The sequence below is a fragment of the Sporolactobacillus shoreicorticis genome (genome assembly GCF_024125445.1).
GTDB classification, from domain to species: domain Bacteria; phylum Bacillota; class Bacilli; order Bacillales; family Sporolactobacillaceae; genus Sporolactobacillus; species Sporolactobacillus shoreicorticis.
The window spans coordinates 1-57671 of sequence record NZ_JAMXWM010000003.1 but is presented as its reverse complement, the minus strand read 5'-3'; the positions used below and the strand labels follow the sequence as shown (position 1 = coordinate 57671).

The following is a 57671-nucleotide window of genomic DNA, read 5'->3' as shown; positions in this document are numbered from 1 at the left end:
CGGGCAATCGCTTTTATTATATTATTTATCGCCACAAAGATTGTTTTGACAATCCTAGGTTCAATGCTGAATTTCCTTGCTGAACTGCCGATTCTCCGTTCTGTCAATCATTTGAGTGGAGCGCTGATTGGTTTTGTTGAAGCCTATTTAATTATTTTCTTCTTGCTGTACGCCGGTTCACTGACACCGGTCGGCGGAATTCAATCGGCGATTGATCAATCGTCGTTGGCGCAATCAATGATTAGGAGTACCCCTTACTTTTCAAATATGCTTAAAGAGATGTGGGTCGCATTCGCAGGTTGGATGGGCTGAGTCAGCGGAGCTATCATTTGCACGATATAAAAGGTGAAGATTGTGAACAAAAAGCAAATTATAAATCAACTGGATACAATTGCACTGTATCTGGAAATAAAGGGTGAAAACCCGTTTAAAGTCGCTGCTTATCATCGCGCAGGTCTTGCATTGGAGAATGATCCGCGTTCGATGGCAGGAATGAGTGACTTAAGTAAAATCAAAGGAATCGGCAAATCGACGGCACAGGTCATTGAGGAATTACTGGCGCGAGGCGAATCGTCTGTCTTGTTGGCACTTGAAAAAGACATACCTCATAGTTTGCTTGATCTTCTTCGTTTGCCCGGACTCGGTGGGAAAAAGATTGGGAAGTTGTATCGTGAGCTCGGCGTTGTTGATCGCGATACCTTGAAAGATGCCTGCGAGCAGGGGAAAGTCAGCCAATTGGCAGGGTTCGGGAAAAAAACGGAAGAACATCTGTTGCAATCACTGAATGAACAGCGTCAACGCCCGAAGGAACTGCCGATTCCTTATATGATTGATCTTGCTGATCAAATCGAGCGAGTGCTGCGTTCAGTCGAGATGGTGAATCGTTTTTCATGCGCGGGCAGCCTCAGACGAGCAAAAGAAAAAATGAAGGATTTGGATTTTGTTATTGAGACCGCTGATCCCAAGGCGGTTGCGCGGCAGCTGCTTGAGAAATTACCGATGCATGAAATTGTCGGACAAGGCGATGCGAAGATGACGGTTCTGCTTGGTGATCCGAATCAAGTATCTGTTGATTTTCGCTTTGCTACGCAGGACATCTATGCGTCGATGCTGCTGCATTTTACCGGGTCAAAGGAGCACAATGTTCTTCTGCGCAGACTGGCCAAGGAACGCAATGAAAAAATCAGTGAATATGGTATTGAGCGCGAAGACGGCTCCATGCGTACTTTTCAAAACGAAGCGGATATCTATCACTATTTTGGGCTGAATTTTATTCCACCCCAGGCACGTGAAGGAGCATTTGAATTGGAGCGGGCGGAAAAAGGTCCTTTAAATTTAATCAAGCTATCAGATATTAAAGGCGATCTGCACATGCACTCGACGTGGAGCGACGGGGCAAACACGATCGCTGAAATGGCAGAGGCGATGCGTTCGAAAGGTTACGCCTACGCATGTCTGACTGATCATTCTCAATCGCTTCGTGTTGCGAATGGTCTGAGCCCAGAACGTCTATTAGAACAAAATGAAAAAGTGAAGAAAATGAATCAGCATTATGATGATTTTACGCTTTTTTCGGGTATTGAAATGGATATTTTGCCTGATGGATCGCTGGATTATTCGGACGATGTCCTGAGCAGATTGGATTTTGTCATTGCTTCCATCCATTTTTCTTTTTCACAGGATAAGAATCAGATTATGAAGCGTCTGGAGAATGCCTGCCGAAATCCTTATGTACGTCTGATCGCACACCCGACCGGACGTATGCTTGGAAAACGACACGGATACGCCGTTGATGTAAAACGGTTGATTGAATTAGCTAAGGAAACCGGAACGGCGCTTGAATTGAATGCCAGTCGGTTCCGATTAGATTTATCGTCAGAGTGGCTCGGCAGGGTGCAGGAGGCGGGCGTAAAAATCGCGATTAATACGGACAGTCATTCGTTAGACATGATGGATGATATGAAGTTGGGGGTTGAGACAGCCATTCGGGCCGGTATCAAGCCGCACAACGTTATAAACACCTGGCCAATCGATCAACTTATGATTTTTCTTAAGAATAAAAAAGTAATTTGAATGATGAGCATCCTCAATAGAGGGAGATGTTATTTGTGAATGAACATGCACTGAGAATACTTGATTATGAAAAAATTAAACAGCAGTTAATGCATTATACCGCTTCCTCATTGGGAAAAAAAAGAATTGCGGATCTGAGGCCCGCAGACAGCTTGAATGAAGTTAAACGAATGCAGGAGGAAACCGATGAAGGGGCAACGGTACTCCGATTAAGGGGATCTGTGCCTTTTGGCGGCATTACTGATGTCCGTCAAGCGCTAAAACGTTGCAAGATAGGCGGTATTCTTCAGGCAAAAGAACTGATCGATATTGCCGACACCATTCGCGGTGCCCGCTTGATGAAAAATTTTATTGCGGATTTGGTCGAGGAAAGAGAACTTGAACTTCCCATTTTGATGGAGCTCGTGAATTCGATTGATCCTCCGGGCAGTTTGGAACGTAAAATCCGCAGTGCAATCGATGATCAAGGCAGCGTCATGGACTCGGCAAGCCCGGCTTTGCGTCATATACGTGGCCAGATCCGAACCTTTGACAGCAGGGTGAAGCAGAAACTGGAGAGTATCGTCCGTTCAAGCGGAACTGCGAAAATGCTTTCCGAACAGATTATTACCATTCGTAATGATCGGCAGGTAATTCCGGTCAAGCAGGAATATCGCGGATCTTTCGGCGGTATTGTCCACGACCAGTCTGCATCAGGTGCAACTTTGTTTATTGAACCGCAAGCGATCGTTGATTTAAATAATCAGCTCAGTGAAGCACGAGCAAAAGAACGGCATGAAATTGAGCGGATTTTGCGTGCGCTCTCGGAAGAAACGGCCGAATTTGCCGAACCGATGCTGGAGAATGTTGAGGTTCTGGCGCAGCTCGACTTCATCTTTGCCAAAGCCGCATACGGACATCAGATGAAAGCGACACGTCCGAAACTGAATGACAGAGGTATGATCCGTCTGAAAAAAGCACGCCATCCGCTGATTAGTCAGAATCATGTTGTCCCGATTGATGTCGTATTTGATGAGCACACGCACGCACTCATTGTCACGGGACCGAATACCGGCGGAAAAACGGTGTCGCTGAAAACGATTGGTCTGCTCACGCTCATGGCTCAATCCGGACTTCAAATACCAGTTGAAGAAGAATCAGAAGCGAGTATATTCCGTGAAGTCTTTGCCGATATTGGCGATGAACAATCGATTGAGCAGAGTCTCAGCACGTTTTCTTCGCACATGACGAACATTGTTAAGATCTTGAAGCAGGTTGATTTTAACAGTCTCGTTCTCTTCGACGAATTAGGTGCAGGCACTGACCCTCAGGAAGGGGCAGCTTTGTCTATGTCGATTCTCGATGCCGTTTATGGTAAAGGGGCAACAATTGTCTGTACGACTCACTACAGCGAATTAAAAGCGTATGCATACGAACGACCGGGCGTCATGAATGCGAGCGTTGAATTCGATGTGGAAACGCTGAGCCCGACGTATCGCCTGCTTCTTGGTGTTCCGGGACGAAGCAATGCGTTTGAAATTTCACGGAAATTAGGCTTGCCGGCCGACATTATCGATGGTGCCAGACTTCAGATCAGCCGCGAGACCAACCAGGTTGATAAAATGATTGCTTCACTGGAAAAGAATCGCAAAGCGGCCGAAATGGAAGAAGAAAAAGCGCGCAGGCTGAAACTTGAGGTAGAGGCCAAAGAAGCGGATCTCTCTAGACGTCTGAATGAATTGGAACAGTCAAAAGAGGATATTCTGAAGAAGGCGCGTGAGAAAGCAGAGCATGCGCTTAAGGATGCACGGCGTGAAGCAGAAGAAATTATTAACGAGCTGCATCAATTTAAGAATAACGGTTCAGTCAAGGAGCATCAGCTCATTGACGCTAAAACCAAATTAGCGCATGCGCTGGATTCCCTTGAACAACAAGATATACCCAATACTTCGGAACCTGTTCACAAATCGGTTTCAGGATTTCAGCCGGGCGACACCGTTAAAATAATCAGCTTTGGCCAGAAGGGCTACATTGTCGATAAAATCAGTGATCAGGAATATTTGGTTCAAGCAGGTATTCTGAAAATGAATGTGAAAGCAAGCGACTTGAAAAAGGTTAAAGAAGAGAAGAAGATCAAACCGGTCGTTAATGTGCGTACTTCAGGACAAACGGTGCGTCCCGAGCTGGATCTGCGTGGCGAGCGTTATGAAGATGCGATGCTTAAGGTTGAGAAATATTTGGACGAGGCGATGCTTGCAGGCTATGCACGTGTCTCGATCATTCATGGCAAGGGCACCGGTGCACTGCGCAAAGGTGTCACTCAATTAATTGATCGGCATCCTCGTGTGAAGACAGCCCGTCTCGGTGCCCAGGGCGAGGGCGGCAGCGGTGTGACCGTCGTTGAATTCAAGTAATGTATGCGCCAAGCTGAATAATGGCATCTCGTGTTGGCACATGCTATACTGTGTGACATAGAGCATATTGAACTATTTGAGGAGGTCTTTCTGTAATGGCAATTAGTCAGGTAAATGATGCGAATTTCGCGGATGAAACTTCAAAAGGTCTTGTTTTAGCCGATTTCTGGGCTACTTGGTGTGGACCATGCAAAATGATGGCACCTGTTCTTGAAGAAGTGAATTCCGAATTAGCAGATAATCTTAAAATCGTAAAGCTGGACGTTGATGAAAATCAAGCAACGGCAAGCAAATACGGAGTCATGAGCATTCCAACCATGTTCTTGTTTAAAGACGGAGAAGTGGTTGACAAAGTTGTCGGCTTCCAACCGAAAGAAGCACTTGCTGAACGTATCAAACAGCATATCGGCTGATCGCTAGGCAAAATAATTAGGTCATTCACTGAAAACCGGGACGTATCGCATCCGCATGCGAAGCGCCCGGTTTTTTGCCGACCAGAGCACTGAATTTCTAAATTACGGATAAAATAGTGTCATAAATTATTGTTTGAATTTTTTGTGAAAAAAAGTATAAAAGATACGAATTAGCGGTAGATCATATAAGAAAATTAAGGCTACGCCTGCATCAGGGATTTGACTGGCTAAATTTTTTCTAAAATAGCTGTTGACTATGATTCTAGCTTAGTTGTATGCTCATTGATACAAGAGAAGAAAATAAAAGATGACAATAAGTATGGAGTCATGTCAGTCACGGAGGCACTCAGGTGGGCACTTTTTTTCAAGGCATTCAAGGAATTTTGGTAATTATTGTCATGATCAGCGTGGGTTATGTTTTGGCTCATCGCGGCTGGTTTGATAAAAAAACAAGTAAATTAATTGCTAAATTGGTGACGCAAATTGCGCTTCCTGCTTATATGATCAGTACCATTACTCATGATTTTACAAGTGAAAAATTAATTCAGTTGCTGCCGAATTTGTGCTTTCCAATTCTGTCGATGCTGATTCTGTTCGCAATTTCTTTTCTAGCAGTTAAGGCTTTTGCCGTTCCGCAAAATCACAGCGGTTTGTTTAAGTCGATGTTTTGCAACTCGAATACGGTTTTCATCGGGTTACCGGTCAATCTTGCTATTTTCGGCGAGCAAAGTCTGCCCTATGTGCTTGTGTTCTATATGGCCAATACGACTTTTTTCTGGACACTTGGTGTCTATCTGATCCAACGTGATGGAAACTATCTGAGTAAAACCAGTTTGAAGCAAACGCTTGGCAAAATTTTTTCACCGCCGTTGCTGGGCTTTATCATCGGTGTTGTTCTGGTTCTGCTGCATGTGAAACTGCCTGCCTTTTTGATGTCAGATTTCAGTTATATCGGCGGGCTCACCATTCCTTTATCCATGATTTTTATCGGAATTGCGATTCATCAGGCAGGATTGAATAAGCTATGTCTGAATAAAGACAATATCGGCGTTCTCATCGGGCGTTTTGTTGCGGCACCTGCAATCATGACTCTGCTCGTGCTGCCGGCACCGATGCCTGCACTTATGAAAGAAGTATTTATTTTGCAATCCGCGATGCCGGTCATGACGAATGCCCCGGTTGTATCAGAACTGTATCATGCAGATTCGGACTACGCGGCAGTAATGGTGACGGAAACGACACTCCTCAGTATGATTGAAATTCCTATTCTGATGACCATTTTTTAAGTGGATAAATACAAGATCGGACAGATGCGGGCATTTTCCACGCACTGTCCCTTTTTATTCAGGTTTAAAAGTTGAATGTTTTTCAGATCTCTTAGATAATAAAAGATAGTATGCGAGAATCAAGAAACAAAGGATGATCGATAACTAATGATCAGTCAGAAAATAAAAGAAAAGCTGAGCTTGCTTCCGAAACAACCAGGCTGTTATCAAATGAAAAATGCTCAGGGAGAAATCATTTACGTTGGGAAAGCGAAGAATCTGTTCAATCGCGTCCATTCCTACTTCAGCGGTTCGCATGATGCGAAAACGCAGCGTCTCGTTGCGGATATCGCTGATTTTGAATATATCGTTGTCTCATCTGAAATCGAATCATTGCTTTTAGAAATCAACTTGATTAAGAAATATGAGCCGAGATATAACATCATGCTGAAGGACGATAAGAGCTATCCGTTCATCAAGCTAACGAATGAAAAGTATCCGCGGCTGATAATCACGCGTAAGGTGAATCGGAAGAGCGGCAAATATTTTGGTCCCTATCCGAACGTAACTGCGGCGAATGAGACGAAACGGTTGCTTGACCATCTCTATCCGTTGCGCAAATGCCGGATTTTACCAAACCGTGTCTGTCTGTACTATCATATTGGGCAGTGTCTGGCGCCATGCGTTTACGCTATTCCAAAAGAAGCCTATGAGTCAATGGCTGATGAGATTACGCATTTTCTCAAGGGTGGTTATCAGGATGTAAAAAAGCGGCTGAAAAAAGAAATGCTTGAGGCCTCGGATCAGCTCAATTTTGAAAAAGCAAAGGAACTTCGTGATCAGATTAGCAATATTGAGACCGTTATGGAGAAGCAAAAGATTATTTTTAATGATCTGGATGACCGTGACGTCTTTGGCTATGCCTTCGATAAAGGCTGGATGTGTGTTCAGGTATTCTTTATGCGCCAGGGAAAATTGATTGAACGGAAAGTTTCTCTCTTCCCATTTTATCAAGAGCCAGAAGAAGATTTTCTGACGTTTATCGGCCAATTTTACAGTCACCAGAATCACATAAAACCGAAAGAAGTGCTACTTCCCAACTCAGTTGACCAGCAATTGATCGAACAGATGCTGGAAACCGACGTGCTGCAGCCCAAGCGCGGACGAAAAAAGGATCTTGTTGCGATGGCAGTCAAAAATGCCGGTATTGCTCTTAAGGAAAAATTTGCACTGATTGAGCGTGACGAAAAGCGTACGATCGGAGCTGTCGAACAGCTTGGAGAAGCGTTGGATATGCCAGCGCCGCGACGAATTGAGACGTTTGACAACTCGAATATTCAAGGTGCAGACCCGGTATCTGCAATGGTTGTGTTTGAAGACGGTCGTCCAAAGAAAAGCGACTACCGCAAATATCGAGTGAAAACGGTGAATGGCCCGGATGATTATGCAACAATGCGCGAGGTTGTGCGCAGGCGTTACGCACGTATTTTAAAAGAAGGCAAGCCGCTGCCGGATTTAATTTTGATTGACGGGGGCAAAGGGCAGCTCTCTGCTGCAATCGATGTGCTTGAAAATGAATTTGGGTTATACATTCCGGTATGCGGACTCGTAAAAGATGATAAGCACCGAACATCTCAGCTTGTCATCGGTGAACCGCCGCAGCTCGTCTCGCTGGCGCGAAACAGCCAAGCTTTTTATTTGCTACAGCGTATTCAGGACGAGGTGCACCGATTCGCAATCACCTTCCATCGACAGGTTCGTGCAAAATCAATGATTCATTCTGTTTTGGATGACATCCCGGGAATCGGCCGGCAGCGCAAGCAAATGCTGCTTCGCAAATTCGGTTCGATGAAAAAAATACGCGAGGCGAGCAGACAAGAACTGCAAGAAGCTGGATTACCTGAAAAGGTCGCGGAATCGATGAGAAACTATTTGGACACGACAAAATAAAAGGTATTGTTTCGTTTCGCTAGGTTTGTTATAATTTCCGTAACTTAATTTTTCAAATATCTGAAGTGATAGAGGAGCAGTCTTCATCAGTAAGCCGCGCGAGAAAGATGGAATTCATTGACCGCGGTGGAAAGGGAAACCTGCCGAAGCCAGAAGCGACTTCATCATCGTTCCGGGCTGGATCTGCATTGAACAAGTGCAGGGCTGTCATACTTTTGTGATCGTTTAAAAACGAGGACATAGAGATCTTCCGCAATGCGTGAGGAGCGAGGGGGCAAGCTGAAGCAGAATACGATGATTTCTGCGCCGCCAGCAGAACAACCGTCGTCTCTTTTTCCCAGAGTTTTAAACATCATCTTTAAAAGTGTGGAGAACTATCTCAGCATGTTGAAAAATGATTGACTGTTCAACAGCGGGGATTTCTCGCTGTTCTTTTTGTCACTGACGATAACGAATAATGAGGAGCACGTTCTTATCAAAGTGATCCCGCAGTTTTATTATAGAGGATCCGGAAAGAACGAAGATAAATAGGCCGGTCATAGTTTAAAGGAGCGAGTGCAGTGGCTTTAACGGTAATGAAATTTTGTGGAACATCTGTTGCCTCGGTGGAACGGTTGCAGAGGGTAGCGGATAAGGTAATTAAGAAAAAAGAAGCCGGCAATCAAGTGATTGTGGTTGTTTCAGCAATGGGGAAAACAACGGATACACTTGTTTCAATGGCCGAATCGATTTCCGATCGTCCGTCAAAGCGGGAAATGGATGTGCTCTTGTCGACGGGTGAGCAGGTGACCATCGCATTGCTGTCGATGGTGTTGAACGAACGCGGCTGCCATGCGGTATCTTTTACCGGTTGGCAAGCCGGAATCAAAACGGAAGCTGTTCATGAAAGTGCACGGATCTCATCAATTGATACCTCATTGATCCGTCCACAGTTGAAGAAAGGGTCAATTGTGATTGTAGCCGGATTCCAAGGTGTGACTGAAGACGGTGAAATTACAACGCTGGGCAGAGGCGGTTCGGATACTTCGGCTGTGGCGATCGCAGCAGCATTCGGTGCGAAGCGATGCGAAATTTACACAGATGTGACCGGGGTCTTTACAACAGATCCGCGCTACGTGAACAAGGCGCGAAAGCTGAAGGAAATCAGTTATGATGAAATGCTTGAAATGGCCTATCTTGGAGCAGGTGTGCTTCATCCGCGCGCTGTTGAGTATGCGAAGAACAGCCATCTTGAACTGGTCGTGTGCTCCTCATTCTCCGATGACGAGGGTACAGTAATTAAGGAGGAAGTGTCAATGGAGAAGACAAAATCGGTCAGAGGACTTGCTTTTGAAAAAAATGTGACGAAGGTGACGCTGCTCGGACTTCCCAATAACGTAACGGCAGTATCACGCGTGTTTGATGCGATTGCGGCGAAACATATTAATATCGACGTCATTGTTCAGAACGTTCTTGATGAAGCGAGAACAAGTCTGTCATTCACTGTTGATCACGATGCATTGAATGAAACACTTGATGTACTGCGTGCTCAGGAGGCTGAACTTGAGTACCATAAAATGATCTTTGAATCCGAGCTTGCAAAGGTTTCGATTGTCGGATCAGGCATGGCGTCTAATCCAGGTGTCGCGGCTGAGATGTTCCACGCGTTAGCGGAAAAGGATATCAAGGTCAAGATGATTAGTACTTCTGAAATCAAAGTTTCAACGATTATTGATGAAAGCAAGCTGATGCTGGCACTCGATACACTTCATGAAACCTTTCATTTGGCAGAAGAGGAGTCAATGAGCTTGTAAGAAAATGCAGCACAAGAGCCGGCAGTCCGACTGCTTCTAGCTTTCCACCATTCAGAGACACGAAGTTTCGTTTAAACAAAGCAACACCTCAAGGTTTCATGCCTTGAGGTGTTGCTTATTTTGAGATTATTAAAAATCATTGATTTGCTGTTCCTACAGGATCCTTCGCATCCCATTTGATGAGAAAGATAACCTTTTTCTGCCGGCCGGTCTTTGTTTCCATATAGCTTTCAGCGATACAGCCGGTTTGCCGTTGGATCTGTTCAGCAATAAAGCCCGCTTCTAATGAAAAACTGCCTGAATCCGGATAATCATTAATTCTCGATTCAACGATCGGGGAATCGCATTCAAAAGTTAGTTTATTTTTTGCTTTAGCCACTTGCTTCAACTGCCCCCATCCGGCCCGATCAAAAAAGTCAATAATCTGCTGCTCATTATCGAGCGGATATTGACGCGCTATTTTACGTCCCGACCAATAAAGGATTGATGCCGTTTCCTTGCCAAGCAGTTCGGGAATTAGCAAATTTCTTATAAGTTCATAGCCGAAAGCCGGTACGGTCGCATAACCATAGTGTTCCGGTTGCGGACAGGTTTTGCCTCTCGTCATCTTCATCCCTCCATTGACTATTATAACTGTCTTTTCCCCGTTTCACTACGACGTATAAACGTTAAGCATGTTTTATTTTTCTCCGCAGTCACTTCACGTACGTAACAAAATTAATGAATGTTCAATAATTGGTATTTCACAAATTAGAAGATTTATGTGACACTGAGTATAGAATTAAAGGAAGGGAAGAGACCATTGATGAATTATAGACTTGAGCATGATACTCTCGGAGAGGTCAAGGTGCCGGCTGATCGGCTTTGGGCGGCTCAGACACAAAGAAGCAAGGATAATTTTAAAATCGGCTGGGAAAAGATGCCGCTGGAGATTGTTCACGCGTTTGCAATCTTAAAAAAGAGTGCGGCATTAGCCAATCAAAAACTAAAGACATTGAATACAGAGAAAGCAGCCGCGATTGCAGCCGCCTCCGACGAGGTGATATCGGGAAAGTGGGATGACGAGTTTCCTCTTGTTGTTTGGCAAACCGGAAGCGGCACGCAATCAAACATGAATATGAACGAAGTGCTTTCCAATCGCGCAAATCAGCTGCTGAAGGAAAAAGGCAGTGATTTACGTGTTCATCCCAATGACGACGTTAATAAGGCGCAGAGCTCCAACGATACCTTTCCAACTGCGCTTCATATCGCAGCCGTTCAAGCGATTGAAGATCGTTTGTTGCCGGTATTGGACGAACTGAAAGCGACACTTGACACGAAAGCACGGGAATTTGCCGAAGTGGTCAAAATAGGCCGCACACATTTGCAAGATGCCGTTCCGCTCACCGTCGGTCAAGAGATCAGCGGATGGGCATTCATGCTTAAGGAGTCAAGGACACTCATTGAAGAAACATTAAATCATCTTAGGGGCTTAGCGATCGGTGGAACGGCTGTCGGAACAGGATTAAACGCTCCTGCCGCGTTCGGCGATCGAGCGGCGAAGGAAATCAGCACCACGACCGGGAAAAAATTCTATACCTCGGATAATAAGTTTCATGCACTGACCAGCCATGATGCATTGGTCGCGGCACATGGAGCTTTAAAGGCGCTCGCAGCAGACCTGATGAAAATTGCCAACGATGTGCGCTGGCTTGCGAGTGGGCCTCGCTGTGGCCTCGGGGAATTAGAGATTCCGGCAAATGAACCGGGCAGTTCCATTATGCCGGGCAAAGTAAATCCTACTCAGGCCGAGGCAGTTACGATGGTCGCTGTTCAGGTCATGGGCAACGACGCGGCGATCGGGTTTGCAGCAAGTCAAGGCAATTTTGAATTAAACGTATTCAAGCCCGTTATTGGGTACAATTTTCTTCAGTCTGTCAAGCTTTTAACTGATGTGATGCAATCGTTTAATGACCATTGTGTCTCCGGAATTAAAGTAAATCAAGAGAAGATTGATTATTTCCTCCATCATTCATTGATGCTGGTTACCGCTTTGAATCCGAAGATCGGTTATGAAAAATCAGCGAAAATATCAAAGCTTGCCCATCAGGAAGGCATCAGTTTGAAAGCAGCCGCAATAAAACTCGGCCTGCTCAGCAGTGAAGAATTTGATGCGTATGTTAAACCTGAAGAAATGGTGCATCCATAATTACATAAGGCTATTTATTGCCTGTTGGAACATCAAAAACCAGTTGAAGGCATTCAAGGTGTTCGCGCACTGTATGATTTCGCCAAGGAGGTCGAGATCGATGAAAAGTCTTAAATACGGGTTCTTTCCCGGCTGCACACTAAAATCTGCGGAAAAAGAATTAATGATGTTAACAATGGAGGTTGCACGTGCGCTAGGTATTGAATTGATTGAACTGGATGGCTGGACGTGCTGCGGCGCCAGCCACATTCAGGACTATGATCCCTTGACGGCTTACCTTGGTCAATGCACGAAACATCGTTCTTGGCGAAAAATTGGGTGTAAAGAAAATTGTCACAGTGTGGAACACATGCACGCTGATGCTGCGTACAGCAAAAAAACAGATTGATGGAAGCAAATTTCTTAAGGAGAAAGTGAATCAAGCACTGAAAAGGGCAGGCATGCAATATCAGGGAACGACGGAAATCACCCATCTGCTTTGGTTGCTGCTGGAAGACTACGGCCTTAAACAATTGAAGGAAAAAGTGGTACGCCCGCTCACAGGATTAACAGTCGCAGACTTTTACGGTTGCCATATCTTAATGCCACCGCAAATTATGGGCTTTGAAAATCCTGCAAATCCCCAGTCAATGGAGATGGTTGCCGAGGTACTCGGAGCCAAAATTGTAAACTTTGATCAATGACTTGCTTGCTGCGGCTTCCATGCGGTCTTTCCTGTTCAAAAGGAAGTCGAGAAGCTGACACGAAACAATTGCCTTTCACCAAAAGAAGCGGGCGCAGACTGCATTGTGACGCCATGTCCGCTCTGTCAGATGCAAATGGATGCCTATCACCAGGCGCACAAAAAGGCTTTGACAAGGACATCACCATACCCGTCCTGCATCTGCCACAGCTGATCGGTCTCGCTCTCGGCATTGATCCGGTAAACTTGGGCTCAAACGCCATATTGTAGATGTACTGACGGTGTTGCGGGCGTTTGCGTAAAATACTCATTCTTGGCACGCATCGACCTTGTTTTCATAAAATGTAAATGACTAAAAGCCTTCCCCACCCGTTCTTTTGCTGAGCAAGGAGGGGGAATTTTTGAAGGAAGAATATCACCGTCCAAAACCTTTGCTGACGAAGAGGGAAAGAGAAGTTTTCGAACTGCTTGTCCAAGACAAGACGACCCGAGACATAGCTAAAGAACTCTTCATAAGTGAAAAGACTGTTCGAAATCACATTTCAAACACGGTGCATACTTATTGCGGATAAAAAATCTGATGGTTATATAACCATCAGATTTTTTTCTTAAATAGTTTAGAAAGTGTAAAATTAAAATCTTATGCCGAATAACCCACCATCAACACTTTTATCAGTTAATTTTACTGGGAGGATAAAATCATTAATATCAAGGTCATCGAACTTTGGTAGATCATCAGAATTCATAGTAATTATATATTGAAAATCAAGGTCTTTCGAAAGATTTATTGCATATTGAATTGCATTTTTAATTTGCCTATCATCGACTCCATCAAAAAGATGACTGTCGTGAATTAAAAAACGAAGTTTTCTACTTAAAAAGATTGACATTTCAATAAGCATAATGTCAAAACAAAATATTTGCATATTAGTAATACCTTTACTTTTTTGTCCATCTGTTGTCATTATAAATGAGATTCCTGATTTAGATAATCCAATTTCTAGTTGACTTTTAAAATTGTATAGTGCATTAGAAGAATGTTCTATTGATAATATAGCTTTTTTCAGAAGTTCAAAATGGTCATCTAATGAACGTTTTGTTTTCATCCTCAGATTTTCCTCGGAAACTTGAATTTTTGATTTGCTTTCATCAATAGTGTTTAAAATATCTAATTGTCGTTTTCTTTCTGTTAAGTTATTTTCCAAGATATTAAGTTCATTTTGAAGATTATTATATTGTTCTAAAGCTCCATGCGAATTTAAAATTCGCATTTTACTTTCTTGTTTTTTAGAAAGTAGTTGTAATTCTTCATGCCTTTCACTCATTTTAGTTTTAAGTTCTACTATTTCATCGTTTAGATATGACCTCCTATTTTTTATGATGGCCTCATGAAATTTTTTTGCATCTTCATAGGTATTCTTAATTAAATCGGGTAATTTAAGACCGACTTCTTCATAAATTTTATCAATTGTTAGTTCCGAGACATTAGCAGCTTCCTCATTAGCAGCTTTTTCAAGTTCATCTATTAGTTGTTTGTCAAGATAATTTTTGTTACTTAAATCTGATATTTGGCGTGATATTTCACTCGCTTCTTCTTCGACTTTCTTATATTCGGGATATACTTTAAAAGCTTTAATATTATTATTTAGTTTACTAACTCTATCTTCAATTAGAGTAATTTCAGTTTTTAAATTGGCAGATACATTTAATAAGTTTTTATAAGTTTGCGTAGCAACTATTTTTTTTAAGTTGTTTAGATCTTTCTTTCTAGTTTCTAGGTTCATTTGTTCGTTTGCTAAATGCCAATCTAACCCCAATAAAAAAGAAAGCGCGATTTGTTTATTTGAATTTTTTTGACTGCGGAAGTATGTTGTAGGTTCAAGAAACCCACCATCATATTGTTTACGCGCAAAGTAGGGGAATATGGATCGGAAATTTATTTCGTCATTGTCTGCGTTTATGTTAAAGTAGAGTGCTCCAAGATAAATTTTCCAATCTGTATTTTTACAGTAGCCATTTTTAGTCTTAATCATTTTGAAAAAATCAGACTGAGGATCAAATGATAAACGAACTTTTGAAGGAGATGAACCAGCTCGGGAAACTGTTATCTCGTATCCTTCAATATTCAAAAGCATTGAAAATGAATAATTTATCAATTCAGGTGTTCTAAATATGCTTTCTTTCCCACAAGATCCACCTAATAAAAAGTGAACAATCTCAACTAAGCTAGATTTTCCTGCACCATTTCTAGTGCTTTTTTCAGATGAATTGTCAGTTTTATCTGCCAAAAGAATATTAACACCACTGTTAAACGACAGGGTTTTAAAAGAAGGTAGGGAACTATATATTTTTTTAATCATTTCGAACTCTCCTCAAAATTCCTTTACTTTGATTTATTGCGCCAACAATATATAAAAAGTCTAATGTAAGTAAGAATGTATCGAATTTAATATTAGGGCATTTATTTTTTTCCTGAAAACGTTTATATTGATCCCATAGAGAAGATACTGTTTGTGGCGAGTTCATGAATAATAAGATCCTAGCACCAATTTTTATTATTGACTTATCTTCATGTAAATTTTTAGTTGGTACTAGCATCTAATTCTCTCCAATGTATAGAATGTATGTTCTTTATAGATTATGTCTTATTTTTTTCCTACAGTCAATGTTAGGAAATGCATCAGCTACTAGCAATTTCAGACTTTGTTTTTTCGAATATAGTACAATTTTCAAAATAATAAGATAAAACAGTATACGCTGCAGCAAGATGATCAGTATCTGAAAATGAATGGCTTCCCATGATAAAATTCAATAACTCATTGTAAATTTCCACACTATTTAAGTTATGTTCCTTAAATTCTTTATATTTCTCATTTAGAGTACCAGCTATCTTGTCACCCAAGCCTGAATCACTGCAATAATTAAAATATTTTTTAACTAAAGGAGTTCTTAACATACCAATAGTGATCACTGTTTCTATTGCTGGAGAGAATCCATTAATATATAGTTTATCTTTTGGTACAGGAACTAGTTCACTTTCTGGAGGATTTTCTTTATAGGCAATTGATGCAATTACGGGTTCAATTGCTTCAAATTTTAGATTAGTGAAGTTCTTTTTGCTGGGAACATGTCCTAAAATAAGTTCAATATCTTGGTCATGCAAGCTAAATAACTTGTCTCTAAGGTCAAAGAATCCCCAGTTAATAATAGAGATATCAGGATGTGATTTAGCTAAAATTAAAAGAGTGTTAATTATATTAGGTGATAGTTGCTCTTGATTGTGTACAAATATCCAAGTATTAAAATATTCCTTCCAATATGGAAGGCAACCATTAAAATCATCATTAATTTTTTTGATCCAATTATTTTCTATTATTCTTTCAGGTGCATAAACTTGAAATAGTGTTTTACTATTTTTTATATAACCATCGTTTTTTCTATCACCAATTTTCCCCCAGGGTTTACATTGCATAAAGTCTCCTCTATAATTAAGTCCCATGATTAATGAAAAGAAATCTTGAAACTCATTTTCTTTTTTTCTGTAAAAAGCATTTTCAAATTTTGCTTCATAAAATGCTCGTGAAAATTCATCCATTAGGTATCGACCCCATTTTTTTTTAAGAATATAGAAAATAACTTAAAAGATGGTGATTAAGATTGCATGATATTGAGGTAATTAAATTTTTAATAGGGGTTATTCATATTAAGTCTACCAAAAAATACCACAATAATTATAAGTCATCTTATCTCTTTATCGGACGAGAGAAGAATTTTTTTAAGCGGTGCATAGTCATTGCGGATAAGTATAAGCAGACTGGGGAAGTCCTGTCTGCTTTATTTAAATAATTACTTTAGTAAGGCTGTTCGTTGTTCAGCTAGATGATTCTGCTTTAGTTGGTCGAATCTATGTTTACACAATTCAACTGATACCTGAAATGTAGCAGAAGCCTCTTGTAAGAGCATGGGGCTGTTCAGATTGATTGAGTCCATCATATGTAGTGGGATGGCCGCATTCCATTTAGTTGATTGCCTGAATGCCTTAATATGTGGCATAGCTTATGAAAGAATGCTTCTCTTTGTTTGTCTTTTGGTAAGCGAGTATCAATGTTTATTAATTTGAAGTCATCTTTATCAGTAGAATAACTTCTGCGACATGAATAAGTAAGTTGAATGCCCAATTTATCGCAAATAAGTTCTTCGCTAATTTCATGTGGATTATGTATGCCCATATCAATTAATAGTTTAGATACGCATTGATCCAATGTAAGAGTACGATAATAATAGTTCAAAATAACCACCTCAAACTATTATATAGACCACTCTTTCTTTTTCAACAAAAACAAGAACATGTGTTCTAATGTTTCTTAACTTTAACTCTTTTTCATCCAAGGAATTATTTCTTTTTCAAACCAAGTGATATCTCTGAATGTCATGCTGACAGGCCTTTCTTGTCGTGCAGGAAGAGAGAATCGAGAGGTTGTGATAAATTCTGAGTAAACGCAATGATAGTTTCTTTTGCTTGAGTTCAATTCCCGAATTTGCATTACGGGTATTTGCTTTTGAGATCCTAAATAATGTTTTATTTGTACGGCAGTTTTTCCGTTACGAGGATGTTCATAAACAATGTCAATTCCTCCGTCGCTGCCTTTGCGCGTTTCAAAATTTTTATAGCCTTTAGATTTATAGTATAGATAACAAAGACGTTCTAATTCTCTAGCTGAAATTTTATGTAGGGGTAATTTAAGAATTTCTTTATCTGGTAACTGTCTACTCTTAGAAATAGAGATTTTGTTTGCAGTACTTTTCTTTTTTTGTAAATTTTGCTTCTTGCTTGTTGCTTTTGGAAGGATCATGCTTAAAATCATCGCAACTAATTGCGGAATAATGAGACTGGCAATTAAGTATTGTAAACTTAATCGATTTAATAATGTATATGCTAAAAAAGCCAATAACAAAACAATTTTTACAGCTTCAATAATACTTCTTCTTTGTTTTTGATTCACTCATTCTTTCCCCCGTGCTTTGACTTCCATTTTACATACTTGTAGTGGCTTTTTATGTCTTCAATCTCTTCTTTTGTTAACCCTCCCATATCGAAGAAAAATAAGTTAGGGTTGCTTTCAGTTTCTTCTTTTTCTCCTGTCAGCAGATAATCAATAGTGACATCAAAATACTTTGCTAATTTAATAAGTGATTCGTAGTCTGGTTGCCTAGTCCCAATTTCGTAGGCAGTGTACGCGGGACGAGTGATACCTAAAATTTTTGCAATATCTTCTTGTGTTTTTCCTCTAGATTTTCTTAATCTTGTTAATTGGTCTTTAAGCATGACACGCCATCTCCTTAGAACTGGTACAAGAAACCGTCCATTAATACTAATTTTAAGTTAATATTTGATTGCTTTAAATAAATGTGTCATAAAGACACAATAATTATTAACAATGTAACTAATCGTTACTATAATTTAAAACAAGATGTGTCATACCGTTACTTTAAAGGAGGAACATAATTGAGGGAATGGCTCAGAAGTAAGCGAGAATTCTTGGGGTTAACACAAGAAGAAATTGCTTCAAGAGCGCATATTCAACGAGCATATTACACAATGATTGAGAGCGGAAGGAGAAACCAAAGTGTGAAGGTAGCACAGATGATTGCAATGGAATTGAATTTTAACTGGATTATTTTTTTGAATTTTAAAGTAACGAAATGACACATATTTTAGTGGGCAGTCCATCTGTCCCATCGGCATAACGTGGAAAGTGAGGTGATCACATGCAGAAAAAGAAGAAAACAATTCTCCGCATTGACAAGGTGATTTATGGTACTGAGCCGAAAGAGGAATGTTTTCGCAAAGCGTTTGAGCCTTATTTCAATAAAGATAAAGAACTGGCTGTAAGCAATTATTAATACTGGCCGATTGGCTAGTTTTTTTGGAAATAAAAAGGACAAGTTCTAGGAAGGGCAAGCAGTATGCCAGCGAAAACGATTCCTGCCCATCTTATGAATGATCGCTGTTGGGTGCCAACCATTTTCATGTTTTCGAATCATGACAAACTGCAAAGTACGTTCAATACTCGTTATGCAGCTGCATATCAAAAAGCGATTGATCTAATCCAAGAGCCTGAAAAGATCAATAATGGACAATCGCTTGTACAAAATTATGCAGAATTTTCTTTTGCCGCTGCTCAGCTACAGCCGGGCGAGAAGGTGCCACGTGAATATGTACCCATTTATAAAGCAGCCGGGCAGCGTTACGGCGTGGATTGGCAAGTGTTGGCCGCGATTCACTCCATTGAAACGCACTTTTCAAGCATTAAAAAAATGATATCTCCTGTTGGCGCAATTGGCCACATGCAGTTCATGCCTGCGACTTTCGCTGCATATGGTGTAGATGGTAACGGAGACGGACAGACAAGTCCGTGGGACATCACAGATGCAATCTATTCAGCTGCACGGTATCTTTCAGCGAATGGATATAAAACAAATGTGAGAAAAGCAATTTGGCATTATAATCATGCGGATTGGTATGTGAATGAAGTATTAGCAACGGCTGCAAGCGTTAAAAATTACTTTAAATAATAAATCGTTTAGCGATTCACATTACTGAACATAATCTTATTAAGTTCCTGTAGAAAGAGATGGTAATAGGTATCTGTATAGTGTAAATACCAAGGATTCCATAATTTATGCTTTGTAGGAATATAAACATCGGCATAATCTACATCGATAAATTCGAGACCGTAATTTTTGATTGCATATTCATCAAGAAATTCCCACAGTTGATTATATTTCATCAATGTTTCCGCATTTGGATCAAGAGAAATTGAATTGTTTTGATCGATAATTTTAGCAACAAATCGCACTTTATTAACCAGTATTTTGCAATTTGGTAATTTTTCACGTATTAAGTACATAAATTTTTTGAAAGAAGCAGCCCACAGTTTAATATATTGTTCACTTTGATTTGCTAATGTAAGCACTGCTCGTTCTTTCATATTTTTATAAAATGTTGTTTTTGGTAAGTGCCATACATGATTTGTCATAAACCGTCCATTTAGATAAATAACTCCAAAATAGACATCTGGAAAAAAGTCCAGAATGAGTACATCTGGCTGCTCTAAAAACAAATCTGTAAGAAAAGTTTTTTCAAGGTCTGTTTTGATTAGCCACCGATAATACTCTTTTTCTAAGTTATCAAGATCATTCATATTAAATTCGATTTTTGAACTAACTACACTGATAATTGATGAATGTTCTGATGTAACAACGCATTGATACTTTTCTTTGTAATTAGGATTCATTAAAGAATTAAAATTATCTCTTGTCGCACAACTACCGTAACAGGCTATTTTTGTGGTCACTATCTATCATCCTTTTCTTGCACGTCATATATATTTTATATCGTCACTAATAAATTATTGTTAATAATCAATTAACGAATATATGTTCTATTTTCGCGCATTTCTCTGTATAATGTGTATAGAGGTGATGTGATATTGGACATTTTCAACCGCACTGAATTGAGTAAGGAAAAAATCACCCCTTACAATAAATACCCTTACATTGTGTATGGCCGTGTATCCACGGAAAAAGATGAACAGGTTTCTTCTCTAGAAAATCAAATTGACATCTGTCATAACTGGCTCGATCAACACCATTTTGAATGGAATGAAAGCAGCATTCTTCTTGATGATGGAATTTCCGGAACAACGATCTTAGCCAGAAAAGCCATGCGTTTGATTCTTGAAAAAGCGCGGAAAAGAGAAATAAGAATGGTGCTCTTCAAGTCAATCAGCAGATTGGCCAGAGACTTGAAAGACGCCCTTGAGATCAAGGAAGTATTGATTTCTGCACGTGTACGCGTCATAACCATTGAAGAAGGCTATGATAGTCTCACAGAGGGCAAGAATGACATGAAATTTGAAATGTTCTCCATGTTTGCAGCGCAGTATCCCAAAAGTATTTCTGTATCCACGAGTGCAGCTTTTGCGGCTAAAATTAGGCGTGGAGAATACAGGGGGGGAAAGACTGCATTTGGCTATAAAATCGAAAATAAGAAGTTGGCCGTTAACGAGGAAGAAGCAAAAGTAGTCCGAATGATTTTTGATTTATATAATCATCATGGTTTGGGACAGAAAAATATTATGTACCGGCTTAACAAGGAATTAGCGGAAGGAACTATTGTTGGCCCGCGTTTTAAAGACAAGTGGCAACTCACGACTGTGCAGCGGATATTAAAGAATCCCACTTATTGCGGCGTTGTCGTCTCAAATCGCTATGAAATGGTTAAAATCAACGGAAGAAAGAAACAGATTCAGAATCCTCCGGAAAAATGGCATATTTACTATGATCAGCATCCTAAAATAATTCCAACTAAAGAATGGCAGAAAGCGAACAGCAAAACATACAAGCAATCGAAGAAAAAAATAACACCTTGGAATGAACTGCGTGGATTGGCCGTATGCAGTGAGTGTGGCTCAAATATGGTAATTGAGACTTCTTACTATAATAGAAAAAAAGGTGGGCGTACTGTTTGGTCTTATCTGCGTTGCAGTGCCTATAGACGCGCCGGGAAGTATGGCTGCGTGAAACATGATCCCATCCCCTATAATGATTTCCGAAACTTCATTATTGAACGTCTTAAAGAAGAGGGCAGGAAGATTCAATTTGATCTAAAAAATAACTTAGATCAAAAGAGGGGACAAAAAATTGAACTCTTGAAAAATCAAATCAAAAAGGCAAAAATAAAGAAAAGAAAGCTCATTCAAATGTACCTTGAAGATGAATTAATCACAAAAGGTGAATTTGAACTCGAGAGGCAGGAAATAGCCGAAAACATTAAGAAGTGGGAAGATCAATCGTTCTTACTTGATCAAGAAACAGATGAAACAGTCCATATAAAAGATATAAAAAAAGCCTTCACTATGCTCGAAAAAACGGATGAAGATCTCTATCCAGCGTTTCAGGCGCTTATTGAAAAGATCTTTGTCCATCCCGATGGGCATATAGACATAAAATATAGGTTTTCAAATAATTAGCTACAATATACATTTTAATAAAAAAAGCATTTCTGATTGACAGGGTCCCCTATTATTATTAATGTTTCTATATAAAGAGGAGATTTTATGAATAAAAAAGAGATTCTTTTTGTTCTTTACGATTTAGGCTTATCGTTAAGCTCACTCAGTAAATTGTATAGAAATACGACTGAAGAACAATTGACTGAGCTGCTCAAAGGAAATTTTTTAGAGTTACAATTTTTACAAGATATTTTTACAGATAAAGATATTAATTTACTAGCATCTCAAAATTTAATTGAGAAGAGTAAGATAACTATCTCGGAAACACTAGATAAGCTTTCTAAGGAAAATATTGAATATTATATTTACTATGAAAGTCTTTATCCTAAAGCACTTAAAAATATTCCGTCTCCCCCTTTCTTTATTTTTATGAAGGGTAATAAAAATTTATTAGAGAATAAATTTATTTGTTCCATAGTAGGTACAAGAAATCCAGCATTGAACACTTTAAAACAAATTGAAAGTGTTGTTAATGACTTAGTTACAATTAATATTGTGATTGCAAGTGGTCTTGCATACGGAACAGATATTCAAGCACATATATCTACATTAAATGCTAATGGAGAAACGATAGCAGTACTACCAAGCCCAATTACAAATGTTACTCCTAAACATCATAAAAAGTATGCAAGCCAAATAATTGAAAATGGGGGTCTTTTGATTAGTGAGTACTATAAAATTGAAAATGTATTTAAAAAAACAAATTATATAAATCGAAACAGAATTATTTCTGGACTTAGTAATGTAGTTATAATAACGGAATGTTCAGAAAAAAGTGGAACTATGCATACGGCACGATTTGCATTTAAACAAAAAAGGCCAATTTTTTGTTTTGATAATAATTCAACTGGAATTAATAAAATTTTGTCCAGTAATAGCGCTAGAATATATACAAAACCAAACGATCTTTTTAATTAATTTGCTTTGTAAAAAGGAGCGAGAACCTTTGTACATAATTATGAGTAGATTAACAGTTTTTGATGAGGATTATAATATGTATGCTGGGATTAAGCATTTGTTAAACTGTTTAAATGAAGAAGGTCATAGGATAATTGTAATTTCACATAATACCAATGCTAAAAATACTATGAAAGATATCTTTAAAGAACAGCTTGATTTTAAAATAGCTTGTGCATATCGTTGGAAAATTCGAGAAATTGTTACTGAAGAGAATGCAAGTAGTTTTGTTTTAGTGGGAAGCAGCGATAACGATTTAATATTAGCTGCCAACAAAAAAATATTAATTATTGATCCTGGTTGGAGTGTAAAGCAGGAAGAAAAACCAGCTCGTTATGGCATTATTTTAAAAACACCTCGCAAATTATTAGAAGCAATTAAATTGATTGACAATCAAACAAAGTGGTTTTTTAAGTTAAAAGTTAATTCAAATACTACTACACTTGCATTAACTTCAGCAAATACTCTTAATTGGGATGTCGAACCGACTGAACGTGAAGTTCTTGATGGATTTCAGAATCTTTTGAAACGTGGAGATAGAAGTTACTTTAATACGCTGTATTTTCATTTAATCTCAGGTGTAATGAAAAGTTCAGATTTAAGAAATGTAGATATATGGGGAATTTTTCCTACTTCAAGTGGTAAAGTCAACAATGAGATGGAAGAGTTAAAAGAACGATGCAGATACTTAACTAATAAAAGAATGAAAGAACCCTTGTTCATTAGACATACTTCAGTAAATAGGAGCCATGATACTCCATACGCGACCCGAATTAAAGAAGGCTGTATTAAACATTTCAACTCCATAATTTTAAATCCATTTTATCTTTATAGAGTTAAAGGAAAAGTTGTATGTGTTCTTGATGACTATATTACAAATGGTATTTCATTTGAGACTGCCAGAAATTTATTAATCAAAGCAGGAGCACAAAAAGTCATTTTGGTGGCACTCGGGAGATACAAGAGAGGAATAAATGGCATTTATCAACAAGAGGATTATGAAATAGATGGAAATATCACAAGACAAGGTTATCGGTATAATTTGAAAAGTAAGAAGAACCTAACCGGCGTGTATGATAATGATGCAAGAGAAGAAGTTCGTCACATTTATGAAATATTGAATGATTAATTAAATGAATTGAAAAAGATGAGACTAGCTCTTAATTGTCGAATATGGTTCAACATACAGATTTATTTCTAAGCCATTTGAATACGATTTGACCTTGTTATTTTATGGAAGTAATACAATGTTTATTATCCGCAATGGGTATGCATTACGAACACCATGCAAAAATTAGGTGTGAAAGGACGCTCCCAGGCAGTTGTCGAACTGCTCAGGCTCGGAGAACTCAAACTATAGCATCGGCCGGTTCCTGAAAAGGGCCGGCTGTTGTTTTTCCAAAATCATATCATATTTAATTTAGTGCGACCCCAAAAGATTGCCTAACATGGCCAGCCAGAAAAAAAGTTAAATCTTAGAATATGTCCTAAGTATATCTCTTCGTTTGATTGTCTAGGCGCATTATTTTGAATTTAACATGTACCATTCCAAATGTAATAAAAAAATTGAACCTTGAAAAATCAGATCAAAAAGGTAAAAATAAAAGAAAAGAAAGTTCATTCAAATGATCTTGAAGATGAATAATAAAAGAAGAATCTGAACTTAAGAGGTAGAATTATCTGATCGCGTTAAGAGAAGCAATTATTTTTATTTGAGCAGGAACAGATGAAACAGCCAAAGATATAAAAAGGGCTTTCACTATGCTTGAAAAAACGAATGAGATCTCTATCCTGCATTTCAGGCATTTATTAGATGGGCATATAGATATCATGTATAAATTTTCAAATGAATCATCAACTTATTACACTAGGAGGAAAAGAAGAGCGTATGAAGTTGAAAATGACTTTAAATTCTTTGTATATTTGTGTGAAGGACATGGATCGGGCAATAAATTTTTATGAGCGATTGCTTGATCAACAAGTAAGTGAAAGAGATGATGTTTTTAGCATTTTTAATTTTGAACATAATAGGCTTTGCTTGTTTAATCCTGCCAAAGTTAATGAAAAACATACTTGGGGCAACAACTGTTTACCGAGCTTTCAAGTAAATAATATGGATGTATTATTAAAACGAATAAATGAATTAGGGGCTCCAATCGGATTTCCTCTAACCAGAATTGGAGAAAGCTTAGTATTGGAATTTAAAGATCCAGAGGGAAATGATATAGAGGTGTATTGCAAGCAAACAAATATCAGCCCCAGAGAGATCGGTAAGGCCTTAAGCTGATATTCTAAATAAAGTAATATAAGGAGTTTCACTAATAAAGGAGGTATGAATCATGATTTACGCACCTGTAACTGAATGTGATGTTCCAGCTCTCCGATAATTTAATGGAGAACATTCTCCGTTAAATTCGTAACAAAGCAATTATGAAATACGAAAACGGAGAGAACAAATGAAAAAAAAGATTCTTGGCGCTTTATTTTTAAGCCCTGCCGCTAGCATATGGGGCGGTATGTTTGTCGTTGTAAAAGTCGTGGTCGAATTTTTTCCACCCGTTGAATTAGTCTGGCTGCGTTACTTAGTCGCTGTTGTCGTTTTATTTGCCATTGGATGCTGGCAACATGTAGATTGGCGTGTGAAACGAAAAGATTTGCCATTAATTCTTTTAATTGGTGTAATCGGTAATGCTCTTTCTATCGTCACGCAAGAAGCTGGCACATGGCTGTCTTCTGCCCAATTGGGTTCTGTAATTACGGCTGCGACCCCAACATTTATGATTTTATTTGCCTGGTGGCTGTTAAAAGAACGATTAACTTGGATGAAAATTAGTTCAGTTGCCCTGGCAACTATTGGGGTACTTATGATCGTGGGTGTTCATACGATAGGTGCGGGTAAATTGCTTGGTGCAGTATTTTTAATGATTGCTGCGTTGACATGGGCTTTGATGTCAGTATTGATCAAATTAGTTCCCAACGATTACCCACTGATACAAGTGACAACTATTGCAACTGCAACTGCTTTGGTTTGTCTATCACCAGTTGTTTTTGTTCAATGTTCGACAGTGCCTTGGCATTATCTGACGCAGCCAACAGTGATTTTTTGTCTTCTCTATTTAGGTATCATTTCAACAGCAGTAGCTTTTGTTATGTGGAACCGTGGTTTACAGTTGACGAATGCCGCAAGTTCCGGATTGTTTTTCATGTTCCAGCCTTTAATTGGAACGTTATTAGGTTGGTTAATTTTAGGAGAAGCAATAGGTCTAGGCTTCTTCGTAGGTGTGTTCTTAATCTCAGCCAGTATTTGGATAAATATTAGATATTCAGATTGATATTTATTATCACATGTTCCAGTCCGTATTTTACTGCGCAACATGTGATTTTTTATTCGCAAAAGATGCATCACGACACGATGCATTTTTTGGGTGTGAAAGGACGCTCCTAAGTAGTTGTCGAACTGCTCAGGTTCGGAGAATTCAAACTTATAGCAATCGCTACTATCCAGATGATCTAATTTTTTGTACTATAAATCTGTTAAATGTGGACCAATCTACTTGAGTTTTTGCAATTTCAATACTGAATGGTTCAAACAGATGAAGAAAAATCAATTCAATCCCGAAAATAACTAGGTCAAAAAGAAAACGCTTGAAACTAAAAAGCATAAATAAACGATATTGGTACTAAATGCTGATGTCGTTCATAAACTATCGCCCAAACATCCATCCACCATTAACATTAAGAATTTCTCCATTGATATATGAGGCATCCGGAGAAGCCAAATACCAAACAGCCGAAGCAATATCGCTAGGTTGACCGGCACGTCCGGCAGGTATTTGAGATACAGTTTGATTTAATCGTTTTTCTGTTAATTGGCCATTAAAAAAGTTTGTTTCGGTAATGAGTCCGGGTGCAATGGCGTTCACGGTGATTCCCTCTTTACTTAATTCACGTGCAGAGGCAAACGTAAGTCCATGAAGGCCCGATTTCGATGCTGCATAAGCAAGCCCTCCTGCACGGCTGCCACCAGTGAATGCACCAATGGAACTGATATTTATAATTCTCCCGCCCGGACGTTTTAAAATGGGAGCTGCGGCCATAGTCATTAGGAATGCACCTTTCAGATTAACCGCACTCACGTCGTCCCACACCGCTTCCGCTTCACTCAAAGGGATTTTTGTGGTTATTCCGCCGCCTTTTCCGGCGTTGTTGACGAGAATATCAATCGTTCCGGTACGATCTGCAATTGACTTAACCGCTCTCTCAACATCTGGCCGATCACTGACATCTCCCCGTATCCAATGGATTGAACCTTGCAATTTAGTCGCTGCCTCACTGAGAGCATCTTCTTTTCTTCCCATTATGGTAACGTCTACATGATTTTCAATCATTTTCTTTGCTATTGCAAAACCAATCCCACTACTGCCTCCAGTTATCAAAGCAACACGATTTGTTCTCAAATCAATCACCCCTCCATTTATCTTTTTTATTGTATAATGAAATAATTAATAAGTGAAATATATATATGTTATTAGTTTAATAAGTAATTTATATTAAGGCGTGAATAAAATGGAATTGAGACAGATTAAATACTTTGTTGCAGTATCTGAAGAATGTCATTTCGGAAGAGCCGCACATAAAATAGGAATCGCCCAGCCTGCACTTAGTCAGCAAATTAAGCGGTTAGAACAAGAGCTAGGTGGGGCTCTTTTTACTCGAACAAAGCGGCATGTTGCGATTACTGACGCTGGAAAAGTATTCTTAACTGAAGCAAAAGCATTGTTAACACAAGCTGAACGTGCAAAGAAGGCAGTCGGAAATGCGTTTAAGGGAAATGTCGGCGAACTCGTACTTGAATTTGTCGAATCAGCAACCTGGAAAATTATTCCTGAAATGTTAGCTATTTATCGAAAGCTTTACCCTAACGTAAAGGTTATTCTGCAACCATTGCATACGATAAACCAAGTTGATGCTATTAAAAACGGAAAAATACAAGTTGGAATTTTGGGAACGCCTATAGAAGATCCATTGCTTTTTAATTATCTCCTTAGAAAAGAGTCCTATGTCGTTGCTTTGCCTGTCCATCATAGCCTAGCTTCAAAAACGGAGATATTTGCGAACGATCTTCGTAATGAAGCTTTTGTGACTACCCTTAGAGAGACAGGTACTTTTTACTATGATTCAATGATTAAGGTTTGCATGGATGCTGGTTTCAGCCCGAGAATCATTCAGGAAGCCAGAGATATGCAGACAGTACTGGCACTCGTTTCTTCCGGCTTAGGGATTGCATTAATTCATGAATCTGCGAGACATATACGGAACGATGTTGTGTATAAACCGTTAATCGGAACATGTCAAAAGGCCTACCAAATGTCCTTCGCTTGGAGAAAAGAAGCTGATTCACCCGTTGTTATCAATTTTTTGAAAGTCATTAAGCATCTCTATCCGACATTGAATTGATGATCGAACGTGATACGATATTGATCGGCAAATTTTCTTGAGTAAATGACGCGGCTAATTATGTCCATCCGGGATCTGTTATGATTGAATATTAATTCACTCATTATAAATTTAAATGAAAATCCAAATAAAAAGGGGTCTTTCAATTGCAAATCAGGCAATATCGGACAGATGATGAGGAAGGCTGGCTGCGCTGCTGTGTTCTGTCCTTTTTACATACGGCGTATTATGACAATGTTTTACAACAGAAGAAAACCTATGATCATCCCTCGATTGAACTTGTTGCAGTCGACAATGGGAAAATTGTTGGTTTAATTGACATTGAATGTGAACAAGAAATCAAAACCATCTGTGTGCAATGTTCATCACTTGGCGGGATGATCTGGCATTTGGCTGTCCATCCCGATTTTCAGCAGCAAGGAATTGGCCGGCAACTGCTGCTTGAAGCGGAGAAGAGGCTCAAAGCACGGAATATTAATCAACTGGAAGCCTATACACGCGATGATGAGTGGGTCAATTCTTGGTACCAGAAAAATGATTTTCATCAGGTGAATCACTATCTGCATGTATTTATGGAAAACGATGAATTAAACGGAGCTATTGAATCATCATTGGAAAAAGTGAGACCGATCAGCTGTTTTGCACACTATACGGGTGAAAAAGAGGAAATGATCAAGAAAAAATTTGGCCGAGTCCATGAATGCCGCTGCTATCGAAAAGATATTTGAACAATGGCCGGAATTAAAGAACGGGGTGTTATTGATGATTGTCGTAAGTTCCTGCCTGGCAGGATTAGCTGTAAGATACAATAAATCGGATTGTTTGGACAAGAAAATCAAAGAACTGATTAATCGTGAGGAAGCTGTATCTGTATGTCCTGAATTATTGGGCGGATTTTCAATTCCCAGAGAGCCAACTGAAATTATTGGCGGTGACGGTAAGAATGTCCTTGAGAGAACCGCCAAAGTAGTGACTAGGTCAGGTACAGATGTAACAGAGCAGTATATTAATGGCGCCTATCTGACTTTGAAAAAAGTCAAAGAATGCCACGCAGTGGACGGAAGCGGCGTTACCGCTGCACTTTTGGAAAAAAACGCAATAAAAGTTGTTTCAGAAGAAAGACTAGATGAGATTCTTTGACAGCATCACAAACAAATCTAATAAATTTGATTCCTGCACACTTCATAGTCAAATAGTATATAAAAAACACAACGAGTATCCTTTATCGATACTCGTTGCGTTACTCATTTAAATGATTCACTTTGTGCAAGACTTTTCTGAGTAATTGTCAGTTGATCACCATCCTGCGATTGTTCAGAAACAGCAGTATCGGCATTGATCTGATTTGCAGCGGTCTGCGACTGTGTGGCGGTCGTGTTCCCACTTTGTGATCGGGACTTTAACTGCTGGATTTGCGCCTCAATTTGTTGAAGCTGTGCTTGAATCACTTGAACTTGTTCTTGCTGATCTTCCTGATCCGTTTTTTGTGATTCCAATTGCTTCAATTGAGCCTCTAATGTCTCTTCTTGTTTTTTAAGTGCCTCAATTTTTGCACTCGAATCAGAGGTGCTTCCCGTCTGAACTGTACTGCTTGAAGAACCAATGGATTGAATGGTCATAAAGACTCGCTTCCCTTCATTTTTTTAACAAATAAACACCCATCATATTAAAGGTTAATGATTAATAAATCCTTAACTTTTCGATCTTACCTTTTCTTTAACGGAGACACTGGCCATGTATTGCTCTTGAATAATGATGCTAGTCACAATTATGTGTTTTCAGCAATGATGCGTTTGACAACTTCTGTATCGACAGTGGCTGTTTCTTTGTCAATGATTCTAGCAAAGCTTTCATTGTTTTGTGCAAGTTCTATATTTTCCAGAATTCGAATGAGATTGGCAAGAGTTGTTAAAGGACAGCAGAACAAACTGCCTAAAGCATTATGAATATGCCATAAAATAAGAACAAAAAGGAGGAAACAAATGAAAGATAGAATGAGATAGAGAAAAGCATCATTGGTGCGATTGGCAACAATATGATCAAAAAACCAAGAATTGAATGAAAACCAGATGCAAGCGAAGAGCATGAATGCAGCTAATGACAGGTTATAAAAAGCTTTTTTTTTAAACGATTTTGTCATTTCCTTTTTCTGTTCCTTGTAATCCTTAATTAAAAAAAATATATCTTTAATGGTATTATTTTTCTTCAAAAAATCTTTGAGAGTCGCATAAATGAGCGCCTGCCACCCCTCCAAATAAAATGAAGTATGGTATAACTGAATGCTTTTTTTTACAGCTTGTGGAAATAAGAAATGGTTCAGATTAATTAAAAAAACGATTTCAAAAACGACCAAACAAAATAGAGAATGAATAAACCAAGAAAGCTGCACGAAGTTTGAAACGATATAAGCAAAAATAAACGAAACACATACGGTGGAAATAAGAGTTAATCCCAAGAAAATCGCGATATGGCTTTTCATATGCCGAAGTACAAGATTCCAAACTGAAAGTTTCTTATAAAATAATGTCAACCGGTGTTCAAAGTTCAAAATAGTCATTCCTTTAATAATTTTGTCATCTCTTATTATCGTTGATTTTAATAAAAACTGATATGTGACTAAAGTATTATTTATTCGACAATTGATCCGAGCGGATAATCTGCTTCTTTTTTGTTCGTTCACATATTATTCAATAAATGTTCACTAAAATTGTATATTTGAATGGATATCTGTAAAATCAGTGGATGTAAGCGCTTAATAGTTGCTTGGTTATCTATTTTCGCATACGGAAGGGAGAATGAATCAATGCAATGGGCCCAGAACTACAATCCAATGGGGAATATGTTTTTATCGTTCGTCGTGGCCTGTATTCCGCTTGTCTTCTTTTTCTGGTGTTTAGCAATTAAGAAGATGAAGGGGTATAAGGCAGGATTTTTGACGGTCGTTCTGGCTGTGATTGAAGCAATTGTAGTCTATAAGATGCCGGTTCAATTAGCGCTTGAAGCGACTGCGTTGGGCGGATTGCAAGGACTTTGGCCGATTGGCTGGATTATTGTGACGGCAGTATTTTTGTATGAATTAACGGTTGCCTCAGGCAAGTTTCAAATCATTAGTGATTCGATTGCATCCATCACTCAAGATCGGCGTCTGCAGGCGTTGCTTATTGCCTTTTCTTTCGGCGCATTTTTGGAAGGAACTGCGGGTTACGGCACGCCGGTTGCCATTGCCGGGGGGCTGCTTGCCGGGCTCGGCTTCAATCCTTTTTACGCAGCCGGGCTTTGTTTAATTGCAAACACGGCACCGGTAGCGTTTGGTGGCGTCGGCATTCCAATTCTTACATCCGGTCAAGTCACCGGCATTGATGTACTTTCGATCAGCCAAATGGTTGGACGCCAAGTTCCTTTTCTTTCTTTATTTGTTCCATTTTGGCTTGTGTTTATTATGGCGGGCTGGAAGCGAACAATTGAGGTGCTTCCGGCGATCCTTGTATGCGGGATTTCTTTTGCATCTACGCAATACGTGACATCCAATTTTTTAGGACCGGAATTACCGGATGTGACCTCATCGATTGTCAGTATGGTATGTCTCATAATTCTGCTTAAATTCTGGCAGCCGAAATCCATTTTCCGATTTAAGGATGAAAAAGAACAGCCTATTCCTGCATATTCACAAAATAAAATCAGTTTTTCTTTTGGGAAAATTGCGCAGGCGTGGTCACCGTTTGTTTCGCTCGTCGTAGTCATTTGTGTATGGGGCGGATCCGCAGGCATTAAGGCATTTCTTAATAAAGTTACGTTCATGATTCCCATACGCGGACTGGATCGGATGATCGAGCAAGTGAAGCCGATTGTTACTCAAGCGATGCCTTATGGCGCCGTTTATAAGTTTGATGTGCTTGCGGCTACCGGAACAGCTATTTTAGTGACCTGTATTCTAAGCAAATTTCTGATTGGTATCAGCTGGGAAAAGTGGGCGCTGACCTTTGGCCTTACATTAAAAAAGCTGACGCTTCCATTGGTGATGATCGTATCCGTTCTCGGTTTTGCTTACATTGAGAACTATTCGGGGATGAGCGGTACTTTGGGACTCGGGCTTGCCTCGACGGGTACCGTTTTCCCGCTTCTGGCACCGCTTATCGGATGGATCGGCGTATTTCTCACCGGATCGGACACATCATCAAACGCCTTGTTCTCAAATTTGCAGAAGGTGTCTGCACAGCAAATCGGTGTTGATCCGACGTTGCTTGTCGCAGCCAATTCAACCGGCGGTGTTGCTGCAAAAATGATTTCACCACAGTCGATGGCCGTTGCAACAGCGGCTACCGGGCTGGTTGGCAGGGAGGGGAGCCTCTTCCGCTTTACAATTAAACATAGTCTGCTTTTCGTCATGATTACCGGAGTGATCAATTTGCTTCAAGCCTACGTGTTGCAGTGGATGATTCCGTGAACCGAATATAGACTTAATTATTGAAAAAGGTGCGGGTTTGCCGCATCTTTTTTCATTTTACTCGCAAATACGCGTAATACATGGTTTTAGTTATATAAAAAGCCGATGTTAAACTGTAGTTTTTTTACTGGCTCACTTGCCAGCTTGATGATTTTGAAGGTGAGAGCAAGGTTCATATTCTGTTTCATCAGACAGGTGAAGGCTGAAAGGCGTGAAAAGCCTAGTCTGCTCACGAATGATTCAATAAATGGTAACAGACTATATTATCTTTTAACCCAGCTTATAAAAAATAATTTGAGTTAAGCATTCTTTAAGATTGGCTTGGCATAATGATGTTAAGCAAAAAGCCCATGCTGACGAGTATAGGTGATTTATTCCAGCTTTATTGTTACCTGAGGAGGAGCTCAAGATGAATTTATTTAAAAAGAAACGGATTGATTTTTATTTAATCGGTGTCATTCTTTTTTCAGGATTTATGAATTTTTTCCTGCTTAATAAAGCGAGTACGAATGAGTATTACACAGTAGCCGTAAAGAGTATGATGAAAAGCTTCCATAACTTTTTCTATGCATCATTTGATCCTGCCGGATTCATCACGGTTGATAAGCCTCCGGTTGCCCTTTGGCTGCAGACCATAAGTGCAAAACTGTTCGGATTCAGTAATTTCAGTGTTCTGCTTCCGGGTGCCGCGGCAGCGATTGTATCAACGGTGATTGTATATCAGATGGTGAAGCGCAGGGCCGGCAAACTGCCCGCATTTATTTCAGGAATGATCATGTCGGTCACACCAATTTTCATTGCCGTGACGCGAACGAACAACACGGACAGCACGCTGATTCTTTGTTTGGTTATTGCGGCATGGGCAGTATTGAAAGCTGCATCCACGGCTCAGTTTCGCTGGTTGCTGCTGAGTGTTGCCATGATCGGTATCGGATTTAATGTAAAAATGTTTGAGGCATTTATGATTGTTCCTGCGGTTTATCTTTTTTACTGGATTGCAATGAAAATTAACTGGAAGAAAAAGATGCTGCACCTGCTCGCCGCAACGGTTGTTCTGGCAGGCGTTTCACTTTCATGGGCGGTCGTTGTTGATCTTACTCCCGCCAGTAAACGGCCTTATGTCGGGGGGAGCCAAACCAACTCGGTTCTTGAGCTAGCCTTTGGCTACAATGGCGTATCACGGCTGACCGGTCAGCAAGGCGGCGGGGGTCAAAAAGCGGGCACAATGCCAAGCATGGGCAAGAATAATAAAGCGCAAAGCGGAACGACTGTGTCTGAAAACGCGCCGGCTGTGAAATCTTCCTCAGGAGGAAACAGTTCTGAAAACCAGATGGGCGGAACACCAAACGGTCGAACAGGAGGAGGCGGACGACAGGGGAACATGTTTGGCACAGGAAATGCCGGACCGTTTCGCTTGTTCTCCAAATCCTTATCTGGACAAGCAAGCTGGCTTCTTCCATTTGTTCTTTTCAGTGTGATTGCGATCGCTGCCGACTGGCTTCGGCGCAGAAAGCTGGATGAAAAACACAGCTTTACGATTTTCTGGCTTGCATGGCTTGTGCCGGCAATGGTCTTCTTCAGCATCGCCGGGTTCTTCCATCAATATTATTTAAGCTTGATGGCACCGCCGATTGCCGCGCTTGTCGGTATTGGATTTGCTTATCTGTGGCGTGATTTCAGTGATCCGAAGAGCTCCTGGCGTGGTTATCTTCTACCGATCGCCTTTGGCGCGACGCTACTCTTTGAGGCGGTTATTTTTTACCAGAACAGTATCGGAACCATTTGGACGATGTTACTCATCGCAGCCGCTATAATGACGATCGGATTCGGAGTTGTCTGGCGGACGGCAGAATGGAAGGTTCAAAGCGCCATCGCAGGATCAAGCCTACTGCTGATGCTGCTTGCTCCACTTTATTGGACACTCCCGTCAACATTTAATCAGACGAACAGTGCGACACCTATTGCCGGTCCAAGCGCAACACAGTCCGGAATGGGTGCAATGGGTGGGGGCGGCCAACAGCGTTCAGGAAACCAGTCGTCAGACGAGAACGGATTTCCGGGAGACGGCCCTGGCGGCAGTCCGGGAGAAGCTCCGTCGGTCAACAACGAATCTGGTGCTGCCGGAAATTCACAGGGTTCAAACGGAACGCAAGAACAATTCGAACAAATGCCGAACCGTACCTTCAATAAAAGCATGAGACAAGGAGGCATGGGTGAGCAGGTCAACACGAAACTGCTCAACTATCTGCGCAAGCATTACAATGGTGAAAAATTCATTCTTGCTGTGCCAAGCGCCCAGTCCGCATATTCAATCATGATGAAAACAAATTACGCAGTTATGGCGATGGGTGGATTCGGCGGCAGTGATCCTGCATTAACCGTAAGCAAATTGGAAAAGATGGTGAAGGCCGGAGAGATTAAATACTTCCTGATTTCCGGAAATCGAGGCGGGGCACAGAATTCATCGATTACGAATTGGATTAAGAAAAACTGTACGAAAGTAAAAAGCAGCGACTGGTCAAGTTCGGATTCAAGCAGTCAAAGCGGATCCGAAGGGCAATCGACACTCTATGTCTACAATAAATAAACAATAAATGGTCAGTTCGGCATGAAAATATACGAGGAGGTAATGACCATGACAATTAAATATTCTATAGTGGTGCCAGTATTTAATGAAGAAAAAGTGATTTACGAATCCTATAAGCGATTGAAAACAGTCATGGATCGGACTTTTGAAGCCTATGAGCTGCTGTTCGTCAATGATGGTAGCCGAGATCGGACTTCGGAAATGCTTAGTTATATTTCTAAGAGTGATACGAATGTTAAAATCATTGAATTCTCACGTAATTTCGGACATCAAATTGCAATCACAGCGGGCATGGATTACGCGACAGGCCAGGCGGTCGTTGTTATTGATGCGGATCTTCAGGACCCGCCTGAATTAATTTTGAAGATGATTGAGAAGTGGGAGGAAGGTTATGATGTTGTTTACGGCAAGCGTGTGGAACGAAAAGGTGAAACCCATTTTAAAAAATTGACCGCAAGGCTCTTCTACCGAACATTGAAAATGTCAACAGATATTGACATTCCGCTTGATACAGGTGACTTCCGTTTAATTGACCGGCGCGTATGCGATGAAATGAAGCGCATACCGGAGAAAAATCGGTTTATACGAGGGCTTGTCAGCTGGATCGGATTTAAGCAGACGGCAATTGAGTATGTTCGTAATGAGCGATTTGCCGGAGAGACCAAGTATCCGTTGAAAAAGATGCTGAAGCTGTCTATTGACGGACTGACCTCCTTCTCTTACAAACCGTTGAAACTGGCAACTTACGGTGGTGCTTTACTTTCTTTGGCAGGCTTTGTTTACATGGTTGTCGCCCTTTCGTTGAAGCTGTTCACGTCCAATACCGTTCCAGGATGGACATCGCTCATCGTCATTCAGCTTTTGTTCAGCGGATTCACTTTGTTCATTCTAGGTGTGATCGGAGAGTACATTGGTAGAATTTATGATGAAACGAAAGATCGTCCACTGTACATTATCAAAGAAGCCAAAGGATTCGGTGCTGTCAAACGGGTACGCACCATATCCAGTGTCAAGCATGGCTGACCATGATCAAAGGTAAAGAAAAGTCCGAACAAGCTGTGCATCTGTTCGGACTTTTCTTTGTGCAATCATTCATTTGACTGTTAAATCTGCACCGAACACGCCGATTACTTGCCTGGATTGGAAAATTGGAAAGGAAAGTGTGACGCAGGGCTGCTTCGTAATTGCAGAATAGTAAGGCTTGGACACATAGGGTGCCCCCTTCATCGCTTCCGCAAACCACGCTCTTGCGCCGGCATTTGCAAGTGCAGCTTCGGGTTCCGAGAAAATAAACGATCCGTCCGGACCATTTGACCAGATCGCTTCGAGACCGTCGCACCTTTTTTTCAGCTCTTTCAGAATTCGCATATGGCGATCTGGTTCGATTGGTGCGAGCGGATGTTCTTCGTTAAATTGCAGAATTGCCTGCTGCATTGATGTCAACTGCTTGGCGTTTACCTGAATGGTCATACGTTCATCCTGTTGAATCGAATTCTGAAGTTCATTTGAAGTAATAATCAGCTGTTTATTCAACGCAAGCATTTGATCAATGCTATTGAACTGGTGCGTCACGTCCTGTTCAACCGTTTCTGCCAGCGCCTGATTTGTCTGAGTCATTGCTGAGATCTGATCAATTAAATCAGAAATTGTAGAAATGCTTCCTGTTTGTTCATTTACAGAAGTCGCAGATTCCTTGCTGCCGAGCATGATCGTTTCCAATTTTTCTTTAAAGGCGCTTATGGTTGCGACAATTTGCTGCAATTTTTCAGCTCCTTTGTCAATTTCAGCTGTTTCCTGACTGACGCGCTCAGTCGATCGATTGATTTCTTTTTGGATCAATTGTGTCGTCTCTTTTGTATCCTGCACTGCTCGCTGCGTCTCGCCGGAAAGTTTGCGAATTTCCGAAGCGACAACAGCGAATCCTTCTCCTGCTTCGCCTGCTCGGGCTGCCTCAATGGCAGCGTTAAGCGAAAGAATATTGGTTTCTTCGGAAATGGAACCGATTAATTGAAAGACTTGGTCAATCTTTCTTGATTGGACAACAAGTTCATTCATTTGGCTCATAAGTTCTCGATGACCGTCTAAGATGCCCGACATCGTTTTTTCTAATCCACTGATCGCCTCTAAAGAAGAACTCAGATCCTGGTAAGCCAGCTCGTTGTCTGCTTGAACGTTGTTCACAATTGAGAGTATTGTTTGTGCGGAGTTTTGAATGATGTGCATTTGTTCATTAACCTGCGCTGCGCTCTCAGCAGTGCGCGTTGTATGGTGTTTGAATTCTGAAACACTGGTTTGGCTCGAACGGGAAGATTCATTTAAAGCCTCCGCCGCAAGTTTCAACTGCTCGACAACCCCCTTCAGCTGATCAGCGGCCACTTGTATTTTTCCCATTGAATTTTGACTGCTTGAAGAGTTTTGTAAATCACTTTCTTTGTGCTGCTTTCTTTTAAAAAGGATCAGTGAAATCACCCCCACGTGATACAAACAGGTATGTAACCATTATTGATCGAATATATAAAAGTATATCATGATTTGGCATAATTTTCTTATTGTTATAAAAAATGAAAGTAAAACTTTGCTTCACAACAAAGAAAATCAGCTTTTCAAAAATCAAAGGTCTATTCGAATAGATGGCTCGTATACATGTTAGTACAACCCATAGAGATTTACGAGGAGGGTACGTTATGTATCGTCGAACATCATTCATTTTGGCCGGTGCTTGTCTTGCATTATCGATGACGCTACTTGCAGGCTGCGGCAATATGGCAGATCGCGAACCAGACAGTGTTAAGTATGTAAACAGCAAGTCCGATTTGGCCAAAACCAGTACGCGTCAGCAATTTACTGAAAGGGTCTTGTATTTAACAGATGCCAATGGTTTTGTTGTTCCGCAGATGATCGGTTTGCCGAAAAGTAATGCGGTGACAAAGCAGGTATTAAACTATTTGGTTGCTGACGGACCGATCTCCAACCTGTTGCCAAACGGATTTCAGGCAACGCTGCCCTCGGGAACGGAAGTAAAGCATGTGTCTACTGACCAGCGGGGCAATGCAACGGCTGATTTTTCCAAGGATCTGCTTGACATACCTGCTGCGAATCAGAGACAAGCCGTTCAATCGATTGTCTGGACACTCACTCAATTTCCGGCAATAAAATCGGTGACAATCACAGTTAACGGCAAAGCACTGGATACATGGCCGTCAACTAAAAATGAAGTGGGCAGAGGACTTACGCGCGCGGATGGGATTAATCAGGTCACTGGTGATGTAGCCGATGTCAGTGGCAGTGAGCCGCTTACTGTATATTATATGGCTGCCAACAAAGGGAAAACCTATGATGTTCCGGTCACTGTTCGCGGTACTGTCGGTTCGGATCGCGTCACCGGCCTCGTCAATGCACTCATTCACGAACCGGCGGCAGGGGCACTCATTTCACCGATGAATCCTGATATTCAGTTGACTCAAAAACCGCGAATAAAGAATGGAACCGTATTTCTCCATTTTAACAGTGCCATTTATGATAATAAAAAGGCGAGGACAATCAATGATCAAGTCATTCGCAGTCTTGTTCTTACACTTACCGGCGATCCGGCAATTCAAAAGGTGTCGATCCAAGTGGGAAATTCGACAAAGATGACGTTGGAATCCGGAAAAACATTATCCGGAGCAGTTTCACGCGAATGGGTTGATGCAACCGGTCTGTAATTTTATTAAAGAAAATATGGTATAGTAAGAGAAGCAAACAGGGCTTCTCTTCTTTTTGATCCTTGGTGTTGTTAAAGGATGATGTTGTTTATTGCCTCATTTGCGCCGATTTGATGAATCGGCGAATGAGGCAATAAAAATAGTGCGGTCAACGAAACTTTTTAACAATGCCGCTTATTTAAAAAAAAGAAAACCTAATAAATGGAACACGGGGGCAATTGAAACAATGAGACCAGACGGCAGAGCAAGCGACGAACTAAGGTCTATTCAAATACAGCCAGATTTTATTATTCATCCGGAAGGTTCGGTACTTATTTCAGTGGGCAAAACAAAGGTGATTTGCAATGCAAGCATCGAAGATCGTGTGCCTCCTTTTTTGCGCGGGCATAAAAAAGGTTGGGTCACAGCAGAATATGCGATGCTTCCGCGTGCTACACCGGAGCGCAATATGCGTGAATCGACTAAAGGAAAGGTGACCGGCAGAACGATGGAAATTCAGCGCCTGATTGGACGTTCGCTGCGTTCCGTTGTCGATCTGGAAGCGATGGGTGAACGTACCCTGTGGATTGATTGCGATGTCATTCAGGCGGACGGAGGTACACGTACTGCATCGATTACAGGTGCCTTTGTTGCGTCTGTGCTGGCATTTAAGCATGCGCTTAAAAAGAAACAAATCAACCGTATGCCGATCGGATCCTATCTGGCAGCAACATCGGTAGGTATACATCCAATCTATGGTCCACTATTGGACCTTTGCTATAAAGAGGACTCAACCACCAATGTTGATATGAACATTGTCATGAACGGTCGTGATGAATTTATTGAAATTCAAGGAACCGGTGAGGAAGCGACATTCAGTGAAGAGGATTTGGCAAGGTTGCTCTCTCTTGCAAAAAAAGGAATCCATGAACTGATTGAAGCAGAAAAATCCATTCTTGGCGATTTAGTTATTGAGCAAAAGGTGGGAACAAATAAGTGACTAATGTGCTGATTGCTTCAAATAATCTTGGAAAAATAAAAGAATTCAAAGCACTGCTCACAGGTTTCGGTGCCGACGTTTTTTCTTTAAAAGAAATGGATATTCATGCAGATGTGCCGGAGACCGGAACAACATTCCGTGAGAATGCCGCATTAAAAGCAGAAGCATTGTCTAACGAAACCGGTATGATTACCCTGGCAGATGATTCAGGGTTGTGCGTCGATGCACTAAACGGCGAACCGGGGATTTTTTCCGCACGTTATGCGGGATCTGATAAAAACAGCGAGCATAATATTGATCTTCTGCTAGAAAAGCTTGCAGAAGTGCCTGAAAGCGAGCGGACAGCACATTTTATTTGCGTGCTCGCAATCAGCAAGCCGGGTCAACCAACACACTTTGCCGAAGGCCGTTGTGACGGATTCATTACGATGGAGCGGCGCGGCACGGATGGATTCGGTTATGATCCGCTATTCCTGATTCCGGACCGGCAATTGACCTTTGCACAAATGGGCGATGATGAGAAGAACAAAATCAGTCACCGTGCCCGCGCGTTGAAGCAATTGCAGGAAAAATGGGCAAGCTGGGTTGGTGATGCTGAATGAAAGGCTTGATAGTCAGCGATACGCACGGTTTTACCCATGAATTGGCAGATCTGAAGCAGCGCTATGCAAACCAGGTTGATTTTATGATCCATTGCGGCGACTCTGAATTGCAGCCGGATTGCTCGGAAATGGAAGGCTTTGCAGCAGTTGAAGGAAATTGTGATTATCCGGGCGCTTATCCTAATGAGTGTGTGGAAAAGATTGGTGGGTTGACCTTTCTTGTCGCCCATGGGCACTTGCTTGGCGTGCGTCAGTCGCCTGCGCGATTATGCTACCGTGGCCTCGAAGCAAAGGCGAATGTTGTCTGTTTTGGACACACACATTTTGCCGGTACCTTTCAGAAGGACGGCATGATTGTGATTAATCCCGGGAGTTTGCGACTTCCGCGTAATTATCGGGAAGGAACGTTTGTCATTTTTGATTATGATCCGAAACAAAAGATGGCTCAAGTCACCTATCATACTTTTGACAGTGAGCCAGTAGCGGCATTTTCCAAGTCGTTTGAGCTGGAAAAATAAAGATGTTGAATCGAAAAGAGAGCCGGATATCCAGTCCGGCTCTCTTTTTGTCGCAGAAGCGACACCGCTGCGTTTAGGGAGTGATGAGGAGGGGCACTCATATGGCGGTTATCAGACATCTTAACCTTTTTGCCTGATAATACATATTATGTTGGTTCAAGTCTTTTGAATGGGGAAATGAACGAGCCGATTCGCCTTTTTTGTACAAAAGGAAGTACAAAGGTATCGATGCACGTATAAGAAAAATTAAGGCTGGGACGACGTTTGTAAAGTTTTCATTACATCTGTTGATTAAAATGGGTTAAGCTGTATTCCATGCCACCGTTACGGACATACTGCCGATAAAGGAAAAATCTGATTCGGCTAATGAGGTGATGGACATGGAGGACAATTTTTTTAAAGGCGCTTTATGGGCAATGGTGATCTGCATACCCTTTTGGGTGATCGTCATCAGCCTGATGATTGCGTTCTGGTAAACTCTGCCTGTTTGATTGAAGCAATGAAGCTTGGTACAATCAAAGAAAACAAATGTCCATTAAAGAGGTAATGTGATGTTGATTAATGCGGAAGAAATATTAAGCAAATTGTCGCCTACCCAGAAAATCAACTATGACCATGTTTTATTGAAAATGATTGATTCATGGAAAAAGGAAGGCGTTCGTCCGAAACTGCTCATTCACAGCTGCTGCGCTCCGTGTAGCACTTATGTGCTTGAATTTCTTTCAAAAAGTGCGGATGTAACCATCTATTATACTAATTCAAATATTCATCCAAGAGCAGAGTATGAACGTCGGAAATATGTTCAAGAGAAATTTATTCGTGATTTTAATAAACAGACCGGAAATCATGTGCAGTTTCTCTCTGCGCCATATCGGCCACTTGATTATTTTGCCAAGGTTAAAGGCTTGGAAAAAGAGCCGGAGTGCGGCAGGCGCTGCAGTGTCTGTTTTGAAATGCGTCTGGATCTTGCGGCGAAAAAGGCAAAAGAATTAGGCTATGATTATTTTTCAACGGTCCTGACAATCAGCCCGCATAAGAACAGCCAGGTGGTTAACCGCATCGGGCTTATGCTTCAGAAAACCGACGACTTTCCTTATCTTCCCGCTGATTTCAAAAAGCGCGGCGGCTATCAGCGATCGGTTGAGATGTGCAGGGAATATGATGTTTATCGACAGTGCTATTGCGGCTGTGTCTTTGCTGCATTGCAGCAAGGTGTTGATCTTGTACATGTTGTTCGGGACGCAAAAGCAGCACTTATAAAGGCTGATCGTTTCGATCATTTAAATGAAAAAATAATTAATGAAGAAAAAACATTATTATAATAAAATATTTGCAAAAAATGTAGAATTTTTTTTCATTCTCTGTTATGCTAAATTTGTAACTCGTGAAAGTAATAACCCCCCTTTTTAGGACCTTGAGAAAAGGTCCTTTTTTTCATATCCTTGCTTGGTTGCAATATAAATCTTTTGCTGATTTGAGAACAAAAAACTTGTGCATTCTTAATTCCAAGTTATATAATATGAATTGCCTTCTGTTTCTGATAGGTAACATCCTTTTTTCGCTTCTCAATAATTTGAGAGGCTTTTTTTTCTGTAAAAATAATGAAAATAGTCAGTTCGCAGTTAATGGATCGCGATCGCGCACATACTAATGCCGAGGTGAACAAGATGCGAACAATGTGGAAAGGATCAATTCAATTCGGGCTCGTTTATATTCCAATTAAATTATATACCGCTACTGAAAATAAGGATGTCCGTTTAAGAATGCTGCATAAGGAATGTATGGCACCGATTAATTACACGCGTACCTGTTCAAAATGTGGAAAAGCGGTTGAAAATGAAGCGATAATTAAAGGGTATGAATATGCACCGGGGCAATTTGTACCCATTAATGAACAGGAATTAAACGATCTTCAGGAGGATGGAGACAAACATATTGAAATCGTTAATTTTGTAAAATTGGCGGAGATTGATCCGATTTATTATGAAAAGTCCTATTTTATCGGTCCGGACAATGGCAACGGTTTGCGTGCGTTTTCTTTATTAAAGCAAGCGATTCAAGACTCTGATAAAATTGCGATTGCGACTATTATCATTCGCTCAAAACAGCATCTTGCTGCGATCCGCAGCTTTGAAAACGGTATGCTGCTTGAAACATTGTACTACCCGGATGAGGTGCGCAGTATCAGCGAGGTACCGGGTCTTGGCGACGTGAAGACGGACAATGCTCCGAAAGAAATGACAATTGCGAATCAGCTGATTGATCAGCTGACAACTGTTTTCCAGCCGGAACATTACAAGGATGACTATCGATTAAAATTGGAAAAATTAATTGAAGACAAGGTTTCCGGTATGCCTGTAAAACAGAAAAAAGGCCATGTACCACAACCAAATGTCGTTGATTTGCTTTCCGCACTCGAAGCGAGTGTAAAGGAAACAAAGCCGAAAAGAAAAACAACGGCACGCCGGAAGAAAACGGTCTGAACGATGAAGCTTCAGCCGATTGTGCCGTTTGAACCCATCCCTGATGCTGAAATTCCAAGCGGAGTAAATTGGATTCATCAGGTGAAGTGGGACGGTGTACGCATTTTAACCTATTATGATGGACATGATCTTCGGCTGTTTAACCGGAGAAAAAATGAACGAACAAAAAACTATCCTGAACTTGGTACCATTTGTGATCATACGAAGGCGAATTCATTAATTTTGGATGGAGAAGTCATTGCGCTGGATGCCCAGGGAAGGCCGTCTTTTCATGAGGTTATGAAGCGGGACAGTGCGCGCAATCAATCGCGAATTCAAGTGCTTGAGTATGCCGTTCCTGTCTTTTATATGGTCTTTGACCTTATTTTCTGTAATGGAAACTGGGTGCATGGGCGATCACTTTATGAACGAGCAGAGTTGCTGAGAAAATGGCTGCCGGTGAGTGATCGCGTTCAGCTCGTGCCGGTTTTTCAGAATGGTAAATCGCTGTTCACTTCGGTACAAACACAGCACATGGAAGGCATTGTTTCAAAAAAACTCGACAGCGCATACCTCATTAACGGTAAAAATGAAAACTGGCGAAAAATAAAAGTAACACGCGATTTAACGGCAATTGTTGGCGGAGTGACGTTCAGAGCCGGTACGGTTAATGCCCTGCTTCTCGGTTTGTATGATTCGGGAGGGCAGCTTGTCTATATTGGCCATGCGGGCACAGGTAAATTAACTCAAGACGATTGGCATTTGGTTACTGTGCTCGCCCGTCGGCTGAAACGAGATGATAATCCGTTTGTCAATCAAGTGGATCGAAGTGAGGAAGCACAGTGGCTGCAGCTTCAGCTTACTGTCAAGATTGTGTTCCAAGAATGGACAGCGGGGGGAATGCTCAGGCAACCAAGTATTCAGGCATTTGTTCGTATAAACCCGAAACAATGCACGATTGAGGAGATGAATGAATGAAAACATCGGAATCCATTTTGTTGGATCGCGGTTTCCGGATCACCCATCCGGAAAAGCCGGTATGGCAGCATCCATTGATTACTAAACAGCAATTCATTGACTATTTAAAAATAGCGGCCCCAATGATGCTGCCATTTTTATCCGGGCGTGCGTTAACTGTCATCCGTTTTCCGCACGGTGTTCCCGGAACGTCTTTTTTTCAAAAAAATTGCCCGAATTATGCACCGGCTTCCATTCGCACGTACACAGAAGACGGAACGCAGTACATTGTATGCGACAATACGGAAACGCTGACTTGGCTTGGTAATCAACTCGCTATTGAATTTCATATTCCCTTTCAAAAAGCAGGGGCAGTCGGACCGGAGGAAATTATTTTCGATTTAGATCCGCCTGAACGTTCGGCATTTTCGCTTGCAGTAAAAGCAGCAGTCGAGATGAAGATACTTTTTGAACGACTGTCCATCATCAGTTTTCCCAAATTGTCCGGAAGCAGAGGATTGCAGATTCATCTTCCCGTTTCAGGACTCGGTTTCAGTTATGCGGACACGCGATTATTCACTAAATTTGTCGCGGATCTTCTTGTGAGTCGGTCACCAGCGTACTTTACAACCGAACGATTAAAAAAAAACCGGGGAGGCAGGCTATATATTGACTATGTCCAGCATGCAGAAGGAAAAACAATCATCAGTCCCTATTCTCCTAGGGGGAAGGAGGGGGCAACTGTAGCTGCTCCACTGTTTTGGTACGAAGTAAATGATGCACTCCGTGCCGAATCGTTCACGATTACGACGATGCTGGATCGCATTTCTAAGGGAATCAATCCAATGCATGGCTATTTTGAACAAAGAAATGAGTCTCTGATTCCGATTATTAAGCGGTTGAAAAGTAGCACTTGACAGAGAATCAAGTTTTCCCCAATGACTATAATGGTATGAGATGTGTACAAGGTGGTACTCGAAACAACGGATAGACATCATCTGTTTAGAAGGAAGATGGGCTTTGCAATGGAATCTTGGTCAGACGGTCACCATGATGCGGGAAACCTGTTCCCGGATTTCTGAATGCAAGTCAGGCATTTTTTATTTATCATGGATACGATCATCGGCAAATTATGGCAATACATTTGTTTCATGAAGACTTGGACGCTCATACGATGAAAGTCTGTCCACTCATATGTGAACAAGCTTTTCGTTATGAAAATTAATTTTTATCGCTTCTTTTTCTTAATGATCCTAGAACGAACCTCCAAATGTTGGGGAAGTTCTCTAACTTCTGAGGGCTTTTTGTTTTCCAATAAAAGAATATTTCTTTCATTGGAAAACAAACTGAGACATTCACTACAGCGTACTAATTCCACGCGCAAATCGCCCGATAAAATGAACATCAGCGAAATCCAGTACGTCACAGTTAATATCCTCATTATCTCTTAGGATCAGCGAATGGTCTGTGAGAAGTTTTGATTTTCCGGCAAAAAGACGGCGATCTTTCATTTGAATGATGATCCGGTCACCTTCGACAAACATGCGGCGCGGTTCGACAATCCATATGTTGAAGTTCTTAATACCAATGTAGTCCACAATAGCAATGTCACGATTATTAAGAGCGAATGTTTCTGGGAAAATACGCTCGTTATCATGGATGGCATAGGAATAAAAATGATTGTAATCATTTATTTTTTGAGGAATCAGTTGATCCCACTTTAAGTCAGTGACAAAAGGGAGCCTTACAATACGTGTTGGTTCCAGTTTAATTTTAAAAACCTCCAAATAATCAATCACAGAAGATAAACAAAATACCGCTGTATCTATTTTGACCTGCTGCACGGTGAAAATAATTTCATTGATAACCGCTTGTCAATCGACAATAGTTTCCAGCACGATCATGTTAATTATTATGAACCAAGCAGGCTCAGGACGCAACTTTCGCTCATCTATGTAAATCGCTTAATGAAATAAGGAAAACAGGTAGTAAACAGTTATAGAAACAATGATAATGCCAAGAAGAATCAGGTACAGCTTATGATAATTCGCAGAAGGGGCTGTACGATCCAGTTCTTCGACATCACTGACCTCAAGGACACTGTTGAACTCTCCTTCATCTTTATACAGATTAAATTCAATGACATAGGTAATTCCGGATTTCGTTTGATAGGACATATTTTCCAGTCCAACAATATCCTCCCAGTATAGGCGCTGGAATTCTCGTTGCCCTCCGGTTATTCGTGCACAAAGCTCATCAAGCTCATGTGGTTTATATGTGTTACCCACAAGTTTCTCTAATTTAGCTAACATGATTCACCCTCCCATGATTCCCCTGAGGAAAGTATATGATTATATTGTCGTTTTTCTGACAGTTGCAAATAAAAAGCGATGAACTATACATGTTTCATAAATAGTATAAAAAACGCAATTATTTTGTTAAGCAGCTGTAATGAAATAAGAACAGTTATGATACATGGCTGTTATATAAAATTGATAAATTGTAGTCAGACAGAAAACAAGGGATGTTGAACATGCAAAAAATCATTTTGTTAGTCACCGTAATCGCTGTTCTTTTTGCCGGAATTCCGGAAAATTCTGCGACAGCGAAATCAAAATACAAAAAAATTTCAGTGAGCGCGACTTCATACTGTGAGCTTGGACGAACCGCAACAGGTTTTAATTATAAAAAACACCCGTCGGCGAAAGCCATTGCCGTCGATCCACGTGTCATTCCGCTTGGGTCAAAGGTATATGTACCGGGTTATGGTTACGCAATCGCGAGAGATGTTGGCAGACGAATTAAAGGAAAGGTCATTGATGTTCACTATAAAACAAGAAAACAAGCGATTAAGTGGGGAAGAAAAAAGATCAAGATAAGAGTTTATCACAACTAATTGAATCAATAAACGCACAATTTGCTTGAATAAATAAAGGCTCATGTCTGCCGAAAGCGGGCATGAGCGATTCATTTTTATTGGGGAAAAATCTCTATCTGGATTGGGAACGTCCGTTTTTACTGAGCACGGGTATGATAGCGATCCCAAATAACAGCAGCAATGACCGGAATAATAACACAAACCGTTCCAAACACACCTAATATAGTCATCTCTCTGTCACGCTCCCTAAATTAAAATGTTAGCGCTTTCACATCTATAGTTTACTCCTTTGATTTTGTCCGATGCAAGCGATTGGTGCTCTTTTTTTAATTTAATTTTTGCTATTCAGGCAGATAATAGTGACAAATGAAGCCATTGCGCATTTTTTTTCGTACAATTAGAAGCTATAAATTCTTAACAGATTAGCGGAGTTTAGCACAATAGCCCCCCATAACGCATGTCCTGTGACAAGCCGGACACTGGGTCATCCGTTGTCGCAACTAAGGCTCAGCCCTGCTTCAAAGGCTCATCTTTATCAGGGTTTCTTTAAAAATAGATTGTTGGGAAAAAACATTTCAAAGGTGATTACGATGAAACTGCTTGCTGTGTTGGCAAGGCGATTGACAGGCCTGAATACAACGATTATGCGATTTCCGCTAACCTTTCTGCTGCTTGTTGTTCTTGCAGTGATACAATGCGCGACTATTGAGTCCGGTCATAAATACGGTAACATGATTGTTACGTTGGTTTTTGCTGCGCTTGCATTTAGCGCGGCTCAGGTATGTGCCGAACGGTATGCATATTCATGGTGGATACGCATGTTCTCGATAGTGGGGGCAACGCTGCTTTCTATTCTTGATTTTCTTTTCATTCGCCATGATCCTGCGTTCAGTACAATCGTGTTGACGCGGACAAGTATTGCCATTTTTGGGCTTTTTATAACCTTTGCCTGGCTTCCCTCGCTTAGAGGAGGATGTTCTTTTTATACGAACGTTATGATTTTGTTTAAATCAATATTCCGTTCCCTTTTTTTCTCAATAATTATTTATGGCGGGATCATGCTGATTCTTGTAGCAGTGGATACGCTGCTCGTTCAAATCGGATCACGACCCTATTCATATACGGGGATCATTCTGTGGACGGTGTGGGCACCAACTCTCTTTCTATCTCTGCTTCCCGTATTTCATGATGAGAACTCTGCGGAATTCGAACATGCGGCAAAGGTTCCAAAATTCCTTGATCTGCTGATTTCATATGTCATGATTCCGACTGCGGCAATCTACAGCCTTGTATTGCTCATCTATATGATTAAAACGATTGCAATAAGGGAATGGAATGAGAATTTGCTGGAACCGCTTATCTTGTCTTACTGTGTCGCGGTACTGCTGATTTATATTTTATCGAATTGGTTAATGAATCAGTCTGCAGTGCTTTTTCGAAATTTAGCACCCAAATTGCTGATTCCTATTGCCATGTTCCAGTTTGTGTCGACTTTGCTGATTGTTGTAAATCAAGGAATGACGCATACGCATTATCTCGTTTTGCTATTCTGCCTGTATGCGGCAGTAAGCGGCGTTATTTTAAGTATCTCGTCACTGAAGAATAGAGGAACACTTGCCATCCTTGCAATCGTTTGCTCCGTAATCGCAGTGACACCGCCGATTGACGCATTTACGATAGGCCGGACCAGTCAGACTGCCCGACTTCAAATGGTGCTTGAACGCAATCAAATGATTCGCAATCACCAGGTCCAACCCAATCCAAGTATTGAGCGAAAAGATCAGGAGATGATTGCTCGTTCGATCAGCTATTTAGAGCAGATTAACGCACTTCACCGGCTCTCTTACCTACCGAGGAACTTTGACATTTCATCTGATTTTGAAAAAACCTTTGGATTCTCACCTTATGCCAGGAGCAATTACCAAAACTTTGACATTGGCACGAATCATGCGGTGCGTATTTCCGGTTATGATTATTTAGCGAGTCTTTCAATCAATAAACCGGGTGGAAAAAACCACTTTTCGATAAGCAGAATGTCGGAGGACGGAGTTGTTTATCAAGTGTCCTTTGAACCTACTGGGAAATATGGAACCATTCAAATTACCGATTCGAAGGAAAGTGTTGTGCTATCCGCGCCGCTCGCCCCAATGATTGATCACGTAGAAAAAAGTAAAAAAAATGCGGGAAGCGATACAGTAGCCGTTGATCAGATGTCCTTCGAAAAGGAGAATGATAAAGCAAAAATAAAGATCATTTTTCAAAATCTCACTGTTGAGGGTGTATCAGATAATTCCTTTGATGCCACGGTTTATGTTCTCAGTTCAATAAAATAATGATGCAGTTTGATCGGTGCAGTTTTTGACTGCACCGTTTTTTTTCTGCTCATTTATGATATTTATCTTTAAACAGAAAAAAAATATCGAAAAACGATAAATAAATACTGTTAATCAATAAAATATATGATATAATCACTTTGGAATTTAAATGAGAGGTGAGCAAGGATGGTTATTCTTGATGAAAAAGGGCTTTCAGGTTATGTCAAACGGTTGCTTGATCTTATTTTTATTGGTGGCATAGCTATACTTTTGAGTCTTCCGTGGTCGGTCAGTTGGTATATGGATCAATTGAGTTATGGGACAAACCGAAACTATTGGTTTTTACTTATTTTTCTTTATGTTACAGGTATTTTTGCTTTGCAGATTGTTTATGAGGTTAGACGGATCTTTAAGACATTGAACAGACATAATCCGTTCATGATGGATAATGTAATCAGTTTGAAGCGAATTGCCATTGATTCATTTATTATTTCATTCTGCTATATGGTAAAGGTTGTGTGTTTTAATTCTTTTTTCACGATCATTATTGCCATGATCTTTATTATCGCAGGTTTTTTCTCCATCATTCTTGCCGAGGTCTTCAGGCAGGCCGTAGTTGTCAAAGAAGAAAATGATTTAACAGTATAGGGGTGTGGAGATGGCTATAGTTGTAAATCTTGATGTCGTCATGGCGAAAAAGAAAATCAGTGCGACCGAACTTGCGGCGAGGGTACAGATCACACCCGCAAATCTTTCTATTTTGAAGAATAATAAGGCGAAGGCGATCCGTTTCTCAACGCTTGAGGCAATCTGCAAAGCACTCGATTGTCAGCCGGGCGATCTGCTGGCTTATGAAGAGGATGAAACGTGAAAAAGATATGTCGCGCGGCTCGCGTGTAATCGCGCTGATGTATTAATTAGAAGAGGTGGAAAATAATGGAGGAATTTTCAACGACAAAAATGCTAAAAGAACAGAGTGATCATCCGATTCTACATAATAGGAGCAGCAGACTTTTGCTTTGCACTTTATTGCTTGGTGTTTTGGCCAATTGGTTCTTCTTTAATCAATTTCCCGGTATCTCAATCCCGTTATTCGTCTTTGCATTTTACAGCGTATTTCTATTGAATACGTACAACATTGTGGCTGTGCGTAGGGATTTTTCCGGGTACTTAATGATACCTATTTTTCTGCTGTCACTAACTTACTTGATCTTCTCAAATATGATTTTCTTTGCAATGAATCTTTTGGCAATTCCAATATTAATTGTGACGCAGACCACTCTCGCCGCAGGACGTTCCAAATCCGCTTGGGATTCTGTCAAGTTCATCGGCGATGTGTTTCTCGGGTTCGTTTATCGTCCGTTTGCATTTCTTTTCCTGCCGTTTCATTTAATTGCGAAACGGTTGAACAAAGGATTGTCCGTGGGTAAAAGCAGTACGCTGATTAAAGTGTTGCTTGGAGTGTTGATTGCCGTTCCACTTGTTGTCATTGTTGTCTCTCTGCTCGCTTCTGCAGATGAGGTATTCAGCTACTTCCTAGGATCAATTCCAGAGTTATTCGCAGTAATTAATCTCGATCAATTTGTTCCTCGACTTATTTTCACGGCTGTTATCGCACTGTGTTCGTTCAGCTATATTTGGAGTCTGATTGCAAAACGCCGGCCATTAACTACGTTCCGAGAACCCGAGGACAGTGTAAGTTTAACAAACAGTATTGATCAAGTTGTTGCGGCCACAGTTTTGAGCATTCTTAATGTAATTTATGTATTCTTTATACTGATTCAATTTTCGTATCTATTTGGTAGTTTCTCATTTGCTCTTCCACAGCAATTGACCTATGCGGAATACGCGCGCCGTGGATTTCTTGAGCTTGTTCTTGTTACGTTGATCAATTTCAGCATCTTGCTGGCACTTATTTATTGGACGAAAAAAGACAGCAAGGTGATGGATCGGACGATTCAAGTCCTTGAATCGTTGCTTGTTGGCTGCACGTTGATCATGCTTTGCTCAGCATTCATCCGCATGTATTTATATGAGCAGATGTATGGGTTTACCTATCTTCGCGTATTAACTCATGCGTTTATGATTTTACTCTTTGTCCTGTTCATTTTTACTTTATGCAGAATTTGGAATATACACGTCAAGCTGTTTAAGTATTATTTGCTTACTGCGATTACAGCCTTCTTGCTGATTAACTATGCAAATATTGATGTGCTGATTACTAAATGGAACATTGAACGTTATGGGCAGACGGGAAAGATTGATGTGGCTTACCTGTTTTCGCTTTCTGACAGCGCCATTCCGCAGCTCACCGGATTGCTTCAGGCGAAGGATGAGGCGGTGAGTGCCAAAACAGAAAATTATTTATATGAGCGTAAAAAAGAATTGAACGAGGGACGTTCATGGCAATCGTTCAATCTGTCAAGTGATCATGCGCGCCGTATCTTGGCAACTTACGATCTGCATTATAATCGTAAGTATGACTCCTATGATCCGGGACGGTTTTAAGAACGATGAGGAAGTGAATGGAATGGGCTTCTGGTATTTATTAATGTTCTTTGTCGGTGTGCTGCTTCTTGTTCTTGGCGCATTGCGGCATGATGTTCCAAAATCTATAAAAATTGTGATTCTGCTCTTTAGTTTTGGACTGATCTTTGTTATTGGTTCGCTGGTTTTGTTACTGTCCGGCAGTGATACCATCCTGTTTGAGCTTTTGGAATGATTGTTGACCACGATCAAGAAAGAAATTTTTTTAGACGGGTGAAATTTGAAAACAGATAAGAGTCAATGAATCAGCTTTGCCGCCATCTTGATCGTAAGTTTGACAAATATCGGTCAGAAAACTCTGGCAAGAGGGACAGTCGCATTTATCGAAAAGTTCAATCTCAGTTAATCTGTTGAATAATTGAATCAGGGAGCTAACTGCGCTGAATCACGGTTTTGTCGCACCAATCAGCGATGAAGCGCTGTGAATCAGCAGGATGTACTGAATAATGGGAACCTTCCTACTTACGTATCTATTGCATTGTTCACATTTTTACATCTTATAACAAAACGGTCAAATTCCTGTGCGGGATCTGACCGTTTTTTAATGATGAATTTATTTTACATGCAATGTGACGCTGCCAAGATCATGGTCAAACGTCGCAACATAAGTATTTTTTTATAAATATCTTTTTCCAACTTTTTCGGCAAGCAGAAGGTGCCTGTTGAAACGGTTGTGCTCTTAGTTACTTTCTTTCCTTCTTGAGCCAGTCGCTGAACCAGCCACTTTAAGGAGTGAAGCGGATTGCCAAGTACTTCGGAGGAGATGCCGGAGGTCAGTGATTTTCCGTTCAAGGTAACGGTTGATTTCATATCTGACAATGCTTCAATGGAAGGCCTGGGCGCAGCTTTGCCAACAACGATAACGATACGACTGCATACGGCGCTGTCCGAGATGACAAGTTCGAGAGGCAAGGCCGAAACCAATTTTTGAACCGTGAGTCAGGAACTTCAATTCCGGGTGCAACTTCTGTTTTTTCGAGCAGGTACTGTTCATCATCTTCCGGAGACAAATCTTCCAAAGCGGTGAATTCCAATTCAAGCTCAAACAAGGGTTCCCTCAACGCATTCAGTGCGACCTCCGCCCATCCTTCAAAATGCCGGCGACAACAATTTGTCTCTAAAGGGGGGAAATCCAAATGAAACATATCCTGTGTCTGTTTACTTGTCAAGCTGATTTTGTAACCTTTGACCGGCTCCACCCCTTTTCATTTTTTTGTGCGGCGGATTCAAAAAAATGATAAACTGAAAAGCAGAGCAATGGTAGGATTTAATTATTTTTTATCAGCCGTTGACAGATCCTGTCATATTCTCTAAAATAATATAGGTCGTCATTAAACTTTAATTTTGTCCCAGTAGCTCAGCTGGATAGAGCAACGGCCTTCTAAGCCGTGGGTCATGGGTTCGAATCCCTTCTGGGACATAGCGAAAAGCCTTGATAGTTAGGGCTTTTTTGTTTTGGATGAAGTTAGAATTTATATAAATAAGCCTACCTTGGGGCAGAATTTATTTTTTCTACGTTTTTTTTTGAAAAATTCATCAAAATGTTCGACTGCTCCTTCATCAGCTTCTTCAAGAAAATGACCGTAGACATTCATTGGGGTTTGGATATTTGAATGACCTAAGCGACTGCTAATAATTTTTGATTGAACGTTTTGATTGATTAAGAATGTCGCTGAGGTATGACGTAAATCATGAAATCGAATATGCCGCAATTTATTTTTTGTTTGTGAATCTTCGCCACCATTGAGAGATACTGTCCGGTCGAATGGGTTTCTCTTGAAGATTTGAAAAAATAAACAGATGCTCAATCCCATTGCCAAAATCATAAGGGATGATGTTTTTATCTTTTATTTTTTGCTTATGATACTGGTCTAAGAGATCGGAAAGGGCAGTCGGGATTTTTACCATCCGATCACGATCTGTTTTAGTCGTAACCTTCAGATTAAGTCCAAATTCAACTGAGAGTGATTGCTCAATACGTATCGTGTGGATTTTTGAATCGATCTGTTTCCATTCCAAGGCGGCAATTTCACCCTCACGTGCGCCTACAGTGAAGGCAAGGAGATCAGTAGCTTCCATCTGAATCGCACATGATCTAGTTGCTCGATCATCTGCGCTGTCTCTTCTTTTGTATACACATCCGTTTTGCTCTTTCCTAACTTCGGCACTTTGATGCCATCAGCTGGATTCTCTTTGATCACGCCAAGATCCACCGCGCATTGCAAAATACTGTGAAAATTTTTCTAAATAATTGCGTATGTTGATGTGCTTAGTTTTCCTTTTTTGCCATCCAAACGCCGACCATCTTTTTTCAAGTCATTCACAAAATTGAATATGTGCATTGTCTTGATCATGGATAGCTTCATGTGACCGTATTTAAGAAGTATAGGGTTGTCCATAATTGCTCGTTACTTGCTCTCGTTGCCGGTGTTGTACACCCTTTATATATTCAAACCACTTAGGATGGAATTGCTTTAATGTAATATCTGTTGGCTTGAGATAATGAACAGCCCGGTGTGGAAAGATCCACAAAGTCAGGAATGCATGATCATTCGCAAGATGCGCAATAATGTTGTGAAGAAAATACCGAAGGATTTCGGTAATGCGGTTATTCAAATGAGTTATGAAGACTCCATAGATGGTGAAGCAGTTCGCGTGATCCGCCGAGAACACAAATCGCGAAACGATTGATGTCGAAGTTAGCGAAAGTTGCGCGAAAGGAAGAGAAGAAACGCAAAGAAGAAGCTGAGCCAATCAAGGAAAACGAACGTCGCGAAGAACCAAAAAAGGAAAAAGATTATCAACAAGTTCCACTGTCCTCAGCGCCGGAAAACGTATCGGACGATCCTGTAGATGATTTTGAAACGGTGACTGCTTAATCACACATGAGCACGGCGACCATAGCAAATCAGCAAAAGAAGTCATGAAAGGAGCGGTTGATCTATATGCAAGCCAGGCACCATGTAAAGCCAGTGAAGGCAAGGGAGCAACTTACGATCGGAACCTGGACAATCCTACCCTTTGATGTGGAGCACGATGTGAGTGAACTGCTAGGTTATCTGCTGATGAATCAGAGCGGGGAGAAACTATTCTTTGCGACGGATAACCTACTACATCAAATACAAGGTTAATAACTTGTCACACATCATGGTCCAATGCAATTACAGCCTAGACATCCTAGATTAAAACATCATTGACGGACATTTCCTCAAGTGATGCGCAAGAGGTTGCTTAGATCTCACTTTTCACTTTCAAATGTGAAGGATTTTCTTAGAGCAAATGATTTATCCAAGGTTAAGGAGATTTGGCTGCTTCATCTCTCAAATAATAATTTAGATGAAGCACGATTTAAGCGAGAAATCATGGAGTTAACCGGAAAACCGGTCTACATCGCATGAAAGGAGGGATTGCATGATCAATCGCGTTATTTTGGTTGGACGACTGACGAAAAATCCGGAATTAAGGTACACGCCGAACGGTGTCGCAGTAACGAGTTTCACGATCACTGTGAATCGCCCGTTCTCAAACCAGCAAGGAGAGCGGGAGGCTGATTTTATACCGGTCGTTGTCTGGAGAAGACAAGCCGAGAATGCAGCTAACTTTCTGCAGAAGGGAAGCTTAGCCGGCGTTGACGGCCGTATTCAGACCCGAAATTATGAGAATAACGAAGGTCGACGGGTTTATATAACGGAAGTGGTTGCCGACAGTAAACATTAAAATGGAAACCCCCAAATGTGGATGAAGACAAGAATAATAGTAAGTCCAATTATTGTTGAAATAAGTGTTTCTCTTATGATCTCGTAGTCTTTCCAGATGCTAAAAATGCCATAACCAATTAGAAATAAAATGCCCGCCGGCCTTCCAATTTGATTTGGAAACGCGATGAGAAAGAAAAGGATAAAAATAATAGACATTAGTGATGTGTAAATAATCTGAACTACTCTCATGCATGCACCTCGGCAACTATTTGAGTTGGTTGTATCACGTTTCTATAGAGAAAATGCACCCCATAATGGGATACATTTTTCTGATTCTTACGCCTTTAGGTCAATGATATTCCCTAAATTCGGATCTGAAGCCTGAAGTGTTTCAATCAATTGAGCACCACTTTGCTGAACGCTATTCAGAGCCAGTTTAGTGACAGCAAGGCTGACGTTTTGGCTAAGTAAGACTTGACTATAGCCGATAGATGCAGATGCAATATCCAAGGAATTCGCCTCCTTACTTGTTATATCGGAGTGATAGATAAATTTTTGAAAAAGGAAGGAGATGAAAATGATGTCCATACCACGCATCTTACATTATCCTGGTAGCAAATGGAGCATGGCCAGCTGGATCATTAGTTTTTTTCCAGATCATGAAACCTACCTAGAGCCGTTCTTCAACAGCGGAGTTGTGCTTTTTACGAAGCAGAGAAGCCAGTTAGAAACAGTGAACGATATTGACGGAGAAACTGTTAATCTGTTCCGAGTGATTCGAGAACGTCCGGACGAGTTAGCACATGCGATTCGGTTTACACCACATGCCAGACAAGAATATTATGGCAGCTACAAATCTGCTGTAGACGAGCTCGAGTAAGCACGGATGCACGGATGTGGCAGGGGGGCAAAACGCGCACCGAACGGGATGGCGCAGCATGATTGAGTGCAATGGGCCTTTGCAAAGAGTGGTTGAATTTCCCGATAAGATTGCAACCGTGTCTGAGCGACTCATGGGCGTCCAAATTGAATGCCAACCTGCGGTCGAATTGATTCGGCGCTACTCGAGGCAGAACGTTTTAATCTATGCCGATCCACCTTATGTGCACTCGACTTAGACGACAACAAGCTACAGATGTGAAAAGACAGATGATGACCACAAAGAGTTACTGCAGGTGCTTAAACAGCATCCGGGATCTGTAATCCTGTCCATGTATATGTATCTTTTTTTCATTTTATATCCTCCATTTATTAACAAAGTAATTATACAGTGTTGGATGGGAAAAATAACCATTTAAAAAAGGGGAAATAAAATTACTCACAAAATTTGAAAATTGTTCACGTCAAGACCTTTAAAAAAGGTCCTTTTATTTTGCCTAAAAGGAGGATGACAGAGTGGATATAACAGCACAACGTATTGAGGGCCACGAAAAAAAATTGAACGATTGGAGGGTGGGCAGGAAAAACTTGACGCGAAAATTCAAAAGTTGTCTGATCAGATATTAGACGGGAGTGCACGAAATGATGAATCAAACAAGTTTCTTCGCGAACAAAACTCCAAAATACTGACCATGCTCGGCGACATTGAGCAAAAGAAACAAGAAGCCCACATCTGGACACTGAAGGTTCATGCATATCACTTCGCACGGTTGACTTCTACTGCAGATGCGAAGCGGAGGCAGAATGGTTTGCAGCATGCCTGAAGAATGTCGGTTTTAAATCCAGCTATGGT

The 57671-nt window shown here is 40.8% G+C and carries 61 protein-coding genes, 1 tRNA gene, 3 pseudogenes and 1 riboswitch (1 of these 66 running past the window's edge); of the genes and pseudogenes, 48 read left to right on the top strand and 17 right to left on the bottom strand.

Annotation, left to right across the window (positions count from 1 at the left end):
• The 7 genes from NIE88_RS03225 to NIE88_RS03195 form a co-directional block, all read left to right on the top strand.
• On the top strand, window positions 1–312 hold the 3' portion of the coding sequence (locus NIE88_RS03225) for a CvpA family protein (protein WP_253058719.1). 240 nt of this gene lie to the left of the window's left edge; 312 of the gene's 552 nt are visible here — the last part of the coding sequence; its start codon lies beyond the left edge, outside the window; the stop codon is at window positions 310–312.
• Window positions 313–345: 33 nt separating this feature from the next.
• Entirely contained in the window at window positions 346–2073 is a 1728-nt protein-coding gene (gene polX / locus NIE88_RS03220) for a DNA polymerase/3'-5' exonuclease PolX (protein ID WP_253058717.1), read from the top strand.
• Between the two features lie 35 nt (window positions 2074–2108).
• The gene (locus tag NIE88_RS03215; protein WP_253058715.1) at window positions 2109–4466 is read left to right on the top strand and encodes an endonuclease MutS2; all 2358 of its coding nucleotides are present in this window, start codon (window positions 2109–2111) and stop codon (window positions 4464–4466) included.
• Between the two features lie 95 nt (window positions 4467–4561).
• Window positions 4562–4879 (top strand): thioredoxin, encoded by a 318-nt coding sequence (trxA, locus tag NIE88_RS03210; RefSeq protein ID WP_253058713.1) that lies wholly within the window; start codon window positions 4562–4564, stop codon window positions 4877–4879.
• Window positions 4880–5229: 350 nt separating this feature from the next.
• On the top strand, window positions 5230–6165 hold the full coding sequence (locus tag NIE88_RS03205; protein ID WP_253058711.1) for an AEC family transporter: 936 nt from the start codon (window positions 5230–5232) through the stop codon (window positions 6163–6165).
• Between the two features lie 147 nt (window positions 6166–6312).
• The gene (uvrC, locus tag NIE88_RS03200) at window positions 6313–8094 is read left to right on the top strand and encodes an excinuclease ABC subunit UvrC (RefSeq protein ID WP_290446288.1); all 1782 of its coding nucleotides are present in this window, start codon (window positions 6313–6315) and stop codon (window positions 8092–8094) included.
• 61 nt (window positions 8095–8155) lie between these two features.
• A riboswitch (Lysine riboswitch) is annotated at window positions 8156–8352 on the top strand.
• A gap of 302 nt (window positions 8353–8654) precedes the next feature.
• Complete coding sequence (locus NIE88_RS03195) at window positions 8655–9887, top strand: aspartate kinase (protein ID WP_253058702.1); 1233 nt, start codon at window positions 8655–8657, stop codon at window positions 9885–9887.
• A 136-nt stretch (window positions 9888–10023) separates the two neighbouring features.
• On the opposite strand, the gene NIE88_RS03190 is transcribed toward NIE88_RS03195, so the two are convergent.
• Window positions 10024–10494, bottom strand: coding sequence for a YslB family protein (locus NIE88_RS03190; protein WP_253058700.1), 471 nt, complete (start codon window positions 10492–10494; stop codon window positions 10024–10026).
• 198 nt (window positions 10495–10692) lie between these two features.
• Here NIE88_RS03190 and fumC point away from each other — a divergent pair, with 198 nt between their 5' ends.
• The 5 genes from fumC to NIE88_RS03165 all read left to right on the top strand — a co-directional run bounded on the left by fumC (window position 10693) and on the right by NIE88_RS03165 (window position 13329).
• Window positions 10693–12075: a class II fumarate hydratase gene (fumC, locus tag NIE88_RS03185; RefSeq protein ID WP_253058697.1), complete on the top strand. Its 1383-nt coding sequence runs from the start codon at window positions 10693–10695 to the stop codon at window positions 12073–12075.
• A 100-nt stretch (window positions 12076–12175) separates the two neighbouring features.
• On the top strand, window positions 12176–12463 hold the full coding sequence (locus tag NIE88_RS03180) for a heterodisulfide reductase-related iron-sulfur binding cluster (protein ID WP_253058695.1): 288 nt from the start codon (window positions 12176–12178) through the stop codon (window positions 12461–12463).
• A gap of 25 nt (window positions 12464–12488) precedes the next feature.
• The gene (locus NIE88_RS03175) at window positions 12489–12758 is read left to right on the top strand and encodes a hypothetical protein (RefSeq protein ID WP_253058685.1); all 270 of its coding nucleotides are present in this window, start codon (window positions 12489–12491) and stop codon (window positions 12756–12758) included.
• Window positions 12759–12812: 54 nt separating this feature from the next.
• The gene (locus NIE88_RS03170; protein WP_253059214.1) at window positions 12813–12971 is read left to right on the top strand and encodes a heterodisulfide reductase-related iron-sulfur binding cluster; all 159 of its coding nucleotides are present in this window, start codon (window positions 12813–12815) and stop codon (window positions 12969–12971) included.
• Window positions 12972–13158: 187 nt separating this feature from the next.
• The gene (locus NIE88_RS03165; protein ID WP_253058683.1) at window positions 13159–13329 is read left to right on the top strand and encodes a LuxR C-terminal-related transcriptional regulator; all 171 of its coding nucleotides are present in this window, start codon (window positions 13159–13161) and stop codon (window positions 13327–13329) included.
• A 60-nt stretch (window positions 13330–13389) separates the two neighbouring features.
• Here the strand turns inward: NIE88_RS03165 and NIE88_RS03160 are convergent, their stop codons facing one another.
• From NIE88_RS03160 to NIE88_RS03145, 5 genes are all read right to left on the bottom strand, one after another.
• On the bottom strand, window positions 13390–15117 hold the full coding sequence (locus tag NIE88_RS03160; RefSeq protein WP_253058681.1) for a DUF2326 domain-containing protein: 1728 nt from the start codon (window positions 15115–15117) through the stop codon (window positions 13390–13392).
• Window positions 15110–15355 carry an ABC-three component system middle component 6 gene (locus tag NIE88_RS22735; RefSeq protein WP_373689398.1) on the bottom strand — a complete coding sequence of 82 codons (246 nt, stop codon included), beginning with the start codon at window positions 15353–15355 and terminating at the stop codon, window positions 15110–15112. The genes NIE88_RS03160 and NIE88_RS22735 overlap by 8 nt, the downstream gene beginning before the upstream one ends.
• An 82-nt stretch (window positions 15356–15437) precedes the next feature.
• On the bottom strand, window positions 15438–16352 hold the full coding sequence (locus NIE88_RS03155; RefSeq protein WP_253058679.1) for an ABC-three component system protein: 915 nt from the start codon (window positions 16350–16352) through the stop codon (window positions 15438–15440).
• 775 nt (window positions 16353–17127) lie between these two features.
• Window positions 17128–17760, bottom strand: coding sequence for a restriction endonuclease (locus NIE88_RS03150; protein ID WP_253058677.1), 633 nt, complete (start codon window positions 17758–17760; stop codon window positions 17128–17130).
• Window positions 17757–18083 carry a helix-turn-helix domain-containing protein gene (locus tag NIE88_RS03145; RefSeq protein ID WP_253058675.1) on the bottom strand — a complete coding sequence of 109 codons (327 nt, stop codon included), beginning with the start codon at window positions 18081–18083 and terminating at the stop codon, window positions 17757–17759. The genes NIE88_RS03150 and NIE88_RS03145 overlap by 4 nt, the downstream gene beginning before the upstream one ends.
• A gap of 180 nt (window positions 18084–18263) precedes the next feature.
• On the opposite strand from NIE88_RS03145, the gene NIE88_RS03140 reads away from it, so the two are divergent.
• The 3 genes from NIE88_RS03140 (at window position 18264) to NIE88_RS03135 (ending at window position 19333) form a co-directional block, all read left to right on the top strand.
• The gene (locus NIE88_RS03140) at window positions 18264–18464 is read left to right on the top strand and encodes a helix-turn-helix transcriptional regulator (protein ID WP_253058673.1); all 201 of its coding nucleotides are present in this window, start codon (window positions 18264–18266) and stop codon (window positions 18462–18464) included.
• 62 nt (window positions 18465–18526) lie between these two features.
• Window positions 18527–18661, top strand: coding sequence for a hypothetical protein (locus NIE88_RS22330; protein ID WP_290446287.1), 135 nt, complete (start codon window positions 18527–18529; stop codon window positions 18659–18661).
• A gap of 63 nt (window positions 18662–18724) precedes the next feature.
• Window positions 18725–19333, top strand: coding sequence for a lytic transglycosylase domain-containing protein (locus NIE88_RS03135; protein ID WP_290446286.1), 609 nt, complete (start codon window positions 18725–18727; stop codon window positions 19331–19333).
• Between the two features lie 8 nt (window positions 19334–19341).
• Here the strand turns inward: NIE88_RS03135 and NIE88_RS03130 are convergent, their stop codons facing one another.
• A complete protein-coding gene (locus NIE88_RS03130) occupies window positions 19342–20115 on the bottom strand; it encodes a DUF6270 domain-containing protein (RefSeq protein WP_253058671.1) in 774 nt (257 codons plus the stop codon).
• A gap of 135 nt (window positions 20116–20250) precedes the next feature.
• Here NIE88_RS03130 and NIE88_RS03125 point away from each other — a divergent pair, with 135 nt between their 5' ends.
• From NIE88_RS03125 to NIE88_RS03100, 6 genes and pseudogenes are all read left to right on the top strand, one after another.
• Complete coding sequence (locus tag NIE88_RS03125) at window positions 20251–21792, top strand: recombinase family protein (RefSeq protein ID WP_290446285.1); 1542 nt, start codon at window positions 20251–20253, stop codon at window positions 21790–21792.
• Between the two features lie 87 nt (window positions 21793–21879).
• A complete protein-coding gene (locus NIE88_RS03120; RefSeq protein ID WP_253058669.1) occupies window positions 21880–22752 on the top strand; it encodes a DNA-processing protein DprA in 873 nt (290 codons plus the stop codon).
• Window positions 22753–22780: 28 nt separating this feature from the next.
• Window positions 22781–23920: a phosphoribosyltransferase gene (locus NIE88_RS03115; protein WP_253058667.1), complete on the top strand. Its 1140-nt coding sequence runs from the start codon at window positions 22781–22783 to the stop codon at window positions 23918–23920.
• Between the two features lie 144 nt (window positions 23921–24064).
• Window positions 24065–24151, top strand: a pseudogene (locus NIE88_RS03110) (helix-turn-helix transcriptional regulator); the annotation flags it as partial.
• A gap of 486 nt (window positions 24152–24637) precedes the next feature.
• Window positions 24638–25078 (top strand): VOC family protein, encoded by a 441-nt coding sequence (locus NIE88_RS03105; protein WP_253058665.1) that lies wholly within the window; start codon window positions 24638–24640, stop codon window positions 25076–25078.
• A 169-nt stretch (window positions 25079–25247) separates the two neighbouring features.
• On the top strand, window positions 25248–26123 hold the full coding sequence (locus NIE88_RS03100) for a DMT family transporter (RefSeq protein ID WP_253058663.1): 876 nt from the start codon (window positions 25248–25250) through the stop codon (window positions 26121–26123).
• Window positions 26124–26495: 372 nt separating this feature from the next.
• On the opposite strand, the gene NIE88_RS03095 is transcribed toward NIE88_RS03100, so the two are convergent.
• Window positions 26496–27248, bottom strand: a complete 753-nt coding sequence (locus NIE88_RS03095) for an SDR family NAD(P)-dependent oxidoreductase (protein WP_253058661.1) — start codon at window positions 27246–27248, stop codon at window positions 26496–26498.
• 109 nt (window positions 27249–27357) lie between these two features.
• Between NIE88_RS03095 and NIE88_RS03090 the strand changes: the two genes are divergently transcribed.
• The 3 genes from NIE88_RS03090 to NIE88_RS03080 all read left to right on the top strand — a co-directional run bounded on the left by NIE88_RS03090 (window position 27358) and on the right by NIE88_RS03080 (window position 29388).
• On the top strand, window positions 27358–28248 hold the full coding sequence (locus NIE88_RS03090; RefSeq protein WP_253059211.1) for a LysR substrate-binding domain-containing protein: 891 nt from the start codon (window positions 27358–27360) through the stop codon (window positions 28246–28248).
• 146 nt (window positions 28249–28394) lie between these two features.
• Window positions 28395–28976: a GNAT family N-acetyltransferase gene (locus NIE88_RS03085; protein ID WP_253058659.1), complete on the top strand. Its 582-nt coding sequence runs from the start codon at window positions 28395–28397 to the stop codon at window positions 28974–28976.
• A 34-nt stretch (window positions 28977–29010) separates the two neighbouring features.
• Window positions 29011–29388 carry a 2-thiouracil desulfurase family protein gene (locus tag NIE88_RS03080; protein ID WP_253058657.1) on the top strand — a complete coding sequence of 126 codons (378 nt, stop codon included), beginning with the start codon at window positions 29011–29013 and terminating at the stop codon, window positions 29386–29388.
• Between the two features lie 104 nt (window positions 29389–29492).
• Here NIE88_RS03080 and NIE88_RS03075 read toward each other — a convergent pair whose 3' ends face one another.
• Complete coding sequence (locus NIE88_RS03075; RefSeq protein WP_253058655.1) at window positions 29493–29867, bottom strand: FlxA-like family protein; 375 nt, start codon at window positions 29865–29867, stop codon at window positions 29493–29495.
• Window positions 29868–30016: 149 nt separating this feature from the next.
• Window positions 30017–30388 carry a hypothetical protein gene (locus NIE88_RS03070; RefSeq protein ID WP_253058653.1) on the bottom strand — a complete coding sequence of 124 codons (372 nt, stop codon included), beginning with the start codon at window positions 30386–30388 and terminating at the stop codon, window positions 30017–30019.
• A 663-nt stretch (window positions 30389–31051) separates the two neighbouring features.
• Here NIE88_RS03070 and NIE88_RS03065 point away from each other — a divergent pair.
• The 3 genes from NIE88_RS03065 (at window position 31052) to NIE88_RS03055 (ending at window position 36302) form a co-directional block, all read left to right on the top strand.
• Window positions 31052–32692 (top strand): L-lactate permease, encoded by a 1641-nt coding sequence (locus NIE88_RS03065; RefSeq protein WP_253058651.1) that lies wholly within the window; start codon window positions 31052–31054, stop codon window positions 32690–32692.
• A 409-nt stretch (window positions 32693–33101) separates the two neighbouring features.
• Window positions 33102–35279 (top strand): ArnT family glycosyltransferase, encoded by a 2178-nt coding sequence (locus tag NIE88_RS03060; RefSeq protein WP_253058649.1) that lies wholly within the window; start codon window positions 33102–33104, stop codon window positions 35277–35279.
• Between the two features lie 42 nt (window positions 35280–35321).
• Window positions 35322–36302: a glycosyltransferase family 2 protein gene (locus tag NIE88_RS03055; RefSeq protein ID WP_253058647.1), complete on the top strand. Its 981-nt coding sequence runs from the start codon at window positions 35322–35324 to the stop codon at window positions 36300–36302.
• 69 nt (window positions 36303–36371) lie between these two features.
• Here NIE88_RS03055 and NIE88_RS03050 read toward each other — a convergent pair whose 3' ends face one another.
• Window positions 36372–37670, bottom strand: coding sequence for a methyl-accepting chemotaxis protein (locus tag NIE88_RS03050; RefSeq protein WP_253058645.1), 1299 nt, complete (start codon window positions 37668–37670; stop codon window positions 36372–36374).
• 293 nt (window positions 37671–37963) lie between these two features.
• Between NIE88_RS03050 and NIE88_RS03045 the strand changes: the two genes are divergently transcribed.
• From NIE88_RS03045 to ligD, 8 genes are all read left to right on the top strand, one after another.
• Entirely contained in the window at window positions 37964–38983 is a 1020-nt protein-coding gene (locus NIE88_RS03045) for a GerMN domain-containing protein (protein WP_253058643.1), read from the top strand.
• A gap of 226 nt (window positions 38984–39209) precedes the next feature.
• Window positions 39210–39962, top strand: coding sequence for a ribonuclease PH (gene rph, locus NIE88_RS03040; RefSeq protein ID WP_253059209.1), 753 nt, complete (start codon window positions 39210–39212; stop codon window positions 39960–39962).
• A complete protein-coding gene (locus NIE88_RS03035) occupies window positions 39959–40564 on the top strand; it encodes an XTP/dITP diphosphatase (protein ID WP_253058641.1) in 606 nt (201 codons plus the stop codon). The genes rph and NIE88_RS03035 overlap by 4 nt, the downstream gene beginning before the upstream one ends.
• On the top strand, window positions 40561–41082 hold the full coding sequence (locus NIE88_RS03030; protein ID WP_253058639.1) for a metallophosphoesterase family protein: 522 nt from the start codon (window positions 40561–40563) through the stop codon (window positions 41080–41082). The genes NIE88_RS03035 and NIE88_RS03030 overlap by 4 nt, the downstream gene beginning before the upstream one ends.
• A 554-nt stretch (window positions 41083–41636) precedes the next feature.
• A complete protein-coding gene (locus NIE88_RS03025; RefSeq protein WP_253059207.1) occupies window positions 41637–42404 on the top strand; it encodes an epoxyqueuosine reductase QueH in 768 nt (255 codons plus the stop codon).
• Between the two features lie 345 nt (window positions 42405–42749).
• Entirely contained in the window at window positions 42750–43565 is an 816-nt protein-coding gene (gene ku, locus NIE88_RS03020; protein WP_253058637.1) for a non-homologous end joining protein Ku, read from the top strand.
• A 3-nt stretch (window positions 43566–43568) separates the two neighbouring features.
• Window positions 43569–44522: an ATP-dependent DNA ligase gene (locus NIE88_RS03015; protein ID WP_253058635.1), complete on the top strand. Its 954-nt coding sequence runs from the start codon at window positions 43569–43571 to the stop codon at window positions 44520–44522.
• A complete protein-coding gene (ligD, locus tag NIE88_RS03010) occupies window positions 44519–45418 on the top strand; it encodes a non-homologous end-joining DNA ligase (protein ID WP_253058633.1) in 900 nt (299 codons plus the stop codon). The genes NIE88_RS03015 and ligD overlap by 4 nt, the downstream gene beginning before the upstream one ends.
• A gap of 441 nt (window positions 45419–45859) precedes the next feature.
• On the opposite strand, the gene NIE88_RS03005 is transcribed toward ligD, so the two are convergent.
• Together NIE88_RS03005 and NIE88_RS03000 are read right to left on the bottom strand one after the other, a co-directional pair.
• On the bottom strand, window positions 45860–46288 hold the full coding sequence (locus tag NIE88_RS03005; protein WP_253058631.1) for a hypothetical protein: 429 nt from the start codon (window positions 46286–46288) through the stop codon (window positions 45860–45862).
• Window positions 46289–46465: 177 nt separating this feature from the next.
• Window positions 46466–46813, bottom strand: a complete 348-nt coding sequence (locus tag NIE88_RS03000; protein WP_253058629.1) for a hypothetical protein — start codon at window positions 46811–46813, stop codon at window positions 46466–46468.
• A 221-nt stretch (window positions 46814–47034) separates the two neighbouring features.
• Between NIE88_RS03000 and NIE88_RS02995 the strand changes: the two genes are divergently transcribed.
• The 6 genes from NIE88_RS02995 to NIE88_RS02970 all read left to right on the top strand — a co-directional run bounded on the left by NIE88_RS02995 (window position 47035) and on the right by NIE88_RS02970 (window position 52416).
• The gene (locus tag NIE88_RS02995; RefSeq protein ID WP_253058627.1) at window positions 47035–47397 is read left to right on the top strand and encodes a 3D domain-containing protein; all 363 of its coding nucleotides are present in this window, start codon (window positions 47035–47037) and stop codon (window positions 47395–47397) included.
• A gap of 572 nt (window positions 47398–47969) precedes the next feature.
• On the top strand, window positions 47970–49712 hold the full coding sequence (locus NIE88_RS02990; RefSeq protein ID WP_253058618.1) for a DUF4153 domain-containing protein: 1743 nt from the start codon (window positions 47970–47972) through the stop codon (window positions 49710–49712).
• Between the two features lie 168 nt (window positions 49713–49880).
• On the top strand, window positions 49881–50342 hold the full coding sequence (locus NIE88_RS02985; RefSeq protein ID WP_253058616.1) for a DUF2975 domain-containing protein: 462 nt from the start codon (window positions 49881–49883) through the stop codon (window positions 50340–50342).
• Window positions 50343–50352: 10 nt separating this feature from the next.
• Window positions 50353–50565, top strand: a complete 213-nt coding sequence (locus NIE88_RS02980) for a helix-turn-helix domain-containing protein (RefSeq protein ID WP_253058614.1) — start codon at window positions 50353–50355, stop codon at window positions 50563–50565.
• Window positions 50566–50630: 65 nt separating this feature from the next.
• Window positions 50631–52202: a DUF4153 domain-containing protein gene (locus NIE88_RS02975; protein ID WP_253058612.1), complete on the top strand. Its 1572-nt coding sequence runs from the start codon at window positions 50631–50633 to the stop codon at window positions 52200–52202.
• A 22-nt stretch (window positions 52203–52224) separates the two neighbouring features.
• Complete coding sequence (locus NIE88_RS02970) at window positions 52225–52416, top strand: hypothetical protein (protein ID WP_253058610.1); 192 nt, start codon at window positions 52225–52227, stop codon at window positions 52414–52416.
• A 383-nt stretch (window positions 52417–52799) separates the two neighbouring features.
• Here the strand turns inward: NIE88_RS02970 and NIE88_RS02965 are convergent, their stop codons facing one another.
• Window positions 52800–53153: a hypothetical protein gene (locus tag NIE88_RS02965; RefSeq protein ID WP_253058608.1), complete on the bottom strand. Its 354-nt coding sequence runs from the start codon at window positions 53151–53153 to the stop codon at window positions 52800–52802.
• A 434-nt stretch (window positions 53154–53587) separates the two neighbouring features.
• Between NIE88_RS02965 and NIE88_RS02960 the strand changes: the two genes are divergently transcribed.
• Window positions 53588–53661: transfer RNA gene (locus NIE88_RS02960), tRNA-Arg, on the top strand.
• A 52-nt stretch (window positions 53662–53713) separates the two neighbouring features.
• Here NIE88_RS02960 and NIE88_RS22730 read toward each other — a convergent pair.
• Entirely contained in the window at window positions 53714–54055 is a 342-nt protein-coding gene (locus tag NIE88_RS22730; protein ID WP_373689397.1) for a tyrosine-type recombinase/integrase, read from the bottom strand.
• Window positions 53955–54320: a site-specific integrase gene (locus tag NIE88_RS02955; protein WP_253058606.1), complete on the bottom strand. Its 366-nt coding sequence runs from the start codon at window positions 54318–54320 to the stop codon at window positions 53955–53957. Before NIE88_RS02955 ends, NIE88_RS22730 begins: the two co-directional genes overlap by 101 nt.
• Before the next feature lie 423 nt (window positions 54321–54743).
• On the opposite strand from NIE88_RS02955, the gene NIE88_RS02950 reads away from it, so the two are divergent.
• The 4 genes and pseudogenes from NIE88_RS02950 to ssb form a co-directional block, all read left to right on the top strand.
• A complete protein-coding gene (locus NIE88_RS02950) occupies window positions 54744–54932 on the top strand; it encodes a hypothetical protein (protein WP_253058604.1) in 189 nt (62 codons plus the stop codon).
• On the top strand, window positions 54932–55120 hold the full coding sequence (locus NIE88_RS02945; RefSeq protein WP_253058602.1) for a hypothetical protein: 189 nt from the start codon (window positions 54932–54934) through the stop codon (window positions 55118–55120). The genes NIE88_RS02950 and NIE88_RS02945 overlap by 1 nt, the downstream gene beginning before the upstream one ends.
• Window positions 55114–55639, top strand: a pseudogene (locus NIE88_RS02940) (MBL fold metallo-hydrolase); the annotation flags it as partial. The gene NIE88_RS02945 and the pseudogene NIE88_RS02940, both read left to right, overlap by 7 nt.
• 13 nt (window positions 55640–55652) lie before the next feature.
• A pseudogene (gene ssb, locus NIE88_RS02935) lies at window positions 55653–55949 on the top strand (single-stranded DNA-binding protein); the annotation flags it as partial.
• Window positions 55950–56275: 326 nt separating this feature from the next.
• On the opposite strand, the gene NIE88_RS02930 reads toward ssb, so the two are convergent.
• Entirely contained in the window at window positions 56276–56449 is a 174-nt protein-coding gene (locus NIE88_RS02930) for a YjfB family protein (RefSeq protein WP_253058598.1), read from the bottom strand.
• Between the two features lie 70 nt (window positions 56450–56519).
• Between NIE88_RS02930 and NIE88_RS02925 the strand changes: the two genes are divergently transcribed.
• The gene (locus NIE88_RS02925) at window positions 56520–56819 is read left to right on the top strand and encodes a DNA adenine methylase (protein ID WP_253058596.1); all 300 of its coding nucleotides are present in this window, start codon (window positions 56520–56522) and stop codon (window positions 56817–56819) included.
• A gap of 16 nt (window positions 56820–56835) precedes the next feature.
• Window positions 56836–57057, top strand: a complete 222-nt coding sequence (locus NIE88_RS22565) for a DNA adenine methylase (protein WP_253058594.1) — start codon at window positions 56836–56838, stop codon at window positions 57055–57057.
• Window positions 57058–57671 lie beyond the last annotated feature (614 nt).

Excerpts from the sequence above, each read along its gene's own strand:
- trxA (WP_253058713.1), top strand. The coding sequence starts at position 4,562 with ATGGCAATTAGTCAGGTAAATGATGCGAATTTCGCGGATGAAACTTCA.
- uvrC (WP_290446288.1), top strand. The coding sequence starts at position 6,313 with ATGATCAGTCAGAAAATAAAAGAAAAGCTGAGCTTGCTTCCGAAACAA.
- NIE88_RS03190 (WP_253058700.1), bottom strand. The coding sequence starts at position 10,494 with ATGACGAGAGGCAAAACCTGTCCGCAACCGGAACACTATGGTTATGCG.
- fumC (WP_253058697.1), top strand. The coding sequence starts at position 10,693 with ATGAATTATAGACTTGAGCATGATACTCTCGGAGAGGTCAAGGTGCCG.
- NIE88_RS03180 (WP_253058695.1), top strand. The coding sequence starts at position 12,176 with ATGAAAAGTCTTAAATACGGGTTCTTTCCCGGCTGCACACTAAAATCT.
- NIE88_RS03160 (WP_253058681.1), bottom strand. The coding sequence starts at position 15,117 with ATGATTAAAAAAATATATAGTTCCCTACCTTCTTTTAAAACCCTGTCG.
- NIE88_RS22735 (WP_373689398.1), bottom strand. The coding sequence starts at position 15,355 with ATGCTAGTACCAACTAAAAATTTACATGAAGATAAGTCAATAATAAAA.
- NIE88_RS03155 (WP_253058679.1), bottom strand. The coding sequence starts at position 16,352 with ATGGATGAATTTTCACGAGCATTTTATGAAGCAAAATTTGAAAATGCT.
- NIE88_RS03145 (WP_253058675.1), bottom strand. The coding sequence starts at position 18,083 with ATGCTTAAAGACCAATTAACAAGATTAAGAAAATCTAGAGGAAAAACA.
- NIE88_RS22330 (WP_290446287.1), top strand. The coding sequence starts at position 18,527 with ATGCAGAAAAAGAAGAAAACAATTCTCCGCATTGACAAGGTGATTTAT.
- NIE88_RS03135 (WP_290446286.1), top strand. The coding sequence starts at position 18,725 with ATGCCAGCGAAAACGATTCCTGCCCATCTTATGAATGATCGCTGTTGG.
- NIE88_RS03120 (WP_253058669.1), top strand. The coding sequence starts at position 21,880 with ATGAATAAAAAAGAGATTCTTTTTGTTCTTTACGATTTAGGCTTATCG.
- NIE88_RS03105 (WP_253058665.1), top strand. The coding sequence starts at position 24,638 with ATGAATCATCAACTTATTACACTAGGAGGAAAAGAAGAGCGTATGAAG.
- NIE88_RS03100 (WP_253058663.1), top strand. The coding sequence starts at position 25,248 with ATGAAAAAAAAGATTCTTGGCGCTTTATTTTTAAGCCCTGCCGCTAGC.
- NIE88_RS03090 (WP_253059211.1), top strand. The coding sequence starts at position 27,358 with ATGGAATTGAGACAGATTAAATACTTTGTTGCAGTATCTGAAGAATGT.
- NIE88_RS03080 (WP_253058657.1), top strand. The coding sequence starts at position 29,011 with ATGATTGTCGTAAGTTCCTGCCTGGCAGGATTAGCTGTAAGATACAAT.
- NIE88_RS03075 (WP_253058655.1), bottom strand. The coding sequence starts at position 29,867 with ATGACCATTCAATCCATTGGTTCTTCAAGCAGTACAGTTCAGACGGGA.
- NIE88_RS03070 (WP_253058653.1), bottom strand. The coding sequence starts at position 30,388 with ATGACAAAATCGTTTAAAAAAAAAGCTTTTTATAACCTGTCATTAGCT.
- NIE88_RS03065 (WP_253058651.1), top strand. The coding sequence starts at position 31,052 with ATGCAATGGGCCCAGAACTACAATCCAATGGGGAATATGTTTTTATCG.
- NIE88_RS03060 (WP_253058649.1), top strand. The coding sequence starts at position 33,102 with ATGAATTTATTTAAAAAGAAACGGATTGATTTTTATTTAATCGGTGTC.
- NIE88_RS03055 (WP_253058647.1), top strand. The coding sequence starts at position 35,322 with ATGACCATGACAATTAAATATTCTATAGTGGTGCCAGTATTTAATGAA.
- NIE88_RS03050 (WP_253058645.1), bottom strand. The coding sequence starts at position 37,670 with ATGGGAAAAATACAAGTGGCCGCTGATCAGCTGAAGGGGGTTGTCGAG.
- NIE88_RS03045 (WP_253058643.1), top strand. The coding sequence starts at position 37,964 with ATGTATCGTCGAACATCATTCATTTTGGCCGGTGCTTGTCTTGCATTA.
- rph (WP_253059209.1), top strand. The coding sequence starts at position 39,210 with ATGAGACCAGACGGCAGAGCAAGCGACGAACTAAGGTCTATTCAAATA.
- NIE88_RS03030 (WP_253058639.1), top strand. The coding sequence starts at position 40,561 with ATGAAAGGCTTGATAGTCAGCGATACGCACGGTTTTACCCATGAATTG.
- ku (WP_253058637.1), top strand. The coding sequence starts at position 42,750 with ATGCGAACAATGTGGAAAGGATCAATTCAATTCGGGCTCGTTTATATT.
- NIE88_RS03015 (WP_253058635.1), top strand. The coding sequence starts at position 43,569 with ATGAAGCTTCAGCCGATTGTGCCGTTTGAACCCATCCCTGATGCTGAA.
- ligD (WP_253058633.1), top strand. The coding sequence starts at position 44,519 with ATGAAAACATCGGAATCCATTTTGTTGGATCGCGGTTTCCGGATCACC.
- NIE88_RS03000 (WP_253058629.1), bottom strand. The coding sequence starts at position 46,813 with ATGTTAGCTAAATTAGAGAAACTTGTGGGTAACACATATAAACCACAT.
- NIE88_RS02995 (WP_253058627.1), top strand. The coding sequence starts at position 47,035 with ATGCAAAAAATCATTTTGTTAGTCACCGTAATCGCTGTTCTTTTTGCC.
- NIE88_RS02990 (WP_253058618.1), top strand. The coding sequence starts at position 47,970 with ATGAAACTGCTTGCTGTGTTGGCAAGGCGATTGACAGGCCTGAATACA.
- NIE88_RS02985 (WP_253058616.1), top strand. The coding sequence starts at position 49,881 with ATGGTTATTCTTGATGAAAAAGGGCTTTCAGGTTATGTCAAACGGTTG.
- NIE88_RS02980 (WP_253058614.1), top strand. The coding sequence starts at position 50,353 with ATGGCTATAGTTGTAAATCTTGATGTCGTCATGGCGAAAAAGAAAATC.
- NIE88_RS02975 (WP_253058612.1), top strand. The coding sequence starts at position 50,631 with ATGGAGGAATTTTCAACGACAAAAATGCTAAAAGAACAGAGTGATCAT.
- NIE88_RS02970 (WP_253058610.1), top strand. The coding sequence starts at position 52,225 with ATGGGCTTCTGGTATTTATTAATGTTCTTTGTCGGTGTGCTGCTTCTT.
- NIE88_RS22730 (WP_373689397.1), bottom strand. The coding sequence starts at position 54,055 with ATGGGATTGAGCATCTGTTTATTTTTTCAAATCTTCAAGAGAAACCCA.
- NIE88_RS02955 (WP_253058606.1), bottom strand. The coding sequence starts at position 54,320 with ATGGAAGCTACTGATCTCCTTGCCTTCACTGTAGGCGCACGTGAGGGT.
- NIE88_RS02950 (WP_253058604.1), top strand. The coding sequence starts at position 54,744 with ATGAACAGCCCGGTGTGGAAAGATCCACAAAGTCAGGAATGCATGATC.
- NIE88_RS02945 (WP_253058602.1), top strand. The coding sequence starts at position 54,932 with ATGTCGAAGTTAGCGAAAGTTGCGCGAAAGGAAGAGAAGAAACGCAAA.
- NIE88_RS02925 (WP_253058596.1), top strand. The coding sequence starts at position 56,520 with ATGTCCATACCACGCATCTTACATTATCCTGGTAGCAAATGGAGCATG.